This window comes from Enterobacter sp. BNK-16 (genome assembly GCF_048684955.1).
Classification (GTDB): domain Bacteria; phylum Pseudomonadota; class Gammaproteobacteria; order Enterobacterales; family Enterobacteriaceae; genus Enterobacter; species Enterobacter bugandensis.
Genome location: NZ_JBLQTQ010000001.1, coordinates 1,824,732 through 1,882,402 on the forward strand (window position 1 = coordinate 1,824,732; position 57,671 = coordinate 1,882,402).

The 57,671-nt window shown below is 56.8% G+C and carries 50 protein-coding genes, 1 pseudogene and 1 riboswitch (2 of these 52 cut by a window edge); of the genes and pseudogenes, 28 read left to right on the forward strand and 23 right to left on the reverse strand.

Annotated features, from left to right (window positions below; translation table 11 throughout):
* Together thrC and ACMGGH_RS08830 are read left to right on the forward strand one after the other, a co-directional pair.
* Positions 1-175, forward strand: partial view of a threonine synthase gene (gene thrC, locus ACMGGH_RS08825; RefSeq protein ID WP_045259424.1) — the final stretch only. Its footprint begins 1,112 nt before the window's first position; only the last 175 of its 1,287 coding nucleotides appear in the window; its start codon lies beyond the left edge, outside the window; its stop codon occupies positions 173-175.
* Positions 176-423: 248 nt separating this feature from the next.
* A complete protein-coding gene (locus ACMGGH_RS08830) occupies positions 424-717 on the forward strand; it encodes a DUF2502 domain-containing protein (protein WP_028015459.1) in 294 nt (97 codons plus the stop codon).
* A gap of 32 nt (positions 718-749) precedes the next feature.
* Here ACMGGH_RS08830 and yaaA read toward each other — a convergent pair whose 3' ends face one another.
* Both yaaA and ACMGGH_RS08840 read right to left on the reverse strand, forming a co-directional pair.
* A complete protein-coding gene (gene yaaA, locus ACMGGH_RS08835; protein ID WP_045259426.1) occupies positions 750-1,523 on the reverse strand; it encodes a peroxide stress protein YaaA in 774 nt (257 codons plus the stop codon).
* A gap of 66 nt (positions 1,524-1,589) precedes the next feature.
* A complete protein-coding gene (locus ACMGGH_RS08840; protein ID WP_232948635.1) occupies positions 1,590-3,020 on the reverse strand; it encodes an alanine/glycine:cation symporter family protein in 1,431 nt (476 codons plus the stop codon).
* Between the two features lie 262 nt (positions 3,021-3,282).
* Between ACMGGH_RS08840 and tal the strand changes: the two genes are divergently transcribed.
* The 3 genes from tal to ACMGGH_RS08855 all read left to right on the forward strand — a co-directional run bounded on the left by tal (position 3,283) and on the right by ACMGGH_RS08855 (position 6,379).
* Positions 3,283-4,236: a transaldolase gene (gene tal, locus ACMGGH_RS08845; RefSeq protein ID WP_003856481.1), complete on the forward strand. Its 954-nt coding sequence runs from the start codon at positions 3,283-3,285 to the stop codon at positions 4,234-4,236.
* Between the two features lie 110 nt (positions 4,237-4,346).
* A complete protein-coding gene (gene mog, locus ACMGGH_RS08850) occupies positions 4,347-4,934 on the forward strand; it encodes a molybdopterin adenylyltransferase (RefSeq protein WP_028015462.1) in 588 nt (195 codons plus the stop codon).
* Between the two features lie 122 nt (positions 4,935-5,056).
* Positions 5,057-6,379 (forward strand): MFS transporter, encoded by a 1,323-nt coding sequence (locus ACMGGH_RS08855; protein ID WP_232948634.1) that lies wholly within the window; start codon positions 5,057-5,059, stop codon positions 6,377-6,379.
* Here the strand turns inward: ACMGGH_RS08855 and satP are convergent.
* Entirely contained in the window at positions 6,356-6,922 is a 567-nt protein-coding gene (satP, locus tag ACMGGH_RS08860) for an acetate uptake transporter (protein WP_192971595.1), read from the reverse strand. The genes ACMGGH_RS08855 and satP overlap by 24 nt on opposite strands.
* 296 nt (positions 6,923-7,218) lie before the next feature.
* On the opposite strand from satP, the gene dnaK reads away from it, so the two are divergent.
* The 4 genes from dnaK (at position 7,219) to nhaR (ending at position 12,668) form a co-directional block, all read left to right on the forward strand.
* Positions 7,219-9,132 carry a molecular chaperone DnaK gene (gene dnaK / locus ACMGGH_RS08865; RefSeq protein ID WP_028015465.1) on the forward strand — a complete coding sequence of 638 codons (1,914 nt, stop codon included), beginning with the start codon at positions 7,219-7,221 and terminating at the stop codon, positions 9,130-9,132.
* A gap of 87 nt (positions 9,133-9,219) precedes the next feature.
* On the forward strand, positions 9,220-10,365 hold the full coding sequence (dnaJ, locus tag ACMGGH_RS08870) for a molecular chaperone DnaJ (RefSeq protein ID WP_008502040.1): 1,146 nt from the start codon (positions 9,220-9,222) through the stop codon (positions 10,363-10,365).
* 169 nt (positions 10,366-10,534) lie between these two features.
* Positions 10,535-11,710, forward strand: a complete 1,176-nt coding sequence (gene nhaA, locus ACMGGH_RS08875; RefSeq protein ID WP_041911268.1) for a Na+/H+ antiporter NhaA — start codon at positions 10,535-10,537, stop codon at positions 11,708-11,710.
* Positions 11,711-11,768: 58 nt separating this feature from the next.
* Positions 11,769-12,668, forward strand: coding sequence for a transcriptional activator NhaR (nhaR, locus tag ACMGGH_RS08880; RefSeq protein WP_028015467.1), 900 nt, complete (start codon positions 11,769-11,771; stop codon positions 12,666-12,668).
* Positions 12,669-12,725: 57 nt separating this feature from the next.
* Here nhaR and rpsT read toward each other — a convergent pair whose 3' ends face one another.
* Positions 12,726-12,989, reverse strand: coding sequence for a 30S ribosomal protein S20 (gene rpsT, locus ACMGGH_RS08885; RefSeq protein ID WP_003856458.1), 264 nt, complete (start codon positions 12,987-12,989; stop codon positions 12,726-12,728).
* A gap of 101 nt (positions 12,990-13,090) precedes the next feature.
* Here rpsT and ACMGGH_RS08890 point away from each other — a divergent pair.
* The 13 genes and pseudogenes from ACMGGH_RS08890 to folA all read left to right on the forward strand — a co-directional run bounded on the left by ACMGGH_RS08890 (position 13,091) and on the right by folA (position 28,399).
* Positions 13,091-13,309 (forward strand): annotated as a pseudogene (locus ACMGGH_RS08890) (DUF2575 domain-containing protein).
* 7 nt (positions 13,310-13,316) lie between these two features.
* On the forward strand, positions 13,317-14,243 hold the full coding sequence (gene ribF / locus ACMGGH_RS08895) for a bifunctional riboflavin kinase/FAD synthetase (protein WP_028015468.1): 927 nt from the start codon (positions 13,317-13,319) through the stop codon (positions 14,241-14,243).
* A gap of 45 nt (positions 14,244-14,288) precedes the next feature.
* Positions 14,289-17,105 (forward strand): isoleucine--tRNA ligase, encoded by a 2,817-nt coding sequence (ileS, locus tag ACMGGH_RS08900; protein WP_045631133.1) that lies wholly within the window; start codon positions 14,289-14,291, stop codon positions 17,103-17,105.
* Entirely contained in the window at positions 17,105-17,605 is a 501-nt protein-coding gene (gene lspA, locus ACMGGH_RS08905; protein WP_028015470.1) for a signal peptidase II, read from the forward strand. Before ileS ends, lspA begins: the two co-directional genes overlap by 1 nt.
* Before the next feature lie 57 nt (positions 17,606-17,662).
* Positions 17,663-18,112, forward strand: a complete 450-nt coding sequence (gene fkpB / locus ACMGGH_RS08910) for an FKBP-type peptidyl-prolyl cis-trans isomerase (RefSeq protein WP_003856450.1) — start codon at positions 17,663-17,665, stop codon at positions 18,110-18,112.
* 1 nt (position 18,113) lies between these two features.
* Positions 18,114-19,064: a 4-hydroxy-3-methylbut-2-enyl diphosphate reductase gene (gene ispH / locus ACMGGH_RS08915; protein ID WP_028015471.1), complete on the forward strand. Its 951-nt coding sequence runs from the start codon at positions 18,114-18,116 to the stop codon at positions 19,062-19,064.
* Between the two features lie 205 nt (positions 19,065-19,269).
* Positions 19,270-20,091, forward strand: coding sequence for a 4-hydroxy-tetrahydrodipicolinate reductase (dapB, locus tag ACMGGH_RS08920; protein WP_232948633.1), 822 nt, complete (start codon positions 19,270-19,272; stop codon positions 20,089-20,091).
* A gap of 454 nt (positions 20,092-20,545) precedes the next feature.
* A complete protein-coding gene (gene carA, locus ACMGGH_RS08925; RefSeq protein WP_047363427.1) occupies positions 20,546-21,694 on the forward strand; it encodes a glutamine-hydrolyzing carbamoyl-phosphate synthase small subunit in 1,149 nt (382 codons plus the stop codon).
* 18 nt (positions 21,695-21,712) lie between these two features.
* Positions 21,713-24,937, forward strand: a complete 3,225-nt coding sequence (carB, locus tag ACMGGH_RS08930; protein WP_041911263.1) for a carbamoyl-phosphate synthase large subunit — start codon at positions 21,713-21,715, stop codon at positions 24,935-24,937.
* Positions 24,938-25,077: 140 nt separating this feature from the next.
* Positions 25,078-25,311, forward strand: coding sequence for a YgdI/YgdR family lipoprotein (locus ACMGGH_RS08935; protein ID WP_003856439.1), 234 nt, complete (start codon positions 25,078-25,080; stop codon positions 25,309-25,311).
* A gap of 105 nt (positions 25,312-25,416) precedes the next feature.
* Complete coding sequence (gene kefF / locus ACMGGH_RS08940) at positions 25,417-25,947, forward strand: glutathione-regulated potassium-efflux system oxidoreductase KefF (RefSeq protein WP_059355617.1); 531 nt, start codon at positions 25,417-25,419, stop codon at positions 25,945-25,947.
* Positions 25,940-27,805, forward strand: a complete 1,866-nt coding sequence (gene kefC, locus ACMGGH_RS08945; protein WP_232948632.1) for a glutathione-regulated potassium-efflux system protein KefC — start codon at positions 25,940-25,942, stop codon at positions 27,803-27,805. Before kefF ends, kefC begins: the two co-directional genes overlap by 8 nt.
* A gap of 114 nt (positions 27,806-27,919) precedes the next feature.
* A complete protein-coding gene (gene folA, locus ACMGGH_RS08950) occupies positions 27,920-28,399 on the forward strand; it encodes a type 3 dihydrofolate reductase (RefSeq protein ID WP_006173915.1) in 480 nt (159 codons plus the stop codon).
* A gap of 35 nt (positions 28,400-28,434) precedes the next feature.
* Here the strand turns inward: folA and apaH are convergent, their stop codons facing one another.
* Genes apaH through lptD form a run of 6 tightly spaced genes read right to left on the reverse strand, consistent with a single transcriptional unit; the run spans position 28,435 to position 35,164 of the window.
* Positions 28,435-29,283, reverse strand: a complete 849-nt coding sequence (gene apaH / locus ACMGGH_RS08955) for a bis(5'-nucleosyl)-tetraphosphatase (symmetrical) ApaH (protein WP_028015478.1) — start codon at positions 29,281-29,283, stop codon at positions 28,435-28,437.
* Positions 29,284-29,287: 4 nt separating this feature from the next.
* Positions 29,288-29,665, reverse strand: coding sequence for a Co2+/Mg2+ efflux protein ApaG (apaG, locus tag ACMGGH_RS08960; RefSeq protein ID WP_014882505.1), 378 nt, complete (start codon positions 29,663-29,665; stop codon positions 29,288-29,290).
* 3 nt (positions 29,666-29,668) lie between these two features.
* Positions 29,669-30,490: a 16S rRNA (adenine(1518)-N(6)/adenine(1519)-N(6))-dimethyltransferase RsmA gene (rsmA, locus tag ACMGGH_RS08965; protein WP_028015479.1), complete on the reverse strand. Its 822-nt coding sequence runs from the start codon at positions 30,488-30,490 to the stop codon at positions 29,669-29,671.
* Entirely contained in the window at positions 30,487-31,473 is a 987-nt protein-coding gene (pdxA, locus tag ACMGGH_RS08970) for a 4-hydroxythreonine-4-phosphate dehydrogenase PdxA (protein ID WP_232948631.1), read from the reverse strand. The genes rsmA and pdxA overlap by 4 nt, the downstream gene beginning before the upstream one ends.
* Positions 31,473-32,759, reverse strand: a complete 1,287-nt coding sequence (surA, locus tag ACMGGH_RS08975) for a peptidylprolyl isomerase SurA (protein WP_028015481.1) — start codon at positions 32,757-32,759, stop codon at positions 31,473-31,475. The genes pdxA and surA overlap by 1 nt, the downstream gene beginning before the upstream one ends.
* Before the next feature lie 53 nt (positions 32,760-32,812).
* Positions 32,813-35,164 (reverse strand): LPS assembly protein LptD, encoded by a 2,352-nt coding sequence (gene lptD, locus ACMGGH_RS08980; RefSeq protein ID WP_420299112.1) that lies wholly within the window; start codon positions 35,162-35,164, stop codon positions 32,813-32,815.
* A gap of 239 nt (positions 35,165-35,403) precedes the next feature.
* On the opposite strand from lptD, the gene djlA reads away from it, so the two are divergent.
* Positions 35,404-36,219, forward strand: a complete 816-nt coding sequence (gene djlA, locus ACMGGH_RS08985) for a co-chaperone DjlA (protein WP_028015483.1) — start codon at positions 35,404-35,406, stop codon at positions 36,217-36,219.
* Positions 36,220-36,249: 30 nt separating this feature from the next.
* Here the strand turns inward: djlA and rluA are convergent, their stop codons facing one another.
* The 6 genes from rluA to araB form a co-directional block, all read right to left on the reverse strand.
* Positions 36,250-36,909: a bifunctional tRNA pseudouridine(32) synthase/23S rRNA pseudouridine(746) synthase RluA gene (rluA, locus tag ACMGGH_RS08990; RefSeq protein ID WP_028015484.1), complete on the reverse strand. Its 660-nt coding sequence runs from the start codon at positions 36,907-36,909 to the stop codon at positions 36,250-36,252.
* Positions 36,910-36,921: 12 nt separating this feature from the next.
* Positions 36,922-39,828, reverse strand: a complete 2,907-nt coding sequence (gene rapA / locus ACMGGH_RS08995) for an RNA polymerase-associated protein RapA (RefSeq protein ID WP_232948629.1) — start codon at positions 39,826-39,828, stop codon at positions 36,922-36,924.
* A gap of 128 nt (positions 39,829-39,956) precedes the next feature.
* On the reverse strand, positions 39,957-42,314 hold the full coding sequence (gene polB / locus ACMGGH_RS09000; RefSeq protein ID WP_232948628.1) for a DNA polymerase II: 2,358 nt from the start codon (positions 42,312-42,314) through the stop codon (positions 39,957-39,959).
* A gap of 74 nt (positions 42,315-42,388) precedes the next feature.
* Complete coding sequence (araD, locus tag ACMGGH_RS09005; RefSeq protein ID WP_028015487.1) at positions 42,389-43,084, reverse strand: L-ribulose-5-phosphate 4-epimerase; 696 nt, start codon at positions 43,082-43,084, stop codon at positions 42,389-42,391.
* Positions 43,085-43,131: 47 nt separating this feature from the next.
* Positions 43,132-44,634, reverse strand: coding sequence for an L-arabinose isomerase (gene araA, locus ACMGGH_RS09010; RefSeq protein ID WP_041911255.1), 1,503 nt, complete (start codon positions 44,632-44,634; stop codon positions 43,132-43,134).
* A 10-nt stretch (positions 44,635-44,644) separates the two neighbouring features.
* Positions 44,645-46,354 (reverse strand): ribulokinase, encoded by a 1,710-nt coding sequence (araB, locus tag ACMGGH_RS09015; RefSeq protein WP_232948627.1) that lies wholly within the window; start codon positions 46,352-46,354, stop codon positions 44,645-44,647.
* Positions 46,355-46,689: 335 nt separating this feature from the next.
* Here araB and araC point away from each other — a divergent pair, with 335 nt between their 5' ends.
* Positions 46,690-47,535, forward strand: coding sequence for an arabinose operon transcriptional regulator AraC (gene araC / locus ACMGGH_RS09020; protein ID WP_028015490.1), 846 nt, complete (start codon positions 46,690-46,692; stop codon positions 47,533-47,535).
* Positions 47,536-47,653: 118 nt separating this feature from the next.
* Entirely contained in the window at positions 47,654-48,421 is a 768-nt protein-coding gene (locus tag ACMGGH_RS09025) for a DedA family protein (RefSeq protein ID WP_045259445.1), read from the forward strand.
* A gap of 43 nt (positions 48,422-48,464) precedes the next feature.
* On the opposite strand, the gene thiQ is transcribed toward ACMGGH_RS09025, so the two are convergent.
* The 4 genes from thiQ to sgrR all read right to left on the reverse strand — a co-directional run bounded on the left by thiQ (position 48,465) and on the right by sgrR (position 53,543).
* A complete protein-coding gene (gene thiQ / locus ACMGGH_RS09030) occupies positions 48,465-49,166 on the reverse strand; it encodes a thiamine ABC transporter ATP-binding protein ThiQ (RefSeq protein WP_232948626.1) in 702 nt (233 codons plus the stop codon).
* Positions 49,150-50,760 (reverse strand): thiamine/thiamine pyrophosphate ABC transporter permease ThiP, encoded by a 1,611-nt coding sequence (gene thiP, locus ACMGGH_RS09035; RefSeq protein ID WP_232948625.1) that lies wholly within the window; start codon positions 50,758-50,760, stop codon positions 49,150-49,152. Before thiP ends, thiQ begins: the two co-directional genes overlap by 17 nt.
* Positions 50,736-51,719, reverse strand: coding sequence for a thiamine ABC transporter substrate binding subunit (gene thiB, locus ACMGGH_RS09040; protein WP_048960671.1), 984 nt, complete (start codon positions 51,717-51,719; stop codon positions 50,736-50,738). Before thiB ends, thiP begins: the two co-directional genes overlap by 25 nt.
* A gap of 31 nt (positions 51,720-51,750) precedes the next feature.
* Positions 51,751-51,851: riboswitch (TPP riboswitch) on the reverse strand.
* Positions 51,852-51,887: 36 nt separating this feature from the next.
* Complete coding sequence (gene sgrR, locus ACMGGH_RS09045) at positions 51,888-53,543, reverse strand: HTH-type transcriptional regulator SgrR (RefSeq protein ID WP_048957875.1); 1,656 nt, start codon at positions 53,541-53,543, stop codon at positions 51,888-51,890.
* Between the two features lie 88 nt (positions 53,544-53,631).
* On the opposite strand from sgrR, the gene sgrT reads away from it, so the two are divergent.
* The 3 genes from sgrT (at position 53,632) to ACMGGH_RS09060 (ending at position 55,452) form a co-directional block, all read left to right on the forward strand.
* Entirely contained in the window at positions 53,632-53,784 is a 153-nt protein-coding gene (gene sgrT, locus ACMGGH_RS09050) for a glucose uptake inhibitor SgrT (protein ID WP_045631150.1), read from the forward strand.
* A 120-nt stretch (positions 53,785-53,904) separates the two neighbouring features.
* Positions 53,905-55,083, forward strand: a complete 1,179-nt coding sequence (locus ACMGGH_RS09055; RefSeq protein ID WP_232948624.1) for a sugar efflux transporter — start codon at positions 53,905-53,907, stop codon at positions 55,081-55,083.
* A 216-nt stretch (positions 55,084-55,299) separates the two neighbouring features.
* Positions 55,300-55,452, forward strand: coding sequence for a Hok/Gef family protein (locus tag ACMGGH_RS09060; protein WP_010427008.1), 153 nt, complete (start codon positions 55,300-55,302; stop codon positions 55,450-55,452).
* A 92-nt stretch (positions 55,453-55,544) separates the two neighbouring features.
* Here the strand turns inward: ACMGGH_RS09060 and leuD are convergent, their stop codons facing one another.
* The 3 genes in view from leuD to leuB are tightly spaced (at most 10 nt apart) and all read right to left on the reverse strand, a layout consistent with a single transcriptional unit that may run on beyond the window.
* Positions 55,545-56,150 (reverse strand): 3-isopropylmalate dehydratase small subunit, encoded by a 606-nt coding sequence (leuD, locus tag ACMGGH_RS09065; RefSeq protein WP_232948623.1) that lies wholly within the window; start codon positions 56,148-56,150, stop codon positions 55,545-55,547.
* Positions 56,151-56,160: 10 nt separating this feature from the next.
* Positions 56,161-57,561: a 3-isopropylmalate dehydratase large subunit gene (leuC, locus tag ACMGGH_RS09070; RefSeq protein ID WP_232948622.1), complete on the reverse strand. Its 1,401-nt coding sequence runs from the start codon at positions 57,559-57,561 to the stop codon at positions 56,161-56,163.
* 2 nt (positions 57,562-57,563) lie between these two features.
* Positions 57,564-57,671, reverse strand: the end of a protein-coding gene (leuB, locus tag ACMGGH_RS09075) for a 3-isopropylmalate dehydrogenase (RefSeq protein ID WP_232948621.1). The gene runs 984 nt beyond the window's last position; the window shows 108 of its 1,092 coding nt (coding positions 985-1,092); its start codon lies off the right edge, out of view — the gene reads right to left on this strand; the stop codon is at positions 57,564-57,566.

The following is a 57,671-nucleotide window of genomic DNA, read 5'->3' on the forward strand; positions in this document are numbered from 1 at the left end:
CCTGTTCCTGGGCACCGCGCATCCGGCGAAGTTCAAAGAGAGCGTGGAAGATATTCTGGGCGAAACGCTGCCGCTGCCAAAAGAGCTGGCCGAGCGCGCCGACCTGCCGCTGCTGTCTCATGAGCTGCCGGCGGATTTCGCGGCACTGCGGAATCTGATGATGACGCGCGCGTGATTGTGTTGCCCGGTGGCGGCTACGCCTTACCGGGCCTACAACGACGAGATGACCGTAGGCCGGGTAAGCGCAGCGCCACCCGGCTTTTTTATGAAGAAATTAAGGAGAAAAATTGCAGGAAAAAAGCAGAAATTCCCAATAAATGCGGTCACTTAGCGTTTAGGATTGCAGAGAATAACATCCACCGTTCCCCTCGCGTACTCTCCTTACATCGGCCCACGTTGGGCAAGAAGAATAAGGAGTCACCTGTGTCTACACTAAAACCTGCACTCATTGCGCTTTCTCTGGTGCTGGTCGCCCCCATGGCGGTACAGGCATCTGAAATTACTCTCGTACCTGCGGTAAAACTGCAGATTGGCGATCGGGACAATAGCGGGCATTACTGGGATGGCGGCCGCTGGCGCGACCACGACTGGTGGAAGGCGCATTATGACTGGCGCGATAACCATTGGCGTCCGCATGACGAGCATCGCGATCGTGATGACCGACACGACCATCATCACGACGACCACCGTCCGGGCCCGGACTGGAAGCACCATTAACGCAAAACCCCGCCAGATGGCGGGGTTTAGTTTTACTGCTCGTGGCGCTTAAATACCAGCTCACCTTTCCCTGACGACGCCTCGTCAAAGAAATAGCCGTCGGTGTTGAATCCCATTAACTGCTCCGGCTTCGTCAGGCGGTTCTGAATGATGTAGCGGCTCATCAGGCCACGCGCTTTTTTCGCATAGAAGCTGATGACCTTGAACTTGCCGTTCTTCTCATCAAGGAAGACCGGCTTAACGATCTCCGCGTTCAGCTTTTTCGGCTTCACCGACTTGTAGTACTCATCGGATGCCAGGTTAACCACCACGTTATCACCCTGAGCATGCAGCGCCGCGTTCAGCTTGTCGGTGATGATGTCGCCCCAGAAATGGTAAAGGTCTTTGCCTTTGGCGTTTTCCAGGCGAATCCCCATCTCCAGACGATATGGCTGCATCAGATCCAGCGGGCGCAGTACGCCATACAGGCCCGACAGCATGCGCAGATGCTGCTGGGCAAAATCAAAGTCGGCTTCACTAAAATCTTCCGCCTGCAGGCCGGTGTAAACATCACCCTTAAACGCCAGGATCGCCTGGCGCGCGTTGGCGGGGGTGAAATCCGGGTGCCACTCGTGGAACCGGGTCGCGTTCAGGTCTGCCAGCTTGTCGCTGATGCTCATCAGCGAGGCGATTTGCGGCGCAGAGAGCTTGCGCGCTTCGCGGATCAGCTGTTGCGAATAGTCCAGCAGTTCTGGCTGGGTATAACGCTCGGTGGCGAGCGGGCTCTGGTAGTCGAGCGTTTTTGCAGGTGAAATCAGAATCAGCATATCCAGTCCTTGCAGGAAATTTAGAACGACTTTAACAAAAAATCGCCCTGAATTGATCGATAGCTGTTATCGCCGGGGCAAATCATCCCAGGTGCCGGGGGCAAGCTGTGACTGAATTTCGGGATAGCGTGCGGCATCAAATACCGGGGGAACGCCCAGCTTGCGCTGGCGAAGATAATCCCTGGCAATAAGGTTCACAACGGGCGAGAGCAGCAGGATCGCCGTCAGGTTAGTGATTGCCATTAGCGCCATAATGACATCCGCCAGCTGCCAGACCAGAGGCATATTCAGAAGGGAGCCCGCGATCACCATCAGTACTACACCCAGGCGAAGCAGAAGGATGGCCGGACGAGAGTCGTAATTCAGGAAGATAAGGTTATTTTCGGCATACAGGTAATTCACCACAATCGAACTGAAGGCGAACAGCATCAGAATGAGCGAGACAAATCCCGAACCCCAGCCGCCGGTCAGGTTCACCAGCGCCTGCTGGAGAAGCTGTATTCCGTCGATATCCGAGTCATGCGCGACAGGACCGGCCAGCAGGAGGATCATGGCGCTGGCGGAACAGATAATAACGGTATCCATAAACACGCCTATCATCTGCACGATACCCTGCGCTGCCGGGTGCGGCGGCCAGGAAGAGGCGGCCGCGGCGGCGTTGGGAGTGGAGCCCATCCCGGCTTCATTGGAGAACATGCCTCGCTGAAAACCTGCCATCAGCGCCTGGCTCAGGGTGTAACCCAGCGCGCCTGAGGCCACCTCACGCCAGCCAAAGGCGCTTTTAAAGATGGTCGCAATCACGCCCGGAACCTGGTCGGCATGCAGCGCAGCGACGACCAGGCTCGCGGCAACCCAAAGCAACGCCATGATGGGAACCAGCCACTGCATCAGGCGGGCAACGCCTTTCAGGCCGGCAGAAATGGTGAGCAAAACAAAGAGGGCTAAACCGATGCCGGTGATCCACTCCGGGCAGGAGAAGGTATAGCGCAGGGCATGGGCGACGGAGTTTGACTGCACGGTATTAAAAATAAGACCGTACGCTAGCAGTAAAAAAAGCGAGAACAGAACGCCCATCCAGCGCATTCCTAAGCCACGCGCCATATACCAGGCCGGACCGCCGCGAAACTGCCCGTTTCTGTCTTTCTCTTTGTAGAGTTGCGCCAGCGAACTTTCGGCAAAAGAGGTAGCCATTCCGAGAAGCGCCGTGACCCACATCCAGAACACCGCGCCTGGCCCACCGGCGCTGATGGCCAGCGCAACGCCCGCCAGGTTTCCGCTACCGAGGCGGGCAGCCAGGCTGGTACACAGCGCCTGAAACGACGTTAATCCGCCCGGCTGGGGCGTGACGCTGTTTTTCAGACTTCTGCCAAACTTGCGAATATAGCGAAACTGGATAAACCCACTGCGTAGCGTAAACCAGATACCTGCTCCCAGAAGCAGGTAGATCATTATCGAACCCCAGAGGACTTCGTTAATAAAGAAAAGGAAATCAGGCATTAACGTCCCTCTTGTTGATGCCAACGTGAATATGTAAGCGCTACCACTGATTGGGCATGCTGTTGCTTAGCAGCCTGTTAATATTTTGAGTTTATCATACTCTGCCTAAGCGCACTGTCTGCGGTTGCGCTACCCCTCCGTCGTGTTATCATCAGGGCAGACCGGTTACATCCCCCTAACAAGTAAACCTGTCATTTTTCCGCTGCAGGCATGCTGTCGGTAGCGTGAATTATCCAGGGCACGTTAAAAGAGAAACACTATCATGACGGATAAATTGACCTCCCTTCGTCAGTTCACCACTGTCGTAGCTGACACCGGAGATATCGCGGCAATGAAGCTGTACCAGCCGCAGGATGCCACAACTAACCCTTCTCTGATCCTTAACGCCGCACAGATCCCTGAGTATCGCAAACTGATCGACGAGGCTGTGACCTGGGCGAAAGCACAGAGCAATGACCGTGCGCAGCAGGTTGTGGATGCTACCGATAAACTGGCAGTGAACATCGGTCTGGAAATCCTGAAGCTGGTTCCGGGCCGTATCTCTACCGAAGTGGATGCACGTCTCTCCTACGACACCGAAGCGTCAATCGCGAAAGCAAAACGCCTGATCAAACTGTACAACGACGCGGGCATCAGCAACGACCGTATCCTGATCAAACTGGCGTCGACCTGGCAGGGCATTCGCGCTGCCGAGCAGCTGGAAAAAGAAGGCATCAACTGTAACCTGACCCTGCTGTTCTCCTTCGCGCAGGCGCGTGCATGTGCGGAAGCAGGCGTGTACCTGATTTCTCCGTTCGTGGGCCGTATTCTGGACTGGTACAAAGCCAACACCGACAAGAAAGAGTACGCGGCGTCTGAAGATCCAGGCGTGATTTCCGTGACTGAAATCTACGAATACTACAAACAGCATGGCTATGAGACCGTGGTTATGGGGGCAAGCTTCCGTAACGTGGGCGAAATCATTGAGCTGGCTGGCTGTGACCGTCTGACCATCGCCCCTGCGCTGCTGAAAGAGCTGGCAGAAAGCGAAGGTGCTATCGAGCGTAAGCTGTCTTACACCGGCGAAGTGAAGGCGCGTCCGGAGCGCATCACCGAATCTGAGTTCCTGTGGCAGCACAACCAGGATCCAATGGCTGTAGACAAACTGGCGGACGGTATCCGTAAGTTTGCTATCGACCAGGAAAAACTGGAAAAAATGATCGGCGACCTGCTGTAATCATTCTGCGTGACCGGGCTCCCGGTCACGCGTCTTCTTCTGTCCTCTGTCTGAATTTTCCCTCTGCGTGTATCATTCCCTTTAATCAGTACTTTTTGAATGGAATGAATATGAATACCTTACGCATCGGCTTAGTGTCGATTTCTGACCGCGCCTCCAGCGGCGTTTACCAGGATAAAGGCATCCCCGCTCTGGAAGAGTGGCTGGCAAGCGCGCTGACCACCCCGTTTGAGATCCAGACTCGCCTTATCCCCGACGAACAGCCGATCATTGAGCAGACCCTGTGCGAGCTGGTGGATGAGATGAGCTGTCACCTTGTGCTCACCACGGGTGGAACCGGCCCCGCGCGTCGTGATGTGACGCCGGACGCGACGCTGGCTATCGCCGATCGTGAAATGCCGGGCTTCGGCGAACAGATGCGCCAGATCAGTCTACACTTTGTCCCGACTGCAATCCTTTCCCGCCAGGTGGGGGTGATCCGCAAACAGGCGCTGATACTGAACCTGCCGGGGCAGCCAAAGTCGATCAAAGAGACGCTGGAAGGATTAAAAGCCGAGGACGGTCGCGTCATCGTGCACGGCATATTTGCAAGTGTACCGTATTGTATACAGTTGCTTGACGGGCCGTACGTGGAAACTGACGACAAAGTGGTAGCAGCATTTCGTCCTAAAAGCGCACGCCGCGAGACAATCTCCTGAAATTTACTAAAATGTGACATTAGCGCCAGCCGCAGTAGCGTGTAAATGGATTTACGATATAGTAATTTTTTCTTTACGATTGCTGTAAAAAATAATCCACAACACATGCACAATGGTTCGCTATGTCACATAACACCCGACCTCTGAATCGACAGGACTACAAAACGCTTACGCTCGCCGCCTTAGGTGGCGCGCTGGAGTTTTACGACTTCATCATCTTTGTCTTCTTCGCCGCCGTAGTGGGGGCGCTCTTCTTCCCGGCGGATATTCCAGAATGGCTGCGTCAGGTGCAAACCTTCGGCATCTTTGCTGCCGGGTATCTGGCACGTCCGCTGGGCGGCATCGTCATGGCCCACTTTGGCGATCTTGTCGGGCGTAAGAAGATGTTTACCCTGAGCATCCTGCTGATGGCGGTGCCGACGCTGGCGATCGGGCTGCTGCCCACCTATGCCTCCATGGGCATTCTCGCCCCGCTATTGCTGCTGCTGATGCGCATTCTTCAGGGCGCGGCCATCGGCGGGGAAGTGCCGGGGGCCTGGGTGTTTGTGGCGGAGCACGTTCCTGCCCGCCGCATCGGGATCGCCTGCGGAACGTTAACGGCGGGGCTGACCGTCGGGATCCTGTTGGGGTCGGTAGTGGCGACGATAGTCAACACCAGCATGACGCAGCAGGCCGTGCACGACTGGGGCTGGCGTATTCCGTTCCTGCTGGGCGGGGCGTTTGGCCTGGTGGCAATGTACCTGCGCCGCTGGCTGCAGGAGACGCCGATTTTCCTCGAAATGCAGCAGCGTAAAGCGCTGGCGCAGGAGTTGCCGGTCAAAGCCGTTGTGGTGCGTCATAAAAAAGCGGTGGTGGTGTCGATGCTGCTCACCTGGCTGCTGTCGGCGGGCATCGTGGTGGTGATTTTGATGTCGCCGGTGTGGCTGCAGAAACAGTACGGTTTCGCCCCTGCCGTGACCTTACAGGCAAACAGTATTGCGACAATCATGCTCTGCTTTGGCTGTCTGGCCGCCGGACTAGCGGCGGATCGTTTCGGTGCCAGCCTGACCTTTATTGTCGGCAGCCTGCTGCTGGCCGCGTCGAGCTGGGCGTTTTACCATCTTGCGGGCAGCCATCCTGAACAGCTGTTCCTGCTGTACGGCGTGGTCGGACTGTGCGTGGGCGTCGTGGGGGCTGTGCCTTACGTCATGGTGCGCGCCTTCCCGCCGGAGGTGCGTTTCACCGGGATATCGTTCTCTTATAACGTCGCGTATGCCATTTTCGGCGGGCTGACGCCGATAGTGGTCACGGTCATGATGGGGGTGTCGCCGATGGCGCCTGCCTGGTATGTACTCGCGCTCTCGCTGATGGGGCTGGGATTAGGCGTTTGGCTTCGTCAGGCGGGGGATTATCGTGCCCGCGAGGCGGGCACGACAGAGGGATCAGTGTTTTTCACCAATAGGTAAAATGGTGCGGTCAAACTGTTCGTTCAGCACTTCACCCATTGCCAGGTAGATAGCGCTTGCGCCGCACACCAGGCCAATCCAGCCTGCTACGTGAACGATGCCTTCGTTATCCGCCAGGTGGCCAATTGCCAGCAGGGCGAACAGCACGGTCAGGCTCATGAAGACGAACTGCAGCGCGCGGTTGCCTTTCAGGGTGCCGAAGAACATGAACAGGGTAAAGACGCCCCACAGGCCCAGATAGACGCCCAGGAAGTGGGCGTTTGCCGCGTCTGCCAGGCCCATTTTAGGCATCAGCAGGATGGCGACCAGGGTCAGCCAGAACGAGCCGTAAGAGGTGAAGGCGGTTAAGCCGAAGGTGTTGCCTTTCTTATATTCCAGCAGGCCCGCGAAGATTTGCGCGATACCGCCGTAAAAAATGCCCATCGCCAGGATTACGCCGTCCATCGGGAACATCCCGATGTTGTGCAGGTTCAGCAGAATGGTGGTCATGCCAAAACCCATCAGGCCCAGCGGAGCCGGATTAGCCAACTTAGTGTTGCCCATAAGTCCTCAAAAAAATCATCATTAAAATGGTGAAATGGTTAAACCCGCGTCAATACTCCCTGACGGGGCGCGGCATCATAATGGGCGGCATCGACGCCGTCTATGATCTCATCAGGGTGAAATTAAAATTTTTTTTATGCTTGCCCCTTGATGGATGCCGTCGCGACCCCATCTTGTAGTCAACCGCAGTGTGTGGACCTGAAAAAAATCAAATCTGGGCAGTTGAAAAAGCACGTTCTGCCCTTATTACAGGTACACAACCACATGTTGACTGAATTTTTAGTGGAGACGTTTAGATGGGTAAAATTATTGGTATCGACCTGGGTACTACCAACTCTTGTGTAGCGATTATGGACGGCACTACTGCACGCGTGCTGGAGAACGCCGAGGGCGATCGCACCACGCCTTCTATCATTGCTTATACCCAGGATGGTGAAACTCTGGTTGGTCAGCCGGCTAAACGTCAGGCAGTGACAAACCCGCAAAACACCCTGTTTGCGATCAAACGCCTGATTGGCCGCCGCTTCCAGGACGAAGAAGTTCAGCGTGACGTTTCTATCATGCCTTACAAAATCATCGCAGCAGATAACGGCGATGCGTGGCTTGATGTGAAAGGCACCAAAACGGCACCACCGCAGATCTCTGCTGAAGTGCTGAAAAAAATGAAGAAAACCGCTGAAGATTACCTGGGTGAGCCGGTAACTGAAGCTGTTATCACCGTACCTGCCTACTTCAACGATGCTCAGCGTCAGGCAACCAAAGATGCTGGCCGTATCGCAGGTCTGGAAGTAAAACGTATCATCAACGAACCAACCGCAGCGGCGCTGGCTTACGGTCTGGATAAAGAAGTCGGCAACCGTACTATCGCGGTTTACGACCTGGGTGGTGGTACCTTCGATATCTCTATTATCGAAATCGACGAAGTTGACGGCGAAAAAACCTTCGAAGTTCTGGCAACCAACGGTGATACCCACCTGGGTGGTGAAGACTTCGATACCCGTCTGATCAACTACCTCGTTGACGAGTTCAAGAAAGATCAGGGCATTGACCTGCGTAACGACCCGCTGGCGATGCAGCGCCTGAAAGAAGCCGCTGAGAAAGCGAAGATCGAACTGTCTTCTGCTCAGCAGACCGACGTGAACCTGCCGTACATCACCGCAGACGCGACCGGTCCTAAACACATGAACATCAAAGTGACCCGTGCGAAACTGGAAAGCCTGGTAGAAGACCTGGTGAACCGTTCTATCGAGCCGCTGAAAGTTGCACTGCAGGATGCTGGCCTGTCTGTATCTGACATTCAGGACGTTATCCTGGTGGGTGGTCAGACCCGTATGCCAATGGTTCAGAAGAAAGTGGCTGAATTCTTTGGTAAAGAGCCACGTAAAGACGTGAACCCGGACGAAGCGGTAGCTATCGGTGCGGCGGTTCAGGGTGGTGTATTGACCGGTGAAGTGAAAGACGTACTGCTGCTGGACGTTACCCCGCTGTCTCTGGGTATCGAAACCATGGGCGGTGTGATGACTGCGCTCATCAACAAAAACACCACCATCCCAACCAAGCACAGCCAGGTGTTCTCTACCGCTGAAGACAACCAGTCTGCGGTAACCATCCATGTGCTGCAGGGTGAGCGTAAGCGTGCGTCTGATAACAAGTCTCTGGGTCAGTTTAACCTGGATGGCATTAACCCGGCACCGCGCGGCATGCCGCAAATCGAAGTTACCTTCGACATCGATGCTGACGGTATCCTGCACGTGTCTGCGAAAGACAAAAACAGCGGTAAAGAGCAGAAGATCACCATCAAGGCATCTTCTGGCCTGAATGAAGCGGAAATCGAAAAAATGGTTCGCGATGCCGAAGCTAACGCGGAATCCGACCGTAAGTTCGAAGAGCTGGTTCAGACCCGTAACCAGGGTGACCATCTGCTGCACAGCACCCGTAAGCAGGTTGAAGAAGCGGGCGATAAACTGCCAGCGGAAGACAAAACTGCTATCGAAGCTGCACTGACCGCGCTGGAAACGTCTCTGAAAGGCGAAGACAAAGCGGATATCGAAGCGAAGATGCAGGAGCTGGCACAGGCTTCCCAGAAGCTGATGGAAATCGCTCAGCAGCAGCACGCACAGCAGCAGGCAGGCGCTGACGCTTCTGCGAACAACGCGAAAGACGACGACGTTGTCGACGCTGAGTTCGAAGAAGTTAAAGACAAAAAATAATCGCCCTGATGCAGGGTAATTAATCGGCACGGGCGTAGGAGAATTCTCCACGCCCGTGCTCGCATGTTAAGGGGCTTAAAAAAACCAATGGCAAAGCAAGACTATTACGAGATTTTAGGCGTTCCGAAAACTGCGGAAGAGCGTGAAATCAAAAAGGCGTATAAGCGCCTGGCCATGAAATTCCACCCGGACCGTAACCAGGGTGACAAAGAGGCTGAAGCAAAATTTAAAGAGATCAAAGAAGCCTACGAAGTCCTGACCGATGCACAAAAACGTGCGGCCTATGACCAGTACGGCCACGCGGCCTTTGAACAGGGCGGCATGGGCGGCGGTGGATTCGGTGGCGGCGGCTTTGGCGGCGGTGCGGATTTCAGCGACATCTTTGGCGACGTGTTCGGCGATATCTTCGGCGGCGGTCGTGGTCGTCAGCGCGCAGCGCGCGGCGCAGACCTGCGCTACAACATGGATCTCACTCTTGAAGAGGCCGTTCGTGGCGTCACGAAAGAGATCCGTATCCCGACGCTGGAAGAGTGTGACGTTTGCCACGGCAGCGGCGCGAAAGCGGGTACCCAGCCACAGACCTGTCCAACCTGTCATGGCTCCGGCCAGGTACAGATGCGCCAGGGCTTCTTCGCGGTACAGCAGGCCTGTCCGCACTGTCACGGTCGCGGTACGCTGATTAAAGATCCGTGCACCAAGTGTCACGGCCACGGTCGCGTTGAGAAAACCAAAACCCTGTCCGTTAAGATCCCGGCTGGCGTTGATACGGGCGACCGCATCCGTCTGGCGGGTGAGGGCGAAGCAGGCGAGCACGGCGCGCCGGCAGGCGATCTGTACGTTCAGGTTCAGGTGAAGCAGCACGCCATCTTCGAGCGTGAAGGCAATAACCTGTACTGTGAAGTGCCGATCAACTTCGCGATGGCGGCTCTCGGCGGTGAAATCGAAGTGCCGACGCTGGATGGTCGCGTCAATCTGAAAATCCCTGGTGAAACCCAGACCGGCAAGCTGTTCCGCATGCGCGGCAAAGGCGTGAAATCCGTTCGCGGTGGTGCGCAGGGCGACCTTCTGTGCCGCGTCGTCGTGGAAACGCCGGTTGGCCTGAACGACAAGCAGAAACAGCTGTTGAAAGAGCTTCAGGAGAGCTTTGGCGGCCCAACGGGTGAGAAAAACAGCCCGCGCTCCAAAAGCTTCTTTGATGGCGTCAAAAAATTCTTCGATGATTTGACCCGCTAATTCGTCAGCTGTGTCTAACTTCAAAAAGCCCGGAAGCGATTCCGGGCTTTTTTTTGCAGTTATAGATCGGTAAAACTGAGTCTATACCCAATATTAATCTGTTTTTGCCGAGCTATTTGGCTTGGTATTATGGTTTTATCGAGGTATCGTTGTAAAAGAGAGAATATAAATGAAATTACTACACCGTTTCTTTAGCAGTGAGGCGTCCGGTGGTGTGATCCTGATTATTGCCGCGGCCGCCGCGATGGTGCTGGCTAACCTGGGCATGACCCGCGATCTCTATCACGCATTTCTGGAAACGCCCGTCGAGCTGAAGGTCGGAGCGCTGGAAATTAACAAGAACATGCTGCTGTGGATCAATGATGCGCTAATGGCGGTGTTCTTCCTGCTCGTTGGTCTTGAGGTTAAGCGCGAGCTGGTGCTAGGTTCGCTAGCCAGCCGCCAGCGCGCGGCGTTCCCGGTTATTGCCGCGCTCGGGGGGATGGTCGTTCCAGCGCTGCTCTTCCTCGCATTTACCTGGCAGGATCCTGTCGCGCGTGACGGCTGGGCTATCCCGGCCGCAACGGATATCGCCTTTGCGCTCGGTGTCTTAGCTCTGCTCGGCAGCCGCGTGCCGGTTGCGCTGAAAATCTTCCTGATGGCGCTGGCGATCATTGATGACCTGGGCGCCATTGTGATTATCGCGCTGTTCTACACCAGCGATCTGTCGATCCTGTCCCTGAGCGTAGCCGCAGGGGCGATTGCGGTGTTGGCGGTGCTGAACATCTTCAACGTTCGCCGCATCGGTATCTATATCCTGGTGGGGATGGTGCTGTGGACGGCGGTGCTGAAATCCGGCGTGCACGCCACGCTGGCCGGCGTGATTGTGGGCTTCTTCGTGCCGCTTAAGCCGCAGGACGGTAAGTCACCCGCTAAACAGCTGGAACACGTGCTGCACCCGTGGGTCGCCTTTATGATCCTGCCGCTGTTTGCGTTTGCCAACGCGGGCGTTTCCCTGCAGGGCGTTACGCTGGACGGGCTGACGTCTGTCCTGCCGCTGGGCATTATTGCCGGGCTGTTTATCGGTAAGCCGCTGGGGATCAGCCTCTTCTGCTGGCTGGCGCTGAAGATGAAGCTGGCATCGTTGCCGAACGGTACAACCTTTAGTCAGATCATGGCTGTCGGCATACTGTGCGGTATTGGATTCACCATGTCGATCTTTATCTCGACGCTGGCGTTTGGTGCAAACGCGCCAGAGCTCATCGTCTGGGCGAAGCTCGGCATTCTCATCGGGTCATTACTGGCGGCAGTGATTGGGTATACTTTGTTGAAGGTGAAGTTGTCCGGACAGGCCGTCCAGGCATAACGGAACACCGGGGGAAGGTCACTCTTCTCCCGATACACACTCAGGGAGCGAAGACGCGATGCCTCATTTGAATTACAACCATCTTTACTACTTCTGGCACGTTTACAAACAGGGCTCGGTCGTGGGGGCGGCAGAGGCGCTTTACCTGACGCCGCAAACCATCACCGGGCAAATCAAAGCCCTTGAAGAACGGCTGCAGGGTAAGCTCTTCAAGCGCAAGGGCCGTGGGATTGAGCCCAGCGAACTGGGTGAACTGGTTTTCCGCTATGCGGACAAAATGTTTACCCTGAGCCAGGAGATGCTGGATATCGTCAACTACCGCAAAGAGTCGAACCTGCTCTTTGATGTGGGGGTGGCGGATGCACTATCCAAACGGCTGGTAAGCGGCGTGCTGGATGCCGCTGTGGTAGAGGATGAACAAATCCATCTGCGCTGCTTTGAATCCACACACGAGATGCTGCTGGAGCAGCTGAGCCAGCACAAGCTGGACATGATTATCTCGGATTGCCCCATCGACTCCACGCAGCAGGAGGGGCTGTTCTCGGTGAAAATTGGCGAATGCGGCGTCAGCTTCTGGTGCATCAATCCACCGCCGGAGAAACCTTTCCCGGCCTGTCTGGAAGAGCGTCGCCTGCTGGTGCCGGGAAGGCGTTCCATGCTGGGACGCAAGCTGCTGAACTGGTTTAATTCGCAGGGGCTGAACGTGGAGATCCTCGGCGAGTTTGACGATGCGGCGCTGATGAAAGCCTTTGGCGAAGCGCATAATGCGATCTTCGTGGCGCCAACGCTCTACGCGCACGATCTCTATTCAGACGATAAGATTACGGAGATTGGCAGAGTAGATAACGTGATGGAGGAGTACCATGCCATATTCGCCGAAAGGATGATTCAACACCCGGCGGTGCAGCGAATCTGCAACCGTGATTACTCGGCGCTGTTTACGCCACCGGCATTCTGAAGACATAAAAAAACCCGCGTTAAGCGGGTTCTTTAAACAAGCAACAACAAGTAGCGATTAAGCCAGTTTGTTGATCTGCGCGGTCAGGTTTGCTTTATGACGCGCTGCTTTGTTTTTGTGGATCAGACCTTTAGCAGCCTGACGATCCACGATTGGTTGCATTTCGTTAAATGCGTTCTGCGCTGCAGCTTTGTCGCCAGCTTCGATTGCTGCGTATACTTTCTTGATGAAAGTACGCATCATAGAGCGACGGCTTGCGTTGTGCTTACGAGCCTTTTCAGACTGAACGGCACGTTTCTTAGCTGATTTGATATTAGCCAAGTCCAACTCCCAAATATGTTCTATGTGGACAATTCAAAGGCCGAGGAATATGCCCTCTTTGCCTTCTTTTGTCAATGGATTTGTGCAAATAAGCGCCGTTAATTAGCGACGCTACGTTACGTAGTGATGGCGCAGGATTCTACCAGCTTGTCTTTCGTGAATACAGCCTTTCGGCGTAAAAATCGCAGTTCACAGGCAGATTTTTTCGCTGTGAAAGGTCAGCCTGATGAAATCATTACGGCTTTCTGTTTTGCGCGAACAATCGCCGGTTAACCTTAACCGCTGTACAAGGTATACTTTGGCGATTTTCACTGTTTTGAGCCAGACATGAAGCTGATACGCGGCATACATAATCTCAGCAGAGCGCCACACGGGTGCGTGCTGACCATTGGTAATTTCGACGGCGTGCATCGTGGTCATCAGGCGCTGTTGCAGGGATTGCGTAAAGAAGGGGAGGCCCGTGGCCTGCCCGTTGTGGTGATGATTTTCGAGCCACAGCCGCTGGAGCTGTTCGCGGGCGATAAATCTCCCGCTCGGCTCACTCGCCTGCGCGAAAAGTTGCGCTACCTGGCGGAGTCCGGCGTGGACTACGTATTGTGTGTGCGTTTCGATCGCCGCTTTGCCGCACTGACAGCACAAAATTTTGTCAGCGACCTGCTGGTTAAGCGTCTTGGCGTTCAGTTTCTCGCCGTGGGGGATGATTTCCGCTTTGGCGCTGGTCGTCAGGGCGATTTCTTGCTATTACAGAAGGCTGGTCTGGAGTACGGTTTTGACGTCACCAGCGCGATGACCTTCTGTGAAGGCGGCGTGCGCGTCAGCAGCACGGCGGTGCGGCAGGCGCTGGCTAATGATGAACTGGAGACGGCAGAAAATTTGCTGGGCCATCCGTTCACCATCTCTGGCCGCGTGGTTCATGGCGATGCGCTGGGCCGCACGATTGGTTTCCCGACGGCGAATATACCGCTGCGTCGTCAGGTTTCCCCGGTTAAAGGGGTCTATGCGGTGGAAGTGGCAGGACTGGGCGATAAGTCGTTTTACGGCGTTGCCAACATTGGCACGCGTCCTACCGTTGCCGGTGTGCGTCAACAGCTAGAAGTGCACCTGCTGGACGTTGTAATGGACCTTTATGGTCGCCATATAGATGTAATACTGCGTAAAAAAATACGCAACGAGCAGCGATTTGCTTCGCTGGATGAACTTAAGGCGCAAATCGCGCGAGATGAATTAACGGCCCGCGAGTTTTTTGGGCTTTAGAACCGGCTTAACTGCCTACGTGATAAATACGGAACCGAGAATCTGATGAGTGACTATAAATCAACCCTGAATTTGCCGGAAACAGGGTTCCCGATGCGCGGCGATCTCGCCAAGCGTGAACCGGGAATGCTGGCGCGTTGGACCGATGATGACCTGTACGGCATCATTCGTGCAGCCAAAAAAGGCAAAAAAACCTTCATTCTGCATGATGGCCCTCCATATGCGAATGGCAGCATTCATATTGGTCACTCAGTAAACAAGATTCTGAAAGATATTATCGTGAAGTCCAAAGGACTCGCAGGATTTGACTCGCCTTACGTTCCGGGCTGGGACTGCCACGGTCTGCCGATCGAGCTGAAAGTGGAGCAAGAGTTTGGCAAGCCAGGTGAGAAGTTCACCGCTGCAGAGTTCCGCGCGAAGTGCCGCGAATACGCGGCCACCCAGGTTGAAGGCCAGCGTGCTGACTTTATCCGTCTGGGCGTGCTGGGCGACTGGTCGCACCCGTACCTGACCATGGACTTCAAAACCGAAGCCAATATCATCCGTGCGCTGGGCAAAATCATCGGTAACGGCCACCTGCACAAAGGCGCTAAGCCGGTGCACTGGTGCGTGGACTGCCGTTCTGCGCTGGCAGAAGCGGAAGTGGAATATTACGACAAAACTTCACCTTCAATCGACGTGGCCTTCGAAGCGGTCGATCAGGATGCCATTAAAGGTAAATTCGGTCTGCCTGGCGTTAGCGGCCCGATCTCTCTGGTGATCTGGACCACTACCCCGTGGACGCTGCCAGCCAACCGTGCAATCTCTCTCTCCGGCGAGTTCGAATATGCGCTGGTGCAGATTGATGGCCGCGCGGTTATCCTGGCGAAAGATCTGGTTGAAAGCGTGCTGAAACGCGCGAATATCACCGACTACACCGTGCTGGGCACCGTAAAAGGCGACGCGCTGGAGCTGATGCGCTTCAAACACCCGTTCCTGGACTTTGACGTTCCGGCGATCCTGGGCGACCACGTCACGCTGGACGCGGGTACCGGTGCGGTACATACCGCCGGTGGCCACGGTCCTGACGACTACAACATCAGCCTTAAATACGGCCTGGAAATTGCCAACCCGGTAGGCCCGGACGGGTCTTACCTGCCTGGCACCTATCCGGCGCTGGATGGTATCAACGTCTTCAAAGCCAACGACATCATCGTTGACATGCTGCGCACCAGCGGCGCGCTGCTGCACGTTGAGAAAATGCAGCACAGCTATCCGTGCTGCTGGCGCCACAAGACGCCGATCATCTTCCGTGCGACCCCGCAGTGGTTCGTCAGCATGGATCAAAAAGGCCTGCGCGAGCAGTCACTGAAAGAGATCAAAGGCGTGCAGTGGATCCCGGACTGGGGCCAGGCGCGTATCGAATCCATGGTGGCTAACCGTCCTGACTGGTGTATCTCTCGTCAGCGTACCTGGGGCGTGCCGATGTCGCTGTTCGTGCATAAAGAGACGCATGAGCTGCACCCGAACACCCTGGAACTGATGGAAGAAGTGGCGAAGCGCGTCGAAGTTGACGGCATTCAGGCGTGGTGGGATCTCGACGCCCGTGACATCCTGGGCGCGGACGCGGACAACTATGAGAAAGTGCCAGACACCCTGGACGTGTGGTTCGACTCCGGATCTACTCACGCCTCCGTAGTTGACGTGCGTCCGGAGTTTGCCGGTCACGCTGCCGACATGTATCTGGAAGGTTCCGACCAACACCGCGGCTGGTTCATGTCATCCCTGATGATCTCCACCGCGATGAAAGGTAAAGCGCCTTACCGTCAGGTACTGACCCACGGCTTCACCGTGGATGGTCAGGGCCGTAAGATGTCTAAATCTATCGGCAACACCGTTTCGCCGCAGGACGTGATGAACAAGCTGGGCGCGGACATCCTGCGTCTGTGGGTAGCCTCAACCGACTACACTGGCGAAATGGCGGTGTCTGACGAGATCCTGAAGCGTGCTGCCGACAGCTATCGTCGTATCCGTAACACCGCGCGCTTCCTGCTGGCGAACCTGAACGGGTTCGATCCAGTGAAAGACATGGTGAAACCGGAAGAGATGGTCGTGCTGGACCGCTGGGCGGTAGGCTGCGCGAAAGCGGCGCAGGAAGATATCCTGAAAGCCTATGAGTCTTACGACTTCCACGAAGTGGTGCAGCGCCTGATGCGCTTCTGCTCCATCGAGATGGGCTCGTTCTACCTCGACATCATCAAAGACCGCCAGTACACCGCGAAGGCGGACAGCGTGGCGCGCCGTAGCTGCCAGTCCGCGCTGTTCCACATCGCAGAAGCGCTGGTACGCTGGATGGCACCGATCATGTCCTTCACCGCGGATGAAATCTGGGGCTATCTGCCGGGCGACCGTGAGAAGTATGTCTTCACCGGCGAGTGGTATGAAGGTCTGTTCGATCTCTCCAGCACCGAAGCAATGAACGATGCCTTCTGGGACGAGCTGCTGAAAGTGCGTGGCGAAGTGAACAAGGTTATCGAGCAGGCGCGTGCGGATAAGAAAGTCGGTGGCTCTCTGGAAGCGGCAGTGACCCTGTACGCCGAACCGGAGCTGGCGGCGAAGCTGACCGCGCTGGGCGATGAATTGCGATTTGTCCTGTTGACCTCCGGAGCAAAAGTTGCGGATTATGCCGAGGCTTCTGCTGATGCTCAGCAGAGCGAGTTGCTCAAAGGCCTGAAAGTCGCACTGAGCAAAGCCGAAGGTGAGAAGTGCCCGCGCTGCTGGCATTACACTACCGATATCGGCCAGGTGGCGGAACACGCAGACATCTGCGGACGCTGTGTAAGCAACGTCGCCGGTGACGGCGAAAAACGTAAGTTTGCCTGATGAGTAAAACTCTCTGTTCAACAGGACTGCGCTGGCTGTGGCTGGTTGTGGTGGTGCTGATTATCGATCTGGGCAGCAAGTTCCTGATCCTCCAGAATTTCGCTCTGGGGGAGACGGTTTCGCTGTTCCCGTCGCTTAACCTGCACTATGCGCGCAACTACGGCGCGGCGTTTAGCTTCCTTGCCGACAGCGGTGGCTGGCAGCGCTGGTTCTTCGCGGGTATCGCTCTCGGTATCTGCGTGGTACTGGCTGTGCTGATGTACCGCTCGAAGGCCACGCAAAAGCTGAATAACATCGCCTACGCGCTGATCATTGGCGGCGCGCTGGGCAACCTGTTTGACCGCTTGTGGCACGGCTTTGTGGTCGATATGATCGACTTCTACGTCGGCGACTGGCACTTCGCGACCTTTAACCTCGCCGACACCGCCATTTGCATCGGTGCGGCGTTAATCGTGCTGGAAGGCTTCTTGCCTAAACCCGCAGCGAAAGAGCAGGCGTAATTGTCAATGCCGGGTGATGCGCTGCGCCACCCGGCACAACATTAAAGAGCAATGTGTATGTCTAAATCCGTACAGAGCAACAGCGCGGTTCTCGTTCACTTCACGCTGAAGCTGGATGACGGCTCCACGGCTGAATCCACCCGCAATAACGGCAAACCTGCCCTGTTTCGTCTCGGCGATACCTCCCTGTCTGAAGGTCTTGAGCAGCAGCTCCTGGGCCTGAAAGAGGGTGAGAAAAAAGCGTTCTCGCTGGAGCCGGATGCCGCGTTTGGCGTGCCAAGCCCGGACCTGATTCAGTATTTCTCGCGCCGCGAGTTTATGGACGCGGGCGAACCGGAAATCGGGGCGATTATGCTCTTTACCGCTATGGACGGCAGCGAAATGCCTGGCGTGATCCGCGAGATTAACGGCGACTCTATCACCGTTGACTTCAACCATCCGCTTGCCGGGCGTACCGTTCATTTTGATGTTGAAGTGCTGGAGATCGATCCGGCACTGGAGGCCTGAAATGCAGATCCTGTTGGCTAACCCGCGCGGCTTCTGCGCCGGTGTAGACCGCGCTATCAGCATTGTTGAAAACGCGCTGGAGATTTACGGCGCGCCGATTTACGTGCGTCACGAAGTGGTGCATAACCGCTACGTGGTCGACAGCCTGCGCGAGCGCGGTGCTATTTTCATCGAGCAGATCAGCGAAGTGCCGGACGGTGCGATCCTGATCTTCTCTGCGCACGGCGTCTCTCAGGCGGTCCGTAACGAAGCGAAAAGCCGCGATCTGACCGTATTCGATGCCACCTGTCCATTAGTGACAAAAGTGCATATGGAAGTGGCGCGCGCCAGCCGTCGCGGTGAAGAGTCGATTCTGATTGGCCACGCCGGTCACCCGGAAGTTGAAGGCACCATGGGCCAGTACAGCAACCCGGAAGGGGGAATGTACCTGGTGGAGTCGCCGGAAGATGTCCTGACGCTGAACGTGAAAAACGAAGCGCGTCTGTCGTTTATGACCCAGACCACGCTCTCCGTAGACGACACCTCAGACGTGATTGACGCCCTGCGCCAGCGCTTCCCGAAAATCGTCGGGCCGCGTAAGGATGATATCTGCTACGCCACCACTAACCGTCAGGAAGCGGTGCGCGCGCTGGCTGAACAGGCGGACGTGGTGCTGGTTGTCGGCTCTAAAAACTCCTCTAACTCCAACCGTCTGGCCGAACTGGCGCAGCGTATGGGGAAAGCGGCGTTTTTAATCGACGACGCGACGGACATCCAGGAAGCGTGGGTGAAAAATGCGGCCTGCGTTGGCGTTACCGCAGGCGCTTCCGCGCCGGATATCCTGGTGCAGAACGTGATTGCTCGTCTGCAGGAGCTGGGCGGGGGCGAAGCGGTTCCGCTGGAAGGACGCGAAGAGAATATCGTCTTCGAAGTGCCGAAAGAGCTGCGTATCGACGCCCGCGAAGTGGAATAATTTCTTTTCTGATGAAAGGCCAGCACCTCCTGTGCTGGCCTTTTTTTTGCTCCGGACTTTATCGTGACGACAAAATCATGTCTTTTACTGATATCTGAGTCGGTTTCACGTTAAATTCTAATTATTGGTGTTTTCAGTTGGCAGCCTTTACGAAGGCTGGTTAATCTGAAAACGGTTTACATCATTTTAACGTAAGAGAATAACTATGCATGATGCACAGATCCGTGTCGCCATTGCGGGCGCGGGTGGACGTATGGGTCGCCAGCTGATTCAGGCGGCAATACAAATGGATGGCGTGGCACTCGGCGCGGCGCTGGAGCGTGAAGGTTCATCCCTGCTGGGATCCGATGCGGGTGAACTGGCCGGCGCGGGCAAGACAGGTGTTACCGTTCAGAGCAGCCTTGATGCGGTGAAAGATGACTTTGACGTGTTCATCGACTTTACCCGTCCCGAAGGCACCCTGACTCACCTGGCGTTTTGCCGCCAGCACGGTAAAGGGATGGTGATTGGCACCACCGGCTTCGATGATGCGGGTAAACAGGCCATTCAGGATGCAGCCACCGACATTGCGATTGTCTTTGCCGCGAACTTTAGCGTAGGCGTTAACGTCATGCTGAAGCTGCTGGAAAAAGCGGCGAAGGTGATGGGCGACTACACCGACATTGAGATTATTGAAGCGCACCACCGCCATAAAGTTGATGCTCCATCAGGCACGGCGCTGGCGATGGGCGAAGCGATTGCTTATGCAATGGATAAAGATTTAAAAGACATCGCAGTCTATTCCCGTGAAGGGTATACCGGAGAACGCGTGCCGGGCACCATTGGTTTCGCAACCGTCCGGGCGGGCGATATCGTCGGCGAACACACGGCGATGTTCGCCGATATTGGCGAACGTGTTGAGATTACGCACAAAGCGTCAAGCCGCATGACGTTCGCCAATGGCGCAGTACGCTCCGCATTGTGGCTGAAATCGAAAGAAAAGGGTCTTTTTGATATGCGAGATGTGCTGGATCTCAACAATTTGTAAGCTTTATTACCCATCGTGATGTGGTTATTGCAGTCGTAATATATTGATTGCATAGGGCAATAATTTATTGCCCTCTTATTTTAATTGTTTTAGATGGATTTTGATTGTTAGTGGTCATAAATCTGAGTTTTATGCCATTGTTATGTGAATTGAATGTAAATTTTGACCATTTGGTCCACTTTTTGTCGCTCGTATCTCTTAAATTCCATAAAACCTACCGCGCAAGCGTTTTCCAGGATGATTTAGCTGATCTTTTTGCCCGTTAAATCCTATTCAAGCTGCCAGTCCTGCAAAAGAATAAACAAAATATCCGTTTTAAGTTGACTTTTACCCACCAAATCTCCAGAATGCCGCCGTTTGCCAAAAATCCGCTGGCAACACATTTGCATTGATCTATGACATAGTCATGAATTAATATGCAAATAAAGTGAGTGAATATTCTCTGGAGGGTGTTTTGATTAAGTCAGCGCTATTGGTTCTGGAAGACGGAACCCAGTTTATCGGTCGGGCCATAGGGGCAACGGGTTCGGCGGTTGGGGAAGTCGTTTTCAATACTTCAATGACCGGTTATCAAGAAATCCTCACTGATCCTTCCTATTCTCGCCAAATCGTTACTCTTACTTATCCTCATATCGGCAATGTCGGCACCAATGCGGCTGACGAAGAATCCTCTCAGGTACATGCGCAAGGCCTGGTCATTCGCGACCTGCCGCTGATTGCCAGCAACTTCCGCAACACTGAAGACCTCTCTTCTTACCTGAAGCGCCATAACATCGTGGCGATTGCCGATATCGATACCCGTAAGCTGACGCGTCTGCTGCGCGAGAAGGGTGCACAGAACGGCTGCATCATCGCGGGTGATAACCTCGATGCGGCCCTGGCGCTGGAAAAAGCGAAAGCCTTCCCAGGCCTGAACGGCATGGACCTGGCGAAAGAAGTGACTACCGCCGAAGCCTACAGCTGGACGCAGGGGAGCTGGACGCTGGAAGGCGACCTGCCGGAAGCGAAAAAAGAGAGCGAACTGCCGTTCCACGTGGTGGCCTATGATTTTGGTGCCAAGCGCAACATCCTGCGCATGCTGGTTGACCGCGGCTGCCGCCTGACGGTGGTACCGGCGAAAACCTCCGCTGAAGAGGTGCTTAAGATGAACCCGGACGGCATCTTCCTCTCTAACGGCCCAGGCGACCCGGCACCGTGCGATTACGCTATCGACGCCATCAAGTCCTTCCTGGAAACCGACATCCCGGTATTCGGCATCTGCCTCGGCCATCAGCTGCTGGCGCTGGCGAGCGGTGCGAACACCGTCAAGATGAAGTTCGGCCACCACGGTGGTAACCACCCGGTGAAAGACATTGATAACAATACGGTGATGATTACCGCGCAGAACCACGGTTTCGCCGTCGATGAAGCCTCTATGCCGGCTAACCTGCGCGTGACGCACAAATCACTGTTCGATGGCACCCTGCAGGGTATCCACCGTACTGATAAGCCAGCGTTCAGCTTCCAGGGCCACCCGGAAGCCAGCCCGGGCCCGCACGACGCCGCGCCGCTGTTCGATCACTTCATCGAACTTATCGAGCAATACCGTAAGACCGCTAAATAATCAGGAGCCGAGAAGACCATGCCAAAACGTACAGACATAAAAAGCATCCTGATCCTTGGCGCTGGCCCGATCGTCATCGGCCAGGCTTGCGAATTCGACTACTCCGGCGCGCAGGCGTGTAAAGCGCTGCGCGAAGAGGGTTACCGCGTCATCCTGGTTAACTCTAACCCGGCGACCATCATGACCGACCCGGAAATGGCGGATGCCACCTACATCGAGCCGATTCACTGGGAAGTGGTACGTAAAATCATCGAAAAAGAGCGCCCGGACGCGGTGCTGCCAACCATGGGCGGCCAGACGGCGCTGAACTGCGCGCTGGAGCTGGAGCGTCAGGGCGTGCTGGCTGAATTTGGCGTCACCATGATTGGTGCCACCGCCGACGCGATTGATAAAGCAGAAGACCGTCGCCGCTTTGACGTGGCGATGAAGAAAATCGGCCTCGACACCGCGCGCTCCGGTATTGCGCATAACATGGAAGAGGCGCTGGCCGTTGCGGCAGAAGTGGGCTATCCGTGCATCATCCGTCCATCATTCACCATGGGCGGCACCGGTGGCGGTATCGCCTACAACCGCGAAGAGTTCGAAGAGATTTGCGAGCGCGGTCTGGATCTCTCCCCAACCAAAGAGCTGCTGATTGATGAATCGCTGATTGGCTGGAAAGAGTACGAGATGGAAGTGGTGCGTGATAAAAACGACAACTGCATCATCGTCTGCTCCATCGAAAATTTCGATGCGATGGGTATCCACACCGGCGACTCCATCACCGTTGCGCCAGCCCAGACGCTGACCGACAAAGAGTATCAAATCATGCGTAACGCCTCGATGGCGGTACTGCGTGAAATCGGCGTGGAAACCGGCGGCTCTAACGTGCAGTTCTCCGTTAACCCGAAAACCGGCCGTCTGATTGTTATCGAAATGAACCCGCGCGTGTCCCGCTCCTCCGCGCTGGCCTCCAAAGCCACCGGCTTCCCGATTGCGAAAGTGGCGGCGAAGCTGGCGGTGGGTTATACCCTCGACGAGCTGATGAACGACATCACTGGTGGCCGCACGCCTGCGTCCTTCGAGCCGTCCATCGACTACGTTGTGACTAAAATTCCTCGCTTTAACTTCGAGAAATTCGCGGGCGCGAACGACCGTCTGACGACCCAGATGAAATCTGTGGGTGAAGTGATGGCGATTGGCCGCACGCAGCAGGAATCCCTGCAAAAAGCGCTGCGCGGTCTGGAAGTGGGCGCCACCGGCTTTGACCCGAAAGTGAGCCTGGACGATCCGGAAGCGCTGACCAAAATCCGCCGCGAGCTGAAAGACGCGGGCGCAGAGCGTATCTGGTACATCGCCGATGCCTTCCGCGCGGGCCTGTCCGTCGACGGCGTATTTAACCTGACCAACATCGACCGCTGGTTCCTGGTGCAGATTGAAGAGCTGGTGCGTCTGGAAGAGAAAGTGGCGGAGCTGGGCATCAACGGCCTGGACGCAGATTTCCTGCGCATGCTGAAGCGTAAAGGCTTCGCCGATGCGCGTCTGGCTAAGCTGGCGGGCGTGCGCGAAGCGGAAATCCGCAAGCTGCGCGACCAGTATGACCTGCACCCGGTTTACAAGCGCGTGGACACCTGCGCGGCCGAGTTCTCGACCGATACCGCGTACATGTACTCCACCTATGAAGACGAGTGCGAAGCGAATCCGTCCGTCGACCGCGACAAGATTATGGTGCTGGGCGGCGGTCCAAACCGTATCGGCCAGGGCATTGAGTTCGACTACTGCTGCGTACACGCCTCGCTGGCGCTGCGCGAAGACGGTTACGAGACCATCATGGTCAACTGTAACCCGGAAACCGTGTCGACCGACTACGACACCTCCGATCGCCTCTACTTCGAGCCGGTTACCCTGGAAGACGTGCTGGAAATCGTGCGCATCGAGAAGCCAAAAGGCGTTATCGTGCAGTACGGCGGTCAGACCCCGCTGAAGCTGGCGCGCGCGCTGGAAGCGGCAGGCGTACCGGTTATCGGTACCAGCCCGGACGCGATTGACCGCGCGGAAGATCGTGAGCGTTTCCAGCAGGCGGTTGACCGTCTGAAGCTGAAGCAGCCGGCGAACGCCACCGTGACGGCCATTGAAATGGCCGTTGAGAAGGCGAAAGAGATTGGCTACCCGCTGGTGGTGCGCCCGTCCTACGTGCTGGGCGGCCGCGCGATGGAAATCGTCTACGACGAAGCCGACCTGCGTCGCTACTTCCAGACGGCGGTGAGCGTTTCCAACGATGCGCCAGTACTGCTTGACCGCTTCCTCGACGACGCGGTTGAGGTGGATGTTGACGCCATCTGCGACGGCGAAATGGTGCTGATTGGCGGCATCATGGAGCACATCGAGCAGGCGGGCGTGCACTCCGGCGACTCCGCCTGTTCTCTGCCGGCCTACACGCTGAGCCAGGAAATTCAGGACGTGATGCGCCAGCAGGTGCAGAAGCTGGCCTTTGAGCTGCAGGTTCGTGGCCTGATGAACGTTCAGTTCGCGGTGAAAGACAACGAAGTTTATCTGATTGAAGTCAACCCGCGTGCGGCGCGTACCGTACCGTTCGTCTCTAAAGCGACCGGTATTCCGCTGGCGAAAGTGGCGGCGCGCGTGATGGCTGGCCAGACGCTGGCGCAGCAGGGCGTAACCAAAGAGATCATCCCGCCGTATTACTCGGTGAAAGAGGTGGTGCTGCCGTTCAACAAATTCCCGGGCGTTGACCCGCTGTTAGGGCCAGAGATGCGCTCGACCGGGGAAGTAATGGGCGTGGGCCGCACCTTCGCAGAAGCGTTTGCCAAGGCGCAGCTGGGCAGCAGCTCTACCATGAGAAAATCGGGCCGTGCGCTGCTCTCCGTTCGCGAAGGCGATAAAGAGCGCGTGGTTGACCTGGCCGCCAAGCTGCTGAAACAGGGCTTCGAGCTGGACGCAACCCACGGTACGGCGATTGTGCTGGGTGAAGCCGGTATTAACCCGCGTCTGGTGAACAAAGTGCATGAAGGTCGTCCGCACATTCAGGATCGTATCAAGAATGGCGAATATACCTACATCATCAACACCACCGCAGGACGCCAGGCGATTGAAGACTCCAAGCTGATTCGCCGCAGCGCGCTGCAATACAAAGTGCACTACGACACCACACTGAACGGCGGTTTCGCAACAGCGATGGCGCTGAATGCGGATGCTACCGAAAAGGTGATTTCGGTGCAGGAAATGCACGCGCAGATTAGCAAGTAACCCCCATTGCCCGGTACCGTTCGGTTACCGGGCAATTTTCCCATCTTAAGAACCTTCTGGTTTTTCATCCGCTTTCAGTCAGTTAGCCTAAAATAGTTAGGTCGATAACGAAAATTCAACTGAGAGCAGGGGAAAACACCATGCAAAATAAATTACTGATCGCTTCCGTTCTGGCTGCCACCGCAATGTTTACCGTCGCGGGCTGTTCGTCCAATCAGGCCGTAAAAACCACCGATGGCAAAACGATTGTCACCGACGGGAAACCGCAGGTGGATGACGATACCGGCCTGGTGTCGTACAAAAACGCCGAAACCGGTCAAACTGAACAGATTAATCGCGACCAGGTGAAATCCATGGGCGAGCTGGATAACTAATTCAGAATTCTGACGTAAGCCCGTCAATAATATTCACTATTAGCCTGTTGAATTACTGACTACACTCTTTTGTTAAAAGAAGGCAGTAAAACAACAGGCTACTCAATGATTCTGATAATTTATGCGCACCCTTATCCGCAGCACTCGCATGCGAATAAGCGGATGCTTGAGCAGGCAAGGACGCTCGAAAACGTAGAGATACGTTCCCTCTATCAACTCTATCCCGATTTTAATATTGATATCGCCGCTGAACAGGAGGCGCTCTCCCGTGCCGATCTGATCGTCTGGCAGCACCCGATGCAGTGGTACAGCACGCCGCCGCTCCTGAAGCTGTGGATTGATAAAGTCTTCTCCCACGGCTGGGCTTACGGCCACAACGGCAATGCGCTAAAAGGCAAAAGCCTGATGTGGGCGGTTACCACCGGCGGTGGGGAAAGCCACTTTGATATTGGTACCTTCCCGGGGTTTGACGTCCTGGCGCAGCCGCTGCAGGCTACGGCGCTTTACTGCGGGCTGAACTGGCTCCCGCCTTTTGCGATGCATTGCACCTTTGTTTGCGACGATGAAACGCTGCAGGCGCAGGCTCGCCATTATAAACAACGCTTACTCGAGTGGCAGGAGACGCACCATGGATAGCCATACGCTGATACAGGCGCTGATTTATCTCGGCGCGGCGGCGCTGATTGTGCCGGTGGCGGTACGTCTGGGGCTGGGGTCGGTTCTCGGCTACCTGATTGCGGGCTGCGTCATTGGGCCCTGGGGCTTTCGACTGGTAACGGATGCGGAGGCGATCCTCCATTTCGCTGAAATTGGCGTCGTGCTGATGCTGTTTGTGATTGGTCTGGAGCTGGATCCGCAGAGGTTATGGAAACTTCGCGCCTCGGTATTTGGCGGAGGCGCGCTGCAGATGGTGGCCTGCGGCCTGCTGCTCGGTGGGTTCTGCATCCTGTTGGGCATGGACTGGAAAGTGGCGGAGCTTATCGGCATGACGCTGGCGCTCTCCTCGACGGCCATCGCCATGCAGGCGATGAACGAGCGAAATCTGACGGTCTCGCAGATGGGACGCAGCGCGTTCTCGGTGCTGCTGTTCCAGGATATCGCAGCTATTCCACTGGTGGCGATGATCCCGCTGCTGGCGGCAAGCGGCTCGTCCACGACGCTGGGGGCGTTTGCGCTGTCGGCATTAAAAGTCGTGGGGGCGCTGGCGCTGGTGGTCCTGCTTGGCCGCTACGTGACCCGCCCGTTACTGCGGTTTGTTGCCCGTTCAGGCCTGCGCGAAGTGTTCAGCGCCGTGGCGCTGTTCCTGGTGTTTGGCTTTGGTTTGCTGCTGGAGGAAGCCGGGCTGTCGATGGCGATGGGGGCGTTCCTCGCAGGCGTTCTGCTGGCGAGCTCTGAATATCGTCACGCGCTGGAAAGCGATATCGAGCCGTTCAAAGGGCTGCTGCTGGGGCTGTTTTTCATCGGCGTGGGGATGTCCGTAGACTTCGGCACGCTGGTCACGCACCCGCTGCGGATCGTCATCCTGCTCGTCGGTTTCCTGGTGATTAAAATGGCGGTGCTGTGGCTGATTGCGCGTCCATTGAAGGTGCCGAACAAGCAGCGCCGCTGGTTTGCCGTACTGCTGGGTCAGGGGAGCGAATTTGCATTCGTGGTCTTTGGTGCCGCGCAGATGGCAAACGTGCTCGATCCCGAGTGGGCGAAAGCGCTGACGCTGGCGGTCGCGCTGTCGATGGCGGCAACGCCTGTTCTACTGGTGGTGCTGACGCGTCTGGAAAAATCAGGCAGCGAGCAGGAGCGCGAAGCCGACGAGATCGATGAGGAGCAGCCGCGCGTCATCATCGCCGGATTTGGTCGCTACGGGCAGATCGTCGGGCGTTTACTGCTGTCAAGCGGGGTGAAAATGGTGATTCTCGATCACGATCCTGACCATGTCGATACCCTGCGTAAATTTGATATGAAGGTGTTTTACGGCGATGCGACTCGCGTCGATCTGCTGGAATCCGCCGGGGCGGCAAAAGCCGAGGTATTGATTAACGCCATTGACGATCCTGAGACCAGCATGCAGATGGTGGAGCTGGTAAAAGAGCATTTTCCGGGGCTGACCATTATCTCCCGCGCGCGCGATGTGGATCATTACATCCGGCTGCGTCAGGCGGGCGTAGAGGCGCCGGAGCGTGAAACGTTCGAAGGCGCGCTGAAGTCTGGCCGCCTGGCGCTGGAGAATCTGGGGCTCGGCGCGTATGAAGCGCGCGAACGTGCGGACCTGTTCCGCCGCTTTAACACCGGGATGGTGGAAGAGATGGCGGCGATGGCCGGCAGTACGGCCACGGAGCGTGCGGCGGTGTTTAAACGCACCAGCGCCATGCTGACAGAAATCATTAACGAGGACCGCAATCACCTGTCGCTGATCCAACGTCATGGCTGGCAGGGCACGGAAGAGGGCAAGCATACCGGCGATCCGGCTGACGAGCCCGAGAGTAAACCTTCCGCGTGAAGTGGAGTTGCCAGCAATAATAAAAAATTTCTGTATCTTTACTCTGCCGCCAGTCGACGAAAGATTAAGCTTTCCGTATAGTGGCGGCAATTTTTTGCATCCGGGAAATTTTCAATGATCAGTCTGATTGCAGCGCTGGCGGTGGACCGCGTTATCGGTATGGAAAATGCCATGCCGTGGAACCTGCCTGCCGATCTCGCATGGTTTAAACGTACTACGTTAAACAAGCCGGTAGTGATGGGCCGCCTGACCTGGGAGTCGATTGGTCGTCCATTGCCGGGCCGTAAGAATATCGTTATCAGTAGCCAGCCGGGCACTGACGATCGCGTCGAATGGGTTAAGTCCGTTGATGAAGCGATTGCCGCCTGCGGTGACGCCGAAGAGATCATGGTGATCGGCGGCGGCCGCGTGTATGAGCAGTTCCTGCCAAAAGCGCAGAAGCTGTATCTGACCCACATTGATGCGGAAGTGGAAGGGGACACCCATTTCCCGGATTACGATCCGGACGAGTGGGAATCGGTATTCAGCGAGTTCCACGACGCGGATGCACAGAACTCCCACAGCTACTGCTTCGAGATTCTGGAACGTCGTTAAGTGATGTCCCTCTCCCGCCCGGGAGAGGGAATGATTCAGGAGGCAACGGCCTCACTTTCCCCTAAGTCCAGCTGTCGGTTGGACGGCTGAACAAAGTAAGTTTTATCTTCCCAGCGTAAGCAGGTCAACTCTCCGCCCCAGCAGCATCCGGTATCCAGACCGTAGATCCCGTCCGGCGTGCCTTTTCCTTCCAGCGCAGCCCAGTGGCCAAAGACGACGTTGTACTCGCTTGTCACGGGTCCAGGAATGGCAAACCACGGTTTGAGCGGGGCAGGCGCGCTTTCCGGCGTCTCTTTGGAATACATGTCCAGCTGCCCGTTCGGGAAGCAGAAGCGCATGCGCGTAAAAGCGTTGGTAATAAAACGCAGGCGGGCCAGACCGCTGAGATCCTCGCTCCAGTGATTTGGCATATCGCCGTACATGGCATCAAGGAAGAAGGGGTACGAGTCGCTCGCCAGCACCGCCTCAACGTCACGCGCGCAGGTTTTAGCCGTCTCAAGATCCCATTGCGGGGTGATCCCGGCATGAGCCATGACCAGCTTTTTCTCCTCATCGACCTGCAGTAAAGGCTGGCGGCGCAGCCAGTTAATCAGTTCGTCCGCGTCTGGCGCATCCAGCAGGGGAGAGAGGCGATCTTTAGGTTTGTTACGGCTGATCCCGGCAAATACGGCCAACAGGTGAAGATCGTGATTGCCCAGCACCATGCGCACGCTGTCGCCCAGAGATTTGACGAAACGTAAAACCTCAAGCGAGCCAGGGCCACGCGCGACTAAATCGCCCGTCAGCCAGAGCGTGTCCTGTCCTGGCGTAAAGTCGACCTGTTTTAACAATGCGATCAGTTCATCGTAGCAACCGTGAACGTCGCCAATCAGATATGTAGACATTAGATTAATGAATGAGTGTGGTTACGGCGAGACGGAACACAGGAATAGCAACGCGGAACACATTGCCATCGACGTCGACCATTTCATAATGGCCTTGCATGGTACCCAGCGGTGTTTCAATTACCGCGCCGCTGGTGTACTGATACTCTTCGCCAGGGGCGATGTGGGGCTGTTCACCGACCACACCTTCACCCTGAACTTCAATTTCGCGGCCATTGCCGTTGGTGATAAGCCAGTAGCGCCCGCGCAGCTGCACGGGCATCCGCCCCAGATTGCGAATGGTCACGGTGTAAGCAAAGACAAAACGCTCTTCATCCGGCGAGGATTGCGATTCAACATAGACGCTTTGTACATGGACACATACGCGGGGCGAATCAATCATGGCTTAACTCTCCTTCGGCGGCGCATTTTCGCTGATGTAATTAGCCAGCTTGCAGTACTGCTCTACAGAAATGTTTTCCGCACGCATTGCCGGGTCGATCCCCAGCTCTGCTAACACCTCAACGGTAAACGAATTGCTCAGACTGTTACGGATCGTTTTACGGCGCTGGTTAAAGGCTTCCGTGGTGATGCGGCTCAGTACACGCAGATCTTTAACCGGATACGGTTTCGTTTTGTGCGGCACAAGGCGCACAACCGCAGAATCTACTTTCGGTGGCGGCGTGAACGCTGATGGCGGTACTTCGAGTACCGGGATCACGTTGCAGTAATATTGTGCCATCACGCTTAAACGACCATACGCTTTACTGTTCGGCCCTGCAACCAGACGGTTAACAACCTCTTTTTGCAACATGAAGTGCATGTCGGCAATGGCATCAGTATAGCTAAAGAGGTGGAACATTAGCGGCGTGGAGATGTTATACGGCAAGTTGCCGAACACGCGCAGCGGCTGGCCCATTTTTTCCGACAGTTCGCCAAAGTTCATGGTCATGGCATCCTGCTGATAGATGGTCAGCTTTGGTCCGAGGAACGGGTGCGTTTGCAGGCGTGCGGCCAGGTCGCGGTCCAGTTCGATAACGGTCAGCTCGTCGAGGCGTTCGCCTACCGGCTCGGTCAGTGCGGCAAGGCCCGGGCCGATTTCGACCATAGCCTGACCCTTCTGCGGATTAATAGCAGACACGATACTGTCGATCACGAACTGATCGTTGAGAAAGTTTTGCCCGAAGCGTTTACGGGCTAAGTGGCCCTGATGGACTCGATTAGTCATTGAGTATTAACAATCATTTTGATGGCGAGATTAAGCGCCGTAATAAAACTGCCGACATCCGCTTTCCCCTGGCCTGCCAGATCCAGCGCAGTGCCGTGGTCAACGGACGTTCGAATAAAGGGTAAACCGAGGGTGATATTCACCCCGCGGCCAAAGCCCTGGTATTTTAGCACGGGCAGACCCTGATCGTGGTACATCGCGAGGACGGCGTCGGCATTATCCAGGTATTTTGGCTGGAAAAGGGTGTCCGCAGGCAGCGGCCCGCTGAGATTCATCCCTTTGGCGCGCATTTCTTCAAGCACCGGAATAATGGTGTCGATCTCTTCGGTGCCCATGTGACCCCCTTCACCCGCGTGCGGATTCAGGCCGCAGACCAGCACATGCGGCTGCGGGATCCCGAATTTTGTCTGCAGATCGTGATGCAGGATCCCGATGATCTCCCGCAGCAGTTCCGGGGTGATGGCATCAGGAATGGCCTTGATCGGTAGGTGGGTGGTCACGAGAGCAACGCGCATCGCTTCCGTCGCCAGCATCATCACCACTTTCGGGCTGTGCGAGCGCTCTTCGAAGAACTCCGTATGCCCGGTAAAAGGGATGCCCGCTTCGTTGATGACGCCCTTATGCACGGGGCCGGTGATCAGAGCGGCAAATTCGCCCTTCAGGCAACCGTCGCAGGCGCGGGCAAGGGTTTCCACGACGTAGTGGCCATTTCCCGTGCTGAGCTTGCCTGGAATAACGGGTGTACGAAGGGGAACAGAAAGAAGAGTGAGCGTACCGGCCTGCTGTGGTGCGGGCTGTTGGCCTTCAACGTAAGGGATGAGCGTTAAGGGCAGACCGAGCAGCTTCGCCCGGTCTTGTAACAGTGTTGCATCCGCGCAAACAACCAGTTCTACTGGCCAGCTGCGCTGGGCGAGCTGGACAACGAGGTCAGGCCCAATCCCGGCGGGTTCGCCGGGAGTGATAACAACACGATGCTGTTTCATTAGTTGCTCAGGACTTTCACGTAAGCACTGGCGCGCTGTTCCTGCATCCAGGTTGCCGCTTCTTCGGAGAACTTACGGTTAAACAGCATACGGTAGGCTCTGTCTTTCTGCGCCGCATCCGTTTTGTCCACGTTGCGGGTGTCCATCAGCTCGATCAGATGCCAGCCAAATGAAGAGTGAACCGGGGCACTGATCTGGCCTTTATTCAGCTTCATCAGCGCATCGCGGAAGGCAGGATCGTAAATGTCCGCAGCCGCCCAGCCCAGATCGCCGCCCTGGTTCGCAGAGCCAGGATCCTGAGAGAACTCTTTCGCTGCATTGGCAAACGACGTTTTACCGCTCTTAATATCTGCGGCAATTTGCTCCAGCTTCGCACGCGCCTGATCGTCAGTCATGATCGGTGACGGCTTCAGCAGAATGTGGCGAGCGTGAACTTCAGTCACGGAGATATTCTGGCTCTGACCGCGCAGATCGTTCACTTTCAGAATGTGGAAGCCCACCCCTGAACGGATTGGACCGACGATATCGCCTTTCTTCGCCGTGCTCAGCGCCTGAGCAAAGATAGATGGCAGCTCCTGGATACGTCCCCAGCCCATCTGGCCGCCTTTCAGGGCCTGTTGGTCAGCAGAGTAGGTGATAGCCAGCTTGCCAAAGTCGCCGCCGTTACGCGCCTGATCGACAATTGAACGTGCCTGACTTTCTGCTTCAGCAGCCTGATCTGACGTTGGGTTCTCTGGCAGTGGGATCAGAATGTGGCTCAGGTTCAGCTCTGTGCTCGCATCGTTCTGGTTGCCCACCTGTTTTGCCAGCGCATCCACTTCCTGAGGCAGGATGGTAACGCGGCGACGGACTTCATTATTACGCACTTCCGAGATCAGCATCTCTTTACGGATCTGGTTACGGTAGGTAGCGTAGCTGATGCCGTCATAGGCCAGACGGCTGCGCATCTGGTCCGGCGACATGTTGTTCTGCTTTGCAATGTTAGCGATAGCCTGATCAAGCTGCTCGTCAGTCACCTTCACGCCCATTTTCTGACCCATCTGCAGGATAATCTGATCCATGATCAGACGCTCCAGGATCTGGTGGCGCAGCGTGGCGTCATCCGGAAGTTGCTGACCCGCTTCGCCCGAATTGAGCTTCACGGATTTCATCAGACCATCAACGTCACTTTCGAGCACGACGCCGTTGTTAACGACAGCGGCGACCTTATCAACAACCTGGGGGGCCGCGAAGCTGGTATTCGCAACCATAGCGACACCAAGCAGCAGCGTTTTCCAGTTCTTCATACTTTTTCCATTTCAATTAACCGCAAAGCGGATTACGTTGTAAATCAAGCACATTACAAAGAACTACTGTACGGCAGAATGTTCGAACGCAGCATCTGATGCGTGCCCAGGCCGTAGTTGGAGCTCAGGCCGCGCAGTTCGACATTAAAGCCAATCACGTTATCGTATTTGCTCTGATTGTTTACAGTGTCCCAGCCGTTAAGCTTACGCTCGTAACCGACGCGCAGCGCGTAACAGCAGGAGTTATATTGCAGACCTACCATCTGGTCCGCTGGCTTATTCGCGTTGGTGTCAAAGTAGTAAGCGCCTACGATTGACCAGCGGTCGGCGATAGGCCAGCTTGCTGCACCACCAACCTGCGAGATGCCGTCTTTATACTGTTCTGCGCCTGCATAAGAAGGCAATGTTGCCTGAATATATTCCGGACTGGCATAACGATACGTCAACTGTACCATGCGGTCTTCATCGCGACGGTACTCAATAGCGGCACTGCTTGTGGCGATATTATCGAGGCGAGTGTCATATTGCACACCACCACGCAGGCCCCAACGGTCAGTCATGCGCCAGTACGTATCTCCCGCCCATACCAGCGATCCCGTTTTGTTGTCTTTCTCCCACTGAATGTTGTCATCACCGGTACGTGACTCGGTGAAATAGTAGATTTGACCAACAGAAACGTTAAAACGTTCAACGGCGGCATCATCATAAACGCGTGTTGTGACGCCGGTCGTTAACTGGTTAGCGGATGCGATACGGTCCAGACCGCCGTAAGTACGATCGCGGAACAGGCCGCTGTAGTCAGACTGCAGTAAAGACGAGTCGTAGTTCTGAATCTTGCTCTGATCGCGATATGGCACGTACAAATACTGCATACGCGGCTCAAGCGTCTGGGTATAACCATCCGCCAGCAGGCCCATATCACGCTCGAAGATCAGCTTCCCGTCCATTTTGAACTGCGGGAGCGTTCGGTTAACCGACTCTTCCAGATGCGCATTCTTCATGGTGTTGTAATTATCAATATTTTTTTGCTGATAGTGCGTCGCCATCAGCTTGGCTTCGGTATTCAGGCTTGCCCAGTCGTTAGACCACGGCAGATTGATCGTCGGCTCCAGGTGAACACGCGTAGCTTCCGGCATGTCCGAATCCGTGTTCACGAAATGTACCGCCTGAGCGTAAACCCGGGTGTCGAATGGACCTACATTATTCTGATACCAGTTAACGTCCAGCTGCGGCTCTGCACCATAGGTAGGCGTGGACTGGTCAGAGAATACCTGGAACTGCTTGGTTGAGACGGTTGCATCAAAGTTCTGCACCGCATAGCCTACGCTGAACTTCTGCGTGGCATAGCCATCCGTGCTCGAACCGTATTTAGACGAGAAGTCGTTAAAATAAGATGAGTCGCTAACTTTGGTATAGTCAACGTTAAAGCGCCACACCTTATCCATCACTCCGGCATGCTGCCAGTAGAATAGCCAGCGGTGTTTATCGCCTTCTGTAGGGTGCTCATCCTGGAAGACCTTATCCGACGGCAAATAATCCAGCTCCATCAGGCCAGCACCGGCCTGAGTCAGATAGCGGAACTCGTTTTCCCACATGATGTTGCCGCGCTTGTGGATATAGTGCGGCGTGATCGTGGCGTCCATGTTGGGCGCGATGTTCCAGTAATACGGCAGGTAGAACTCAAAGTAGTTCGAGGTGCTGTATTTGGCATTCGGGATCAGGAAGCCCGAGCGACGCTTGTCACCCACGGGAAGCTGGAGATAAGGGCTGTAGAATACCGGCACCGGACCCAGCTTAAAGCGTGCGTTCCAGATCTCTGCGACCTGCTCTTCACGGTCATGGATAACTTCGCTCCCGACCACGCTCCAGGTATTTGAACCCGGCAGACATGATGTAAAGGAGCCATTCTCCAGAATCGTATAGCGGTTTTCACCGCGCTGCTTCATCAGGTCCGCTTTACCGCGTCCCTGGCGACCCACCATCTGGTAATCACCTTCCCAGACGTTAGTATCTTTGGTATTCAGGTTTGACCAGGCTTTCGGACCTTTCAGGATGACCTGATTGTCGTCATAGTGCACATTACCCAGCGCATCCACCGTTCGTACCGGCTCGACCGCGCCTTCCGGCTGCTTCTGGTGCAACTGCACTTCATCAGCCTGCAGGCGGCTATTGCCCTGGTTAATATCCACATTGCCCGTAAACGTGGCATTGTCAGGATAAGTACCTTTGGAGCTATCGGCAGTAATGGTTACCGGCAAGCTATTTGTATCGCCCTCCACCAGTGGGCGATTATAACTTGGGACGCCAAGCATACACTGCGAGGCGAGATCGGCCGCCAGCCCCTGTTGACTGTACAGGGCGGAGCCAATCATTGTGGCCAGGAGGGTGGGGATACGTTTTTTCATACGTTATATTTTATTGTTCCGTCATCAGTGGCTACGGCTTACAAACGCTCAGAGACTATCTTACTCATCAGCGCAGTACCAGCGTTAATCCTGCCCGTTTGCGCGCCAGAGTGTTAGGCTCGCTATCGAATGACGAGTATGATAAAGCAAATTATAGGCGATGTCCTTCAATTGACCGTGGCTTGAACACTGTGATGATGACGTTGCGTCGGCAGGGAATATGACTATCCGGGGAGTATATGCAGTATTGGGGTAAAATAATCGGCGTTGCGTTCGCCATCATCATGGGTGCCGGGTTCTGGGGAATTGTGCTTGGGCTTATCATTGGCCATATGTTTGATAAGGCACGCAGCCGCAAAATGGCCTGGTTTGCCAATCAGCGCGAGCGCCAGTCGCTCTTTTTCTCCACCACCTTTGAGGTCATGGGGCACTTAACCAAATCCAAAGGCCGCGTGACCGAAGCGGATATTCAGATTGCCAGCGTTTTTATGGATCGCATGAACCTGCATGGTGAGTCCCGCCTGGCGGCGCAGAATGCGTTTCGCATCGGTAAATCGGATAACTATCCGCTGCGTGAAAAGATGCGCCAGTTCCGCAGCATCTGCTTCGGACGTTTTGATTTAATTCGGATGTTTCTGGAAATCCAAATCCAGGCGGCGTTTGCCGACGGCTCGCTTCACCCCAATGAACGCGATGTCCTGTACGTTATTGCGGAAGAGCTGGGTATCTCCCGTATGCAGTTTGACCAGTTCCTGCGCATGATGCAGGGCGGCGCCCAGTTTGGCGGCGGCTATCACCAGCAGTCTTCCGGCGGTGCATGGCAGCAGGCGCAGCGGGGCCCGACGCTGGAAGATGCCTGCAACGTGCTTGGCGTGAAGCCCACGGACGATCAAACCACGATTAAACGTGCCTACCGTAAGCTGATGAGCGAGCATCATCCTGACAAGCTGGTGGCGAAAGGTTTACCGCCGGAAATGATGGAGATGGCGAAGCAAAAAGCGCAGGAAATCCAGAAGGCGTACGAGCTCATTAAAGAGAAGAAAGGTTTCAAATAAGAAAAAGCCCGACAATGTCGGGCTTTTTTTTCAGAAGTCCACCGGGGCTTTAAACGTCATCGCGTTACCGAAAGTAGGGTGGGTGATGGTGAGCGTCTGCGCATGGAGCTGCAGGCGTGGCGCTAACGCCAGGGCCTCTGGCGGGGCGTAGAAGCGGTCACCCAGAATCGGGTGACCCAGCGCAAGCATATGCACGCGCAGCTGGTGTGAACGTCCGGTAATCGGCTTAAGCAGGACGCGCGCGGTGTTATCCGGCGCGTACTCCAGCACTTCATATTCGGTTTGCGCGGCCTTGCCGGTTTCATAACACACCTTCTGCTTTGGCCTGTTCGGCCAGTCGCAAATCAGCGGTAAATCCACCAGCCCTTCCGCCTGCGCCGGGTGGCCCCAGACGCGGGCAACATACTGCTTCTTCGGCTCGCGCTCGCGGAACTGACGCTTCAGCTCGCGCTCCGCCGCTTTATTCAGCGCCACCACAATCACGCCGCTGGTGGCCATGTCCAGGCGATGGACGGACTCGGCCTGCGGATAATCGCGCTGAATGCGCGTCATCACGCTGTCCTTGTGCTCATCCAGACGGCCCGGCACGGACAACAGGCCGCTCGGCTTGTTGACCACCATAATGTGTTCATCCTGATACAGAATGACCAGCCAGGGATCCTGCGGCGGATTATACGGCTCCATCACCATCTTGCGCTCCGTTTACTGATGCGTCACAACGATAAGACGCAGGGCGTCGAGACGCCATCCCGCCTGATTCAGGCTTTCCAGCACCTGCTGACGGTTGCTTTCAATTGCCGCCAGTTCGTCGTCGCGGATGTTCGGGTTGACCGCTTTTAACGCTTCCAGACGGGACAGCTCGGCAGACAGTTTCTCGTCGGCTTCATTGCGCGCGGCGTCAATCAGGTCTCGGGCCGCTTTTTCGATCTGGATTTCGCCCTGCTGGAGAATAGCGTGCACGTCCTGCTGCACCGCGTTCACCAGCTTGCTGCCGGTATGGCGGTTCACCGCGCTTAGCTGGCGGTTGAAGCTTTCGAACTCCACCTGTCCTGCCAGGTTCGTACCGTTTTTATCCAGCAGCAAACGCACCGGCGTTGGCGGCAGGAAGCGGTTGAGCTGCAGCTGTTTCGGCGCCTGCGCTTCCACAACATAGATCAGCTCCAGCAGCAGCGTGCCTACGGGCAGCGCCTTGTTTTTCAACAGGGAGATGGTGCTGCTGCCGGTATCACCGGAGAGGATCAGATCCAGCCCGTTGCGGATCAGCGGGTGTTCCCAGGTGATGAACTGAGCATCTTCGCGGGACAGAGCCACGTCACGCTCGAAGGTGATGGTACAGCCATCTTCCGGCAGGCCCGGGAAATCGGGCACCAGCATGTGGTCTGACGGGGTTAACACGATCAGGTTCTCGCCACGATCGTCCTGGTTAATCCCGACAATGTCGAACAGGTTCATCGAGAAGCCGATCAGGCTGGTGTCGTCATCTTGTTCTTCAATGCTCTCGGCAAGCGCCTGCGCTTTTTCGCCACCGTTGGAGTGGATCTCCAGCAGGCGGTCGCGCCCCTGTTCAAGCTGCGCCTTCAGCGCTTCATGTTTCTCGCGGCAGGATTTAATCAGATCATCAAAACCGTCGGTATTTTCCGGCGCGGCCAGGTAACCGATCAGATCGCCATGCACCTGGTCATAAATGGTGCGGCCCGTTGGGCAGGTATGTTCAAACGCATCCAGACCTTCGTGGAACCAGCGCACCAGCACGGACTGAGCGGTTTTTTCCAGGTACGGCACGTGGATCTGAATATCATGCGCCTGGCCGATGCGATCCAGACGTCCGATACGCTGCTCCAGCAGATCCGGGTTGAACGGCAGATCGAACATCACCAGATTGCTGGCGAACTGGAAGTTACGCCCTTCAGAACCGATTTCGGAGCACAGCATCACCTGCGCGCCGCTGTCCTCTTCACTGAACCACGCCGCCGCGCGGTCGCGCTCGACGATGGACATGCCTTCGTGGAACACGGCGGCACGAATGCCTTCGCGCTCGCGCAGAACCTGTTCCAGCTGCAGCGCGGTGGCAGCTTTGGCGCAGATCACCAGCACTTTCTGGGAGCGGTGCGCGGTCAGGTAGCCCATCAGCCACTCCACGCGCGGGTCGAAGTTCCACCAGGTGCCGGTATCGCCTTCAAATTCCTGATAAATCTGTTCCGGGTAGAGCATGTCACGCGCGCGCTCTTCCTGAGTTTTGCGCGCGCCCATAATGCCGGAGACTTTAATCGCCGTCTGATACTGCGTCGGCAGCGGGAGCTTGATGGTGTGCAGTTCGCGTTTTGGGAACCCTTTCACGCCGTTACGGGTGTTGCGGAACAGCACGCGGCTGGTGCCGTGACGGTCCATCAGCATGTCGATCAGCTCTTTACGCGCGGATCCCGCATTCTCGCTGTCGCTGTTCGCAGCCTGCAGAAGCGGTTCGATATCCTGCTCGCCAATCAGATCGCTCAGGGTGTTGAGTTCATCGTTTGAGAGACGTTTACCCGCCAGCAGCAGCGCGACGGCATCCGCAACCGGACGGTAGTTGTTCTGCTCTTCCACGAACTGAGCGAAGTCGTGGAAACGGTTTGGATCGAGCAGGCGCAGACGGGCGAAGTGACTTTCCAGACCGAGCTGCTCCGGCGTTGCGGTCAGCAGCAGGACGCCGGGCACGCGCTCGGCAAGCTGTTCAATCGCCATATATTCGCGGCTTGGGGCATCTTCGCTCCACACCAGGTGGTGCGCTTCGTCGACGACCATCAGGTCCCATTCGGCATCGCACAGATGCTCAAGGCGCTGCTTGCTGCGGCGCACGAAATCCAGCGAGCAGATCACCAGCTGTTCGGTTTCAAACGGGTTGTCCGCGTCGTGCTGCGCTTCGGCATAGCGCTCGTCGTCGAACAGGGAGAAGCGCAGGTTAAAGCGGCGCAGCATCTCCACCAGCCACTGGTGTTGCAGCGTTTCCGGCACGACAATCAGCACGCGCTCGGCTGCGCCGGAGAGTAGCTGCTGGTGCAGGATCAGGCCCGCTTCGATGGTTTTACCCAGGCCCACTTCGTCGGCAAGCAGCACGCGGGGCGCATGGCGACGGCCCACGTCATGGGCGATATTCAACTGGTGGGGGATCAGGCTGGTGCGCTGGCCGCGCAGGCCGCTCCACGGCATGCGGTACTGTTCGCTCTGGAACTTACGCGCGCGGTAGCGCAGGGAGAAGCGATCCATACGGTCGATTTGCCCGGCAAACAGACGGTCCTGCGGCTTGCTGAACACCAGTTTGCTGTCGAGCAGCACTTCACGCAGGATGACGTTCGTCTCGTCGGTATCAAGACGCGTTCCGATGTAGGCGAGCAGTCCATTCTCTTCTTTTACGTCTTCAACCTTTAGCTGCCAGCCTTCGTGGCTGGTCACGGTGTCGCCCGGATTGAACATTACGCGGGTGACAGGGGAGTCATTGCGAGCGTACAGGCGGTTTTCACCGGTAGCAGGGAAGAGGAGGGTAACCATGCGCGCATCAACGGCAACGACGGTTCCTAATCCAAGTTCGCTTTCTGTATCGCTGATCCAGCGTTGACCAAGTGTAAAAGGCATAGTTGTTCGGCTCTAATCTTTAATTGCAGGCAATAGTTCGACCCCCGTCAAAAAAGACGGTCATCGAAAAATGGGTCCGGGAATGGAAAGGGCGCTATGGTACTGGATGGCAGCCATTTCGTCACGCGTCAAAATAGGCCAAGTTGCCCTGTCACAAGTGTAGCAAAATCGTCGTCGATGAACGGTAAAATTCCCTCCGCAACCGGCTGAAGCTGGCGGGTCAGGTAGTGATCGTAATCGAGAGACGACTGCTGGTAATCAACGGGCTCCGGCCCGTTCGTTGTCCAGACGTATTTTATCGTCCCCCGGTTCTGATACTGCGGTGCGCGGCCCCGGCGTACATTCTCTTCGTCCGCAAGGCGCGCGGCGCGCACGTGGGGCGGGACGTTGCGCTGGTACTCCGCCAGCGGGCGGCGCAGGCGCTTGCGATACACCAGCTGGTCATCCAGCTCGCCGGCCATCAGGCTGGCGATGGTTTCGCGGATGTAGTCCTGATAGGGCTCGTTGCGGAAGATCCGCAGATAGAGCGTCTGCTGGAACTGCTGGGCCAGCGGCGTCCAGTCAGTGCGCACCGTCTCCAGGCCTTTAAAGACCATTCTCTGCTTTTCACCCTCCTGGATCAGCCCGGCGTAGCGCTTCTTGCTGCCCTGGTCGGTTCCGCGGATGGTGGGCATTAAAAAACGGGCAAAATGGGTTTCAAATTCCAGTTCTAATGCGCTGGTTAACCGCTCTTTTTGCAAATGCTCCTGCCACCAGTCGTTTACGAAGGCCACCAGTTCTTTGCCGATTCGTGAGGCGTCGTCTTCTGAATGTGCGCCCTTAAGCCACACAAAGGTTGAATCCGTGTCGCCGTAGATAACGTCATAGCCCCGGGATTCAATCAGCGCTTTGGTCTGACGCATGATGTCGTGTCCGCGCATGGTGATGGACGACGCCAGACGCGGATCGAAGAAGCGGCAGGCGCTGGTACCCAGCACGCCGTAGAAAGCGTTCATAATAATTTTCAGGGCCTGCGAGAGCGGCTTGTTGCCATGACGTTTCGCCTCGTCGCGGCCGTGCCAGATGTTTCCCACAATCTCCGGCAGACAGTGTTTTTCGCGCGAGAAGCGTGCTCCGAGAAAACCTTCGGTGCTGTGCGCGTCGTCTGGCTGCGCCATCCCCTCCACCAGCCCCACCGGGTCAATAAGGAAAGTGCGGATAATTGACGGGTAGAGGCTTTTGTAGTCCAGCACCAGAACCGAGTCATACAGTCCTGGGCGGGAGTCCATCACGTAGCCGCCGGGGCTGGCCTGCGGCGGTACGTCCCCGAGGTTGGGCGCAACATAGCCCGCACGGTGCATTCGTGGGAAATAGAGGTGGCTAAAAGCGGCTACCGAGCCGCCGTGCCTGTCAGCCGCGAGGCCATTTACCGTCGCGCGCTCCAGCAGGAACGGCATGATCTCGGTTTTGTGGAATATCTGCGTCACCAGCTCGCAGTCTTTCAGGTTATAGGTGGCGAGCGCTGGTTTGTCTTCGTTGAAGCGCCGGTCAATCTCGTCCATGCGGTCCCACGGATTGTCGATGGATTTGCCTTCACCGAGCAATTCCTGCGCTACCGCTTCCAGAGAGAAGGAGGAGAAATTCCAGAACGCGGATTTCAGCGCCTCGATGCCGTCGATAATCAGGCGGCCGTTGGCCTGCGCAAAGAACACACCGTTCTTAAAGCCGTGCTCACGCCACTCCAGCTCCGTATTTCCGCGCCCGAGCATCAGTGGGATACGATACCGCTCTGCGTGTTTTTGCAGTACGCGCAGGTCAAACTGCACCACGTTCCAGCCGATCAGCACGTCCGGGTTGTGCTCGGCAAACCACTGGTTAAGCTTCTCCAGCAGCTGCGGTCGGCTGTTGACGTACTCAAGCTGAAAATCGAGCGCGGACGCATCGCCGTTCGGCGGTCCGAGCATATAGACAACCCGCTGCCCGCAGCCTTCCAGGCCGATGCAGTACAGCTCGCCGTGGCGGGTGGTTTCGATATCCAGGGAAACCCACTTTAGCGGGGGGCGATAATGCGGATTAGGCTTCAGGCGAGCGTTGATAAGGGTGCCGTTTTGCTCAGTGCCGTCAACCCAGACGGGGGCGGTAATAAACCGCTCCATCAGAAAGCGTTCCGGCGGACGAATGTCCGCTTCGTAGAGCGTCACGCCCGCTTCGCGCAGCAGTTTTTCGTAGCGCATCAGCTGGCGATGGGCACGGCAGTAAAGGCCATACACCGGCTGACGATGGAAATCTTTTAGCTCAAGAGGCGTGAGGCGCCAGCCGTTCTCATCGCGCAGCAGTTGTTTTACCTTCTCGACGTAATGTTCAGGGATAAACGCCACGGATTCCTGAGGAGGAAGCGTAACGTGCAGCGGGCCGTTATCTGTCGCCAGCCAGAACGCAACCTCGGTGCCCTGAGGGGTATCCCGCCAGTGTCGGGTCAGTAAAAAGCCTTCTTGCGCCTGTGCCACGCCTCTATCCCACAAAACAAAACCAGGCCTGATTATAGCCTGGTTGAATGTTTTATGCTGGGGATATATACAGTTTATTGTCCGTAATAGGCCTTCGCGCCGTGCTTGCGCAGGTAGTGTTTATCCAGCAGGGTTTGCTGCATATCCGGCAACTGCGGTGCCAGCTGGCGGCAGAAGATCCCCATGTAGGCGATTTCCTCCAGCACTATCGCGTTATGCACCGCGTCTTGCGCGTTTTTACCCCAGGCAAACGGGCCGTGGGAGTGCACCAGTACGCCGGGCATTTGCGCCGCGTCGATCCCCTGTTTTTCAAAGGTTTCGACGATCACGTTCCCGGTTTCCCATTCGTACTCACCGTTAATCTCCGCATCGGTCATCAGACGCGTGCAGGGAATGGTGCCGTAAAAGTAGTCCGCATGGGTGGTGCCGGTGGCCGGAATGGACTGGCCCGCCTGCGCCCAGATGGTCGCGTGACGCGAATGGGTATGCACGATGCCGCCGATAGTCGGGAAGGACTGATACAGCAGACGGTGGGTGGGCGTATCGGACGACGGTTTTTTGTTACCTTCCACCACTTCACCCGTTTCGATGCTGACCACGACCATATCCTCTGCGGTCATCACCGTGTAATCCACGCCCGAAGGCTTGATCACGAATACCCCTTTTTCCCGGTCAACGGCGCTGACGTTGCCCCAGGTCAGGGTCACCAGGTTATGTTTTGGCAGCGCCAGGTTGGCTTCAAGTACCTGACGTTTGAGATCTTCTAACATCGTTGTCTCCCTGCCCGGCGAGCGCAGCGCCACCGGGCATTACTTACTTAGCGTTTTGAACCGTAATAGACTTCGTTCCAGCGCAGCGCGTCTTTAAAGGCTGGCAGACGGGTGTCGTTATCAATCACGGTCAGCTCGATATCGTGCAGCTCGGCAAACTGGCGCATATCGTTCAGGTCCAGCGCGTGGCTGAAGACGGTGTGGTGCGCGCCACCCGCCAGGATCCACGCCTCTGACGCGGTTGGCAGGTCCGGCTGCGCTTTCCACAGGGCATTGGCGACCGGCAGCTTCGGCAGAGAGTGCGGAGTTTCAACCGCATCGACGCAGTTCACCAGCAGGCGGAAGCGGTCGCCGAGGTCGATCAGGCTGGCGTTGATGGCCGGACCGGTACGAGTGTTGAAGATCAGACGGGCCGGATCCGCTTTGCCGCCGATGCCAAGGTACTGCACGTCAAGGATCGGTTTCTCTTCAACCGCGATGGAGGGACACACTTCCAGCATGTGCGAACCGAGCACCAGATCGTTGCCGTTCTCGAAGTGGTAGGTGTAGTCCTCCATAAAGGAGGTGCCGCCCTGCAGACCGGTCGACATCACCTTCATGATGCGAAGCAGAGCGGCAGTTTTCCAGTCGCCTTCACCCGCAAAGCCGTAGCCCTGCTGCATCAGACGTTGTACGGCCAGACCCGGCAGCTGTTTCAGCCCGTGGAGGTCTTCAAAAGTGGTAGTAAAAGCATGGAAGCCGCCCTGTTCCAGAAAACGCTTCATGCCCAGCTCAATGCGCGCGGCATCCAGCACGTTCTGGCGCTTGTCGCCGTTGATTTGTGCAGCAGGCGTCAGGCGATAGCTGCTTTCGTACTCGTCCACCAGCGCGCTCACGTCGCCGTCGCTGATTTCATTCACCACCTGCACCAGGTCGCCCACTGCCCAGGTATTCACGGAGAAGCCGAACTTGATCTGCGCCGCGACTTTATCGCCGTCGGTCACCGCCACTTCACGCATGTTGTCGCCGAAACGCACCACTTTCAGGTGGCGGGTATCCTGCTTAGAGACCGCCTGACGCATCCAGGAGCCAATGCGTTGTTGCGCCTTGCCGTCCTGCCAGTGGCCTGTGACTACCGCGTGCTGCTGGCGCATGCGCGCGCCGATGAAGCCGAACTCGCGGCCGCCGTGCGCGGTCTGGTTCAGGTTCATGAAGTCCATGTCGATGCTGTCCCACGGCAGGGAGGCATTGAACTGGGTGTGGAACTGCAGCAGCGGTTTGTTGAGGATTGCCAGGCCGTTGATCCACATTTTGGCCGGTGAGAAGGTGTGCAGCCACACCACCAGACCGGCGCATTTATCGTCGTAGTTGGCGTCACGGCAGATATTGGTGATTTCGTCCGGCGTCGTACCCAGCGGCTTCAGCACCAGTTTGCACGGCAGTTTGGCTTCCGCGTTCAGCGCGTTAACCACGTGCTCCGCGTGTTTCGTTACCTGCTGCAGCGCTTCCGGTCCGTACAGATGCTGGCTGCCAATCACAAACCACACTTCATAATTATTAAAAATGGTCATCATCGTGTCCTTAATGGGTCAGGGTTGCCGTAGTGTCCGCGGTGCTTTTGGCCGGGGCGGCGACAGGGAGATAGTGAAGCTCGGCGCTTTTTGCCCATTGCTGGTAGCGCTGATAAAGCTGTTCAAAGCGTTGTGCCTGCTGGACACGCGGCTGGAGCGTGTTTTCGACGGCGCTTGCCATATGCTGCTGCGCGGTCGGGATATCCGCATGAACGCCTGCGGCCACGGCAGCGAAAATCGCGGCGCCCAGCGCGCAGCACTGATCGGAGGCCACAATCTGCAGCGGACGGTTCAGCACGTCGCAGCAGGCCTGCATAATCACCGGGTTTTTACGGGCGATACCGCCCAGCGCCATCACGTTGTTCACGTCGATGCCCTGTTCGGTGAAGCACTCCATAATGGCGCGCGCGCCGAACGCGGTGGCGGCAATCAGACCGCCGAACAGCGCCGGGGCATCGGTCGCCAGGTTGAGATCGGTAATCACCCCTTTCAGGCGCTGGTTGGCAAACGGCGTGCGGCGACCGTTAAACCAGTCCAGCACCACCGGCAGGTGGTCGAGGGACGGATTTTTTGCCCAGGCTTCGGTGAGTTGCGGCAGGAGCTGTTTTTTGCTCGCGGTAATATGTGTTTTCAGCTCAGGATGCGCGGCAGCCAGCTGATCCAGCGGCCAGCCGAGCACCCGGCCAAACCAGGCGTAGATATCGCCAAACGCGGACTGACCGGCTTCGAGGCCGATAAAATCTGGTACCACGCTGCCGTCAACCTGGCCGCAGATCCCTTTCACCGCGCGGTCTCCGACGCTGGTTTTATCTGCCGTAAGGATGTCGCAGGTGGAGGTGCCGATCACTTTCACCAGCGTGTTAGGCTGCGCACCCGCGCCCACGGCACCCATGTGGCAGTCGAACGCGCCGCCGGAAATGGTCACGCTTTGCGGCAGGCCGAGACGCGTCGCCCACTCTTCGCAGAGCGTGCCGACCGGAATATCGGCGGTGAAGGTGTCGGTAAAGAGCGGGTATTTCAGATTTTTGTTGATGATCGGGTCAAGTTCATCGAAGAACGCTGCCGGAGGAAGACCGCCCCAGCCTTCATGCCACAGGGATTTATGCCCGGCGCTGCAGCGGCCGCGGCGGATATCCTGCGGGCGAGTGGTGCCGGAGAGCAGGGCGGGAACCCAGTCGCACAGCTCAATCCAGGATGCCGCGGCCTGGGCGACCGAAGCGTCCGCGCGGGTAACGTGCAGGATTTTGGCCCAGAACCATTCGCTGGAGTAGATGCCGCCGATGTAGCGCGAGTAGTCGGTTTTGCCCGGCTGATGGCATAAGCGGGTGATGGCTTCCGCCTCTTCCACGGCGGTATGGTCTTTCCAAAGCACGAACATGGCGTTCGGGTTGTCGGCAAACTCCGGGCGCAGCGCCAGCACGCGGCCTTCAGCGTCCACCGGGGCTGGCGTTGAACCGGTGCTGTCGACGCCAATCCCCACGACGTCGGCCCGCTGGGCGTCCGTCAGTTCAGCCAGCACGGTTTTGATCGCCGCTTCCATCGATTCAATGTAATCGCGCGGGTGGTGACGGAACTGGTTGTTTGGCGCGTCGCAGTAGCGCCCCTCTTGCCAGCGCGGATACCACTCAACGCTGGTTGCTATCTCCTGGCCAGTCGTACAGTCCACTGCCAGCGCGCGAACCGAGTCGCTGCCAAAATCGAGGCCAATTGCAATTGCCATGGTGTTGCTCCATCCGAAACAGGTATGGAAGAACATTAGAGACTGGGGATAAAAATCGTCAGGCAGGATCCGCTAATCTTATGGACTAAATTGCTGTTACGACGGAAAGTGTGACGCCGTGCAAATATTCAATGTGGACATTTCTGCCGCACTTATAGACACTTTTGTTACTGCTTCTCTGCCCGTGCCGGCAGAAAAATCAGGGGAAAAGGCTGAAACATGGCGGACGTAAAAGAGGCGTGATGCTTTTTGGATCTTTTCGCAGGCCATTTTTATACTGCTTTTAACGATATGGACAAATGGTTTCCTTCAGGACCCTTGGGAGAACTGAATCTATGGCCGAACCGCAAAACGATCCCCTGCTGCCGGGATACTCATTTAACGCCCATCTGGTGGCGGGGCTGACGCCAATTGAGGCCGAGGGGTATCTCGATTTTTACGTCGACCGGCCGCTCGGCATGAAAGGGTATATTCTGAACCTGACCGTACGCGGGGAAGGGGTGATCAAAAACGGCGATCGGCAGTTTGTTTGCCGCCCGGGCGATATGCTGCTGTTCCCGCCGGGGGAGATCCACCACTACGGGCGTCACCCGGACGCCAAAGAGTGGTATCACCAGTGGGTCTATTTCCGTCCGCGCGCCTACTGGCAGGAGTGGCTCTCATGGCCGGCTATTTTCGCGCAAACGGGTTTTTATCGTCCGGATGAGGCGCATCTGGCGCAGTTTCGTGAACTGTTCGCACAAATTATTGAGGCGGGGCAGGCGGGCGGGCGCTATGCCGAACTGCTGGCGATCAACCTGCTTGAGCAGGTGCTGCTGCGCCGCATGGAGGCGATCAACGAGTCGCTTAACCCGCCGCTGGATAACCGCGTCCGCGACGCCTGCCAGTACATCAGCGACCATCTGGCCGACAGCCAGTTTGATATCGCCAGCGTTGCCCAGCACGTCTGTCTTTCGCCATCCCGCCTGTCACACCTGTTCCGCCAGCAGCTTGGCGTGAGCGTGCTGAGCTGGCGTGAGGATCAGCGCATCAGCCAGGCAAAGCTGTTGCTCAGCACCACCCGGATGCCTATCGCGACCGTCGGACGCAACGTGGGCTTTGAAGATCAGCTCTATTTCTCTCGAGTGTTTAAGAAGTGCACCGGCGCCAGTCCCAGTGAATTCCGCGCGGGATGTGAATAAACGGTAAACATTCAGGTGAACTTCAGGAGCATCCTGTAAACTATTCAGACAATTGATGCCTTGACGCGGTGCGGGGCGCTAAGCAGAATCGCTGATTCGTTTTCTGACCGGAATAGTTATGCAGGCATTGCTGGAACACTTTATTACCCAGTCCGTTATGTACTCGCTCATCGCCGTGGCGCTGGTGGCGTTTCTGGAATCGCTGGCGCTGGTTGGGCTGATCCTGCCTGGCACCGTGATGATGGCGGGGCTTGGGGCGCTGATCGGCAGCGGTGAGGTCAATTTCTGGCAGGCGTGGCTGGCCGGGATTATCGGCTGCCTGCTGGGGGACTGGATCTCCTTCTGGCTGGGCTGGCGCTTTAAGAAGCCGCTGCACCGCTGGTCGTTCATGAAAAAGAACAAAGCGCTGCTGGATAAAACCGAACATGCGCTGCACCAGCACAGCATGTTCACCATTCTGGTAGGCCGCTTTGTCGGGCCAACGCGTCCGCTAGTGCCGATGGTGGCGGGGATGCTGGATCTGCCCGTCGCAAAATTCGTGGTGCCGAACATTATCGGCTGCGTATTCTGGCCGCCGTTTTACTTCCTGCCGGGGATCCTCGCGGGTGCGGCCATTGATATCCCTGACGGTATGCAAAGCGGTGAGTTCAAGTGGCTGCTGCTGGGAACGGCGGTGCTGCTGTGGCTGGCGGCCTGGCTCTGCTGGCGGCTATGGCGCAGCGCGAAAGCCAGCGTCGATCGCCTGACGCGCTATCTCCCGCGCGCGCGCCTGCTCTGGCTGGCCCCGCTGACGCTGGGCGTGGCGGTGGTGGCGCTGGTCGCGCTGATTCGTCACCCGCTGATGCCGGTGTACGGCGAGATCCTGCTGAAGGTGGTGAGCCGTTAAGGTGTTTTCCCTCTCCCCGTGGGAGAGGGCCAGGGTGAGGGCGTCAGACCGCACGAATGCCCAACAATGAAGACGCCCCCGCGTTACCACTCAGAAGTTCTTCTGTTTCTCCATCCCACAAAATCCGTCCCTCCGCGATCACTACCGATCGCGGCGCAATGCGTGCGGCATCTTCAATGCTGTGCGAAACCATCAGCATCGTGATCTGCTTGCGCTGGCAAACCTCTTCCACCAGCGAGAGCATCTCCTGGCGCAGGGCCGGGTCGAGTGCCGAGAAGGGTTCGTCGAGCAGCAGCAGCGGCTGCTCGCGCACCAGACAACGTGCCAGCGCCACGCGCTGACGCTGGCCGCCGGAAAGCTCACCGGGCAGTCTTGAAATCAACGCGGACAGGCCCATTTGTTCGGCAATCGCCTCCAGCTTCTGACGCTGCGCAGCATTGAGTTTTAATCCCGGATCGATTCCCAGCGCGATGTTCTGCCACACCGTAAGGTGATTAAACAGATTGTTTTCCTGAAACAGCATCGACACCGGGCGCTTAGCCGGCGGAGCGTAGGTATACTCGCCATTATCAATGACTATCGACCCGCTGACAGGCTGCAAAAAACCGGCAATCAAATTGAGCAGGGTACTTTTACCGGCCCCGCTTGGGCCAAGCACCGCAATTCGCTCTCCCTGACGAACGGAGAGGGTAAAACGCATCGGCAGATGCTGGTAAAGCCAGGTTACATCAGTCAGTTTTAACATCACGCCCCGGGAGTTGTTCGATAACGGTAAATAACGCAAAGCACAGCACCAGCAGTAAAAGTGCCGTGACCGCGCCGTCCTGGCTGCGGTAGGAGCCAATTTGCTGATAAAGCCAGAACGGCAGCGTGCGGAAATCCTCGTTGCCAAAGAGGGCCACCACGCCAAAATCCCCAATCGACAGCACGCAGGCGAAGGCCATCGCCTGGGCGAGCGGCCGCTTCAGGGCGCGTAGTTCGACCACTTTCAGCCGCCGCCAGCCCATAATGCCAAGGGACTGGCACAGGGCGCTGTACCGGCTGTTAACATCCCGCATCGGGTTTTCCAGCACCTTCAGCGCGTACGGTATGGCCATTAAGGCGTTGGTAAAAATGACGATGCCGTCGGCGCTTTCCGGCAGGCCGATGGTGCTGTTAAACAGTAAAAAGAAGCCGGTCGCCAGCACAATGCCCGGCATCGCCAGGATCAGCATGCCCGTCAGTTCCAGCGCGTGTCCGGCTTTACGGGCATGTCGCGCGTACAGCTCGCGGCTGCTCCAGAGCAGCATCATGGTCAGCGTCACGCAGATTAGCCCGGCTGCCAGCGCGATACGCAATGAGGTCCATGTGGATTGCCACAGGACCGGCTGTTGAAGTACCGATACCACATTCCTGTTGAGGCCATCGGCGATCACGGCCAGCAGCGGCGGCAGCAGAAGCAGGAGCGCCAGCGCGATCAGCATCACGTCCGAGATGCGGCTGTGCAGGCTGTCCTGCGGATCGCGCCAGCCAGAAAGATTATTGCTTCCTGCGGGGATCGCTTTGCTCAGCCGCTGGCTGAGTAACACCAGCGCCAGGCAGCACACCATCTGTACGATCGCCAGCAACGCGGCGCGGCCCGGATCGTAGTCGTAACTTAATGCCTGATAGATCGCCAGCTCAATGGTGGTGGCCTGCGGGCCGCCGCCGAGAGAAAGCACGGTCGCAAAGCTGGCGAAACAGAGCATAAAGATCAGTGCGGCCACCGGGGCAATCTGGCGTCGCAGCCACGGCCATTCGACAAAGCGGAAGAATGACCATCCACGCATGCCGAGCTGGGCCGCAATCTGACGCTGCTCGCCGGGTATGTTCTCCAGCGCCTGCAAAAAGAGGCGCGTCGCCATCGGCATATTGAAGAAAATGTGTGCCAGCAGGATGCCCTTCAGCCCGTAGGGAGAGAAGGTCCATTCCAGACCAAGCAGGTTGAAGAGGGAGGCCAGCCAGCCCTGGCGACCGTATACGCTCAGGATGCCAAAGACGGCCACCAGCACGGGCAGGATCAGCGTCATGGCGCACAGGCGCAGCAGTGCCAGCCTGCCGGGGAAACGTCTGCGATAGAGGGCGCGCGCAAGGAAAATGGCCGGGATGACTGACAGCAGCGCGGAAAGAAACGCCTGCCAGAAGGAGAAACGGATAACGTGCCAGAGATAGCTATCGTGCCAGAGCGCGAGCAGATCGCTCTCTGGCGCGTTAAACCACAGCGCCAGAAACGCTCCCAGACTGACGACCACCATCAGTATGGCGGCAATCAGTCCGGGAACTAACCAGCCGGGGATCAGCGGCTGACGGCGCGTTGCCATTCGCTTATCCATGCGGCGCGCTGCGCGGCAACCTGCTGCGGCGTAAATTCCAGCGCGGTCTGCGGTTTGTTCAGCTGCTCAAAGCCTGCCGGCAGCGCCGCGTCGGTAACCGGGTACATCCAGTTGCCCGTCGGAATGGCGTTCTGGAATGCCGGGGAGACCATAAATTTCAGGAATTTTTCGGCCAGTTCCGGCTGCTTGCTGGCAGCGGTCCGCGCCGCCACTTCCACCTGGAGATAATGCCCTTCGGCAAAGTTCGCGGCGGCGTAGTTGTCTTTCTTCTCGGCAATAATATGATAGGCCGGAGAGGTGGTGTAGCTCAGCACCAGATCGCTTTCGCCTTTCAGGAACAGGCCGTAGGCTTCGCTCCAGCCTTTAGTGACCGTAACGGTTTTCGCAGCCAGCTTTTGCCACGCCTCCGGCGTTTTGTCGCCGTAGACTTTCTGCATCCACAGCAGCAGCCCCAGGCCCGGCGTGCTGGTGCGCGGATCTTCATAAATCACGCGCCATTTCTGGTCGCTTTCGACCAGCTCTTTCAGGCTCTTCGGCGGGTTCTTCAGCTTGTTTTTATCGTATACGAACGCAAAGTAGCCGTAATCGAAGGGAACGAAGGTGTCGTTTTTCCAGCCGCCCGGCACGTTTACGGCATCTGCCGCTACGCCGCTTTTGGCAAACAGTCTGGTTTGCGTGGCGGCTTCCAGCAGGTTGTTATCCAGCCCGAGCACCACGTCGGCCTTGCTGTTTTTCCCTTCCATGCGCAGGCGGTTAAGCAGCGACACGCCATCTTCCAGCGCCACGAACTTCAGCTCGCAGTTGCAGTCGGCTTCAAAGGCTTTTTTAACCACCGGGCCGGGGCCCCAGTCGGCGGAGAAGGAGTCGTAGGTATAGACCGTCAGAACAGGCTTAGCAAAAACAGGCAGCGCAACCAGCGCCAGCAGAGGAAGAACGTTTTTTAACACTTTGCACCTCAGGGTTGAGTGGCAAAGGATTTTGAGAAACAGCCTCAAATCCCTTCGCCGGCGTTATCCGGATCAGGTTCGACGGGTATTATCTCAGCGCACATCTGTGATGCAGCACCCCGTTGAGAACGGCGCTATTGTAATGATTTGGTGAATATTACGAAAGCGTTATGGCTCCGGCGGCGCAAACCAGGCGGATTTAAAATCAAACCAGCCCAGGGTGTTCATCCGCAGGCCGCGCATGCTGCGCTGTCCCTGGATCAGCAGCCAGTGGTGGATCAACGGTACGATGGTCTGCCCGGCCAGCAGCTCCTGGCACCACGCGGCCAGATCCATCTCTCCTGCCCGCCACTTCGCGGCGTCCTGCTGCCAGTCCCGGCTGATGCAGTGCTGAATGAGAGGCACTTCATACAGGTGTGAAAAGAGCGAGAAATCAAGCGGCAGCGTAAAGTTGGCGCTGTTGAGCCAGATATCGCTGACGACATCCCCGCGGTGCCATTCATCATAATCGACTTCCTGTATCGCCAGCGTCACGCCTTCGGCTGCCAGCAGCTTGCTCATGATCCTCGCGATAAACCGGTGCTCAATGTGATCGCGATAGTAGCTGAGGGTGATGGTCTCCAGCCCGGCGGGTTTTTCACTGCGTACCGGCTGAGCATGGTGCCAGCGCGGAAGCAGGCCATAGGCCGGAAACCACCAGGTCTGGTATTGCTCTTCAGCGTGATAAATCAGGTTAGCCGGGGCCAGAATATGGCTGATCCACTTGCGGACATCGTGGTTTGCTCCGCGGTGGCTGCGGCTGTCAAAAAGAAGATAGTAGCAGCCCTCCTCCAGGCGACTCTCGAACGCCTTTTCGCTGGTTGTGGGCCCCTCCAGGGTGAGGCCTGCGCTCAGTTCTTCGTTGAGGTCCGGTAACACCCAGACGTTCACTTCGTCGATCAGCGCCCGATAGCCAAAATAGTCATCAAAGGCGCGGATCTTCAGCTGATTGCTGTTATTGCGCGTAACGGAGTAGGGGCCTGTACCGATCGGCTGGCTGGAAAAATTGTTCAGGGATCGCCACTCGGCAGGCAGGATCATCGAGGGCACGTAGCCCAGAAGCCACGGCAGCCAGTTGTCTGGCTGGGACAGCTCAATATCCAGCGTCCAGGCCGTGGGGGAGTGGATCCGCGTGATATGCGAATAGAGCGGCAGCGTGCGGGCGCGCTCTAAAGAAGCGATGACGTCACGCATCTCCAGCTCGCGGCCATGGTGGAAATGAATGCCGGGTCGTAAAAAGAAGCGCCAGTGCAGGGGGGAAAGCTGCTGCCAGTGGTGCGCGATATCCGCTTCCAGTTCCCCGTTTTCCTCATTTATTTTCGTCAGACCGCTGAATATCTGCCGGGCCATGTGGGTTTCAGAACGTCGTAATGCCGTGCCGGGCAGCAGATTTTTCATTGGGCGGTAGTAAAGCACCCGCAGAATGTGGCGTCCCTGGCGAAAGCTGCGTCCCAGGTGTGAGACCAGCATCTGGCGCACGGCGGCCTTGTCGCCCACCAGCTGTACCAGCTGATCGATACGGTCCTGCTCCAGCAGATCCTCCGCCCGCTGCTGCTGCAGCGCCAGCCCGGTATAGAGGAAGGTCAAGCGTGAGCGCTTGCCGCGTCCCGCCTCGGCCTCCCAGCTTAGCCAGCCCTGCTGCTGCATGGTGTTGAGTAACGTGCGCATATGGCGGCGAGAGCAGTTGAGGAGTTCTGCCAGCTCGTTAAGCGTGGTCTCCTGCGATTGACCCTCGCAGCACTGCCACAGGCGAATGAATTGTTGTTGCAGTCGACCGGATGGCATAAAAGAGGAACTCCTGACAAAAAATCAGCAATTTATTAATCCCTATATTAAGCCAATAATGCTTCCTGATGAAGTGAGGAGGTAAATTATGAAGAGGTCTACCGCACGTCAGTTTTATCAGCAGTACTTTTCAGCGACAAAGGGAGTGTCCTGGCTGGCCCGCCAGTGTGCAGAGCAACGGCTGAGAATCCTGGAAGATCTGATGCAGTGGGACGTTACGAAACCGACCTCTTCTCGCTAACTCGCCTCGATCATGTGTGACTGAGTATTGGTGTTTATCACCCGCCAGCAAAATGTTTTTGCTGGCTTTTTTCGTTTATTCTTTCACCCAATTTTGATTCGCTTTCACAAGGACTTGCGCATGCTGTGGTTGATGACGATGGGGCGCCGCCTGAATGGCGTGTACGCCGCTTTTATGCTGGTGGCCTTCATGATGGGCGTGGCCGGTGCGCTACAGGCGCCGACGCTGAGTCTGTTTCTCAGCCGCGAGGTGGGGGCGCAGCCGTTTTGGGTGGGCCTGTTTTATACCGTTAACGCAATTGCCGGGATCCTCGTTAGCCTGGGGCTGGCGAAACGATCCGACAGCCAGGGCGATCGCCGCAGGCTGATCCTCTTTTGCTGCGCCATGGCCGTGGGCAACGCGCTGCTTTTTGCCTTTAACCGTCATTACCTGACGCTCATCACCTGCGGCGTGCTGCTGGCCTCTCTGGCGAACACCGCCATGCCGCAGCTGTTCGCGCTGGCCCGTGAATACGCCGACAGCTCGGCGCGAGAGGTGGTGATGTTCAGCTCGGTGATGCGCGCACAGCTCTCGCTGGCGTGGGTCATCGGCCCGCCGCTGGCCTTCATGCTGGCGCTGAACTATGGCTTTACGGTCATGTTTTCTATCGCGGCAGGCATTTTTATTATCAGCCTGGCTCTGATTGCCTTTGCGCTGCCGTCTGTCGCCCGGGTTGAGCAGACGACGTATAAGCCCATCACTCAGGTGAGCGGCTGGCAGGATAAAAACGTGCGGATGCTGTTTATCGCCTCCACGCTGATGTGGACCTGCAACACCATGTACATTATTGATATGCCGCTGTGGATCAGCAGCGATCTGGGCCTACCGGACAAGCTTGCGGGGATCTTAATGGGGACCGCCGCCGGGCTGGAAATTCCGGCGATGATTCTGGCGGGGTATTATGTTAAGCGCTTCGGAAAGCGTCGGATGATGATCGTTGCCGTGGCGGCTGGGGTGCTGTTCTACGCGGGGCTGCTCCTTTTCCATTCGCGTGAAGCGTTGCTGGCGCTGCAGCTGTTTAATGCCGTGTTTATTGGCATCGTTGCCGGGATCGGCATGCTCTGGTTCCAGGATCTCATGCCCGGCCGCGCCGGCTCTGCGACTACGCTTTTTACCAACAGTATTTCGACGGGCGTTATTCTGGCGGGAGTGATTCAGGGCGCGCTGGCGCAAAGTTATGGTCATGCCTCGGTTTACTGGATGATTGCGGCCATTTCGGTGGTAACGCTTGGGCTGACCTGCCGGGTCAAGGATGTTTGATTCTGGAAGGCGGCTTCACGAAATGAAACGATTTTCTGACAGATACAGAGAAGGCGCATAGAGTGCGTGACGGGTGCTTGAGGCTGTTTGCCTCAGGCTTTCGCAAGAGGCAAACAGTGGAGAGTCCCACATCAAAAAACTGATGGGGAGACAAACTTCACAACCAACATTGCGAGGTTAGTCTCTTCATTGCCGAAAAGCAATAAGGAGGCTGGAATGCCAAAACGTACTCTGCTGTTAGGTTTGTTTCTGATCTGTACGACGCTATTGATCTTCACCTGGATGGTGCGTGATTCGCTGTGTGAGTTGCACTTCAGACAGGAGAAAACAGAGCTGGCGGCAGTGTTGGCTTACGAAGCAAAACGTTAGCGGTATTGGCGGGGGAAGTGTCCCCGCCTCTCCAGAGTGGTTGAGCCTCAACGCACCCTTATCAATGGCCCGCGCCCTGCGGGCCATTGCCTTTAGCCCATAAATGCAGGCTGTTTTTTCTCGTACGCTGAGATGGCGTCCTCGTGCTGGAGCGTCAGGCCAATGCTGTCCAGACCGTTCAACATGCAGTGGCGACGGAAGGAATCAATGCTGAAGCTGTAGGTCTTATCCCCGGCTTTCACCACTTCCGCTTCCAGATCCACCTCAAACGCCATCCCTGGATTTGCCTTAACCAGCGCGAACAGTTCATCGACCTGCTCGTCGCTCAGCGTCACCGGCAGCAACTGGTTGTTGAAGCTGTTGCCGTAGAAGATATCCGCGAAGCTCGGGGCGATAACCACCTTAAAGCCGTAGTCGGTCAGCGCCCAGGGCGCATGCTCACGCGAGGAGCCGCAGCCGAAGTTTTCCCGCGCCAGAAGAATGGATGCACCTTTGTATTCCGGGAAGTTCAGGACGAACTCCGGGTTTGGCACTTCGCCTTTGTCGTCCAGAAAACGCCAGTCGTTGAACAGGTGTGCGCCAAAACCGGTGCGGGTCACTTTCTGCAAAAACTGCTTCGGAATGATCGCGTCCGTATCGACGTTAGCGGCGTCCAGCGGGACAACACGGCCCGTATGTTGGGTAAATTTCTCTGCCATGATTGTCTCCTTATTTCAGGCTGCGAATATCGGCGAAATGGCCGGTGACTGCCGCAGCGGCGGCCATTGCCGGGCTGACCAGGTGGGTGCGTCCACCCCGGCCCTGACGGCCTTCAAAATTACGGTTGCTGGTGGAGGCGCAGCGCTCGCCCGGATTCAGACGGTCGTTGTTCATCGCCAGACACATTGAGCAGCCCGGCAGACGCCATTCGAAGCCTGCTTCGATAAAGATCTTATCCAGTCCTTCCGCTTCCGCCTGGGCTTTCACCGGACCGGAGCCTGGAACCACCAGCGCCTGCACGCCCGGCGCCACTTTGCGACCTTTGGCAATCTCTGCCGCCGCGCGTAAATCCTCGATACGGGAGTTGGTGCAGGAGCCGATGAACACCTTATCAATGTTCACGTCGGTCAGCGGTACGCCGGGTGTCAGCCCCATATAGGCCAGCGCTTTTTCCGCGCTGGCGCGTTCGACCGGATCGGCGAAGGAAGCCGGGTCAGGAATGCTGTCGTTGACAGAGATGACCTGGCCAGGATTGGTACCCCAGGTGACTTGCGGCGCAATCTCTTCCGCCTGCAGCGTGACAACGGTATCAAAGGTGGCACCGTCGTCAGTTTTCAGGGTTTTCCAGTACGCGACCGCGTCGTCAAAATCCTGACCTTTCGGCGCGTGCAGACGGCCTTTCACATAGTTGAAGGTGGTTTCGTCCGGTGCGACCAGGCCTGCTTTAGCACCCATCTCAATCGCCATGTTGCACAGGGTCATACGGCCTTCCATGCTCAGCGCTTGAATCGCGTCGCCGCAGAATTCCACCACGTGACCGGTACCGCCTGCGCTGCCGGTTTTGCCGATAATCGCCAGCACGATATCTTTCGCGGTGATACCCGGCGCGGCTTTGCCCTTCACCTCAATCTTCATGGTTTTGGCGCGGCCCTGTTTCAGAGTTTGCGTCGCCAGAACGTGCTCAACTTCCGATGTGCCGATGCCGAACGCCAGCGCGCCAAACGCGCCGTGGGTCGCGGTATGGGAGTCGCCGCAGACGATGGTCATGCCCGGCAGCGTAATACCCTGCTCAGGTCCCATCACGTGGACGATGCCCTGATACGGGTGGTTCAGATCGTACAGCTCCACGCCAAATTCGTTGCAGTTCTTGATCAGCTCCTGCATCTGGATGCGCGCCATCTCGCCGGAAGCATTGATGTCTTTGGTCTGGGTGGAGACGTTGTGATCCATCGTGGCAAAGGTTTTACCCGGCTGGCGCACCGGACGCTTGTGCGCGCGCAGGCCGTCGAAGGCCTGTGGAGAGGTCACTTCGTGCACCAGGTGGCGGTCAATGTACAGCAGCGGGGTTTCGTTTGGCGCCTCGTAGACAACGTGCGCATCAAACAATTTTTCATATAACGTCTTGGCCATGATTACACCCCTTCAGCGACATAGCGGGCAATGATGTCGCCCATTTCATCAGTACTGACTGCTGCCGTGCCGCGCGCTAAGTCACTGGTACGGACGCCTTCTTCTAACGC

Excerpts from the sequence above, each read along its gene's own strand:
- yaaA (WP_045259426.1), bottom strand. The coding sequence starts at position 1,523 with ATGCTGATTCTGATTTCACCTGCAAAAACGCTCGACTACCAGAGCCCG.
- ACMGGH_RS08840 (WP_232948635.1), bottom strand. The coding sequence starts at position 3,020 with ATGCCTGATTTCCTTTTCTTTATTAACGAAGTCCTCTGGGGTTCGATA.
- tal (WP_003856481.1), top strand. The coding sequence starts at position 3,283 with ATGACGGATAAATTGACCTCCCTTCGTCAGTTCACCACTGTCGTAGCT.
- mog (WP_028015462.1), top strand. The coding sequence starts at position 4,347 with ATGAATACCTTACGCATCGGCTTAGTGTCGATTTCTGACCGCGCCTCC.
- ACMGGH_RS08855 (WP_232948634.1), top strand. The coding sequence starts at position 5,057 with ATGTCACATAACACCCGACCTCTGAATCGACAGGACTACAAAACGCTT.
- satP (WP_192971595.1), bottom strand. The coding sequence starts at position 6,922 with ATGGGCAACACTAAGTTGGCTAATCCGGCTCCGCTGGGCCTGATGGGT.
- dnaK (WP_028015465.1), top strand. The coding sequence starts at position 7,219 with ATGGGTAAAATTATTGGTATCGACCTGGGTACTACCAACTCTTGTGTA.
- dnaJ (WP_008502040.1), top strand. The coding sequence starts at position 9,220 with ATGGCAAAGCAAGACTATTACGAGATTTTAGGCGTTCCGAAAACTGCG.
- nhaA (WP_041911268.1), top strand. The coding sequence starts at position 10,535 with ATGAAATTACTACACCGTTTCTTTAGCAGTGAGGCGTCCGGTGGTGTG.
- nhaR (WP_028015467.1), top strand. The coding sequence starts at position 11,769 with ATGCCTCATTTGAATTACAACCATCTTTACTACTTCTGGCACGTTTAC.
- ribF (WP_028015468.1), top strand. The coding sequence starts at position 13,317 with ATGAAGCTGATACGCGGCATACATAATCTCAGCAGAGCGCCACACGGG.
- ileS (WP_045631133.1), top strand. The coding sequence starts at position 14,289 with ATGAGTGACTATAAATCAACCCTGAATTTGCCGGAAACAGGGTTCCCG.
- lspA (WP_028015470.1), top strand. The coding sequence starts at position 17,105 with ATGAGTAAAACTCTCTGTTCAACAGGACTGCGCTGGCTGTGGCTGGTT.
- fkpB (WP_003856450.1), top strand. The coding sequence starts at position 17,663 with ATGTCTAAATCCGTACAGAGCAACAGCGCGGTTCTCGTTCACTTCACG.
- ispH (WP_028015471.1), top strand. The coding sequence starts at position 18,114 with ATGCAGATCCTGTTGGCTAACCCGCGCGGCTTCTGCGCCGGTGTAGAC.
- dapB (WP_232948633.1), top strand. The coding sequence starts at position 19,270 with ATGCATGATGCACAGATCCGTGTCGCCATTGCGGGCGCGGGTGGACGT.
- carB (WP_041911263.1), top strand. The coding sequence starts at position 21,713 with ATGCCAAAACGTACAGACATAAAAAGCATCCTGATCCTTGGCGCTGGC.
- ACMGGH_RS08935 (WP_003856439.1), top strand. The coding sequence starts at position 25,078 with ATGCAAAATAAATTACTGATCGCTTCCGTTCTGGCTGCCACCGCAATG.
- kefF (WP_059355617.1), top strand. The coding sequence starts at position 25,417 with ATGATTCTGATAATTTATGCGCACCCTTATCCGCAGCACTCGCATGCG.
- kefC (WP_232948632.1), top strand. The coding sequence starts at position 25,940 with ATGGATAGCCATACGCTGATACAGGCGCTGATTTATCTCGGCGCGGCG.
- folA (WP_006173915.1), top strand. The coding sequence starts at position 27,920 with ATGATCAGTCTGATTGCAGCGCTGGCGGTGGACCGCGTTATCGGTATG.
- apaH (WP_028015478.1), bottom strand. The coding sequence starts at position 29,283 with ATGTCTACATATCTGATTGGCGACGTTCACGGTTGCTACGATGAACTG.
- apaG (WP_014882505.1), bottom strand. The coding sequence starts at position 29,665 with ATGATTGATTCGCCCCGCGTATGTGTCCATGTACAAAGCGTCTATGTT.
- rsmA (WP_028015479.1), bottom strand. The coding sequence starts at position 30,490 with ATGACTAATCGAGTCCATCAGGGCCACTTAGCCCGTAAACGCTTCGGG.
- pdxA (WP_232948631.1), bottom strand. The coding sequence starts at position 31,473 with ATGAAACAGCATCGTGTTGTTATCACTCCCGGCGAACCCGCCGGGATT.
- surA (WP_028015481.1), bottom strand. The coding sequence starts at position 32,759 with ATGAAGAACTGGAAAACGCTGCTGCTTGGTGTCGCTATGGTTGCGAAT.
- lptD (WP_420299112.1), bottom strand. The coding sequence starts at position 35,164 with ATGAAAAAACGTATCCCCACCCTCCTGGCCACAATGATTGGCTCCGCC.
- djlA (WP_028015483.1), top strand. The coding sequence starts at position 35,404 with ATGCAGTATTGGGGTAAAATAATCGGCGTTGCGTTCGCCATCATCATG.
- rluA (WP_028015484.1), bottom strand. The coding sequence starts at position 36,909 with ATGGTGATGGAGCCGTATAATCCGCCGCAGGATCCCTGGCTGGTCATT.
- rapA (WP_232948629.1), bottom strand. The coding sequence starts at position 39,828 with ATGCCTTTTACACTTGGTCAACGCTGGATCAGCGATACAGAAAGCGAA.
- araD (WP_028015487.1), bottom strand. The coding sequence starts at position 43,084 with ATGTTAGAAGATCTCAAACGTCAGGTACTTGAAGCCAACCTGGCGCTG.
- araA (WP_041911255.1), bottom strand. The coding sequence starts at position 44,634 with ATGACCATTTTTAATAATTATGAAGTGTGGTTTGTGATTGGCAGCCAG.
- araB (WP_232948627.1), bottom strand. The coding sequence starts at position 46,354 with ATGGCAATTGCAATTGGCCTCGATTTTGGCAGCGACTCGGTTCGCGCG.
- araC (WP_028015490.1), top strand. The coding sequence starts at position 46,690 with ATGGCCGAACCGCAAAACGATCCCCTGCTGCCGGGATACTCATTTAAC.
- ACMGGH_RS09025 (WP_045259445.1), top strand. The coding sequence starts at position 47,654 with ATGCAGGCATTGCTGGAACACTTTATTACCCAGTCCGTTATGTACTCG.
- thiQ (WP_232948626.1), bottom strand. The coding sequence starts at position 49,166 with ATGTTAAAACTGACTGATGTAACCTGGCTTTACCAGCATCTGCCGATG.
- thiP (WP_232948625.1), bottom strand. The coding sequence starts at position 50,760 with ATGGCAACGCGCCGTCAGCCGCTGATCCCCGGCTGGTTAGTTCCCGGA.
- sgrR (WP_048957875.1), bottom strand. The coding sequence starts at position 53,543 with ATGCCATCCGGTCGACTGCAACAACAATTCATTCGCCTGTGGCAGTGC.
- sgrT (WP_045631150.1), top strand. The coding sequence starts at position 53,632 with ATGAAGAGGTCTACCGCACGTCAGTTTTATCAGCAGTACTTTTCAGCG.
- ACMGGH_RS09055 (WP_232948624.1), top strand. The coding sequence starts at position 53,905 with ATGCTGTGGTTGATGACGATGGGGCGCCGCCTGAATGGCGTGTACGCC.
- ACMGGH_RS09060 (WP_010427008.1), top strand. The coding sequence starts at position 55,300 with ATGCCAAAACGTACTCTGCTGTTAGGTTTGTTTCTGATCTGTACGACG.
- leuD (WP_232948623.1), bottom strand. The coding sequence starts at position 56,150 with ATGGCAGAGAAATTTACCCAACATACGGGCCGTGTTGTCCCGCTGGAC.
- leuC (WP_232948622.1), bottom strand. The coding sequence starts at position 57,561 with ATGGCCAAGACGTTATATGAAAAATTGTTTGATGCGCACGTTGTCTAC.